Source organism: Tautonia sociabilis (assembly GCF_003977685.1).
In the GTDB taxonomy this organism is placed as follows: domain Bacteria; phylum Planctomycetota; class Planctomycetia; order Isosphaerales; family Isosphaeraceae; genus Tautonia; species Tautonia sociabilis.
The window spans coordinates 1-56474 of record NZ_RYZH01000040.1 but is presented as its reverse complement, the minus strand read 5'-3'; the positions used below and the strand labels follow the sequence as shown (position 1 = coordinate 56474).

Sequence of the window (56474 nt, the reverse complement as noted above, 5' to 3'; positions counted from 1 at the left end):
CAAGATCGAGATCGAGCGCACTCGGGACGCGGTCGTCGTGCTGCTGCACACCGCCCGGCCGGGCGTGATCATCGGCCGCAAGGGGGCCGAGGTCGAGAAGCTCCAGGAGGAGCTGCAGGATCTCACCGGCCGCCGGATCGAGATCAAGATCGTCGAGGTCAACCGCCCGGAGATCGACGCGCAGCTGGTGGCCGAGGACATCGCCGAGCAGCTGCAGAAGCGCTCCAGCTTCCGCCGCACCATGAAGCGGGCGCTGGACAACACCATGGACGCCGGGGCCAAGGGGGTGAAGGTTCGCCTCTCCGGCCGCCTGGGCGGGGCCGAGATGTCCCGAACCGAGAAGGCCGCCGCCGGCTCCATCCCGCTCTCCACGCTGCGGGCGAAGGTCGATTACGGGTTCGCCGAGGCCAAGACGCCCCAGGGCCACATCGGCGTCAAAGTCTGGGTTCATCAGGGCGATTACTTGAAGATGGAGGCCGGCACCGATGGCCATGATGCCCAAGCGGGTCAAGTATCGAAAAAGCCAAAAAGGTCGCGTAAAAGGTAATGCGACCCGGGGCAACTACGTCGCCTTCGGCGAGTACGGCCTCCAGTCGCTCGAGCCCGGCCGCGTCAGCGCCGAGGTCCTCGAGGCCAGCCGGATGGTCCTCTCCCGGGCCGTCCGCGGCGGCGGCAAGCTCTACATCCGCGTCTTCCCGCACAAGAGCATCACCTCGATCCCGGCCGAGACGCGGATGGGTAAGGGCAAGGGCGAAGTCGACTACTGGGCGGCCATCGTCAAGCCCGGGACCGTCCTCTTCGAGGTCGCCGGCATCCCCGAGTCCCGCGCTCGCGCCGCGTTCGCCCGCGTCGCCTACAAGATGCCCGTGACCTGCCGGTTCGTCTCCCGCCGGCCGACCCTCTGAGACCAAGCCGGCCAGACCGGCCACGCCGGCCACGCCGGCCGACGAATCCAGGACCCCCGCGATGACCAAGCCCGCCGAACTCCGCGAGAAGGACGACGAGCAGCTCGCCCTGATGCTCAAGGAGACCCAGGAGCAGCTTTTCCGGCTCCGCCTGCAAAGCACCACCGAGCGGCTCGAGGCGCCCAGCGAGGTGCTCAAGGCCAAGCGCGAGATCGCCAGGATCAAAACCATCCTGCGGCAACGCCAGCTCCAGGCCGAGGCCGGCGCCTGAACCGGCCCGTCCCCTCCCGCCCGACCGTTCCCAGACTCGACCCGATCCCTCCCCGGATAGCAAGTAGTTGACAATGAGCCAGCCGACGCCGACCAACCCGGCCAAGACCCCGCCGACACCTCGGCCCCGAGGCCGTCGCAAGGTCGAGATCGGGTCGGTCACCTCCGACAAAATGGACAAGACCCGACGGGTCGAGGTCTCCCGCCTCGTCCCGCACCCGAAGTACGGCAAGTACATGAAGCGGCGGACGATCTGCTACGTCCACGACGAGCGGAACGAAACCCGCGTCGGCGACCTGGTCGAGATCATGGAGACCCGGCCGCTGTCCAAGCAGAAGCGCTGGCGGCTGGTCCGCATCCTCCGCAAGGCCCCCGCGCACGAGGAGGCCGACGCCCGCATCGCCGCCGCCGAGGGTCAGGCCCAGAGCGACCCTCCTCCCGCCGAGTGACCCGCCCGTTCCCTCCCCTGACCACCGGGGAAGGCAGGGGGGCCAGCAGACTCCGGCCCCCAATCGCCTCGATGTGATCCAGAAACCATCCTCCGGAGACTCGTGGGCCGCCGGCGATCGTTGGGGACCGCGGCCGCGACCGTGACAGGGTTCTCGACGATGATCCAGATGCAGACCCGGCTCGACGTGGCCGACAACAGCGGGGCCAAGGAAGTGATGTGCTTCAAGGTCCTCGGCGGCAGCGCCTCCCGGTACAAGCGGCGCACCGCGGGCCTGGGAGACGTCTTCATCGGTAGCGTGAAGAAGGCCTCCCCCGGGGGCGACGTGAAGGCCGGCGACGTCGTCCGCTGTGTCGTCGTCCGCACCCGATTCAAAACCCGACGCCCCGACGGCTCCTACGTCCGCTTCGACCGCAACGCCTGCGTGCTCATCTCCAAGGAGAACGAGCCCCGCGGCACCCGCATCTTCGGCGCCATCGCCCGAGAACTGCGCGACAAGCAGTTCATGAAGATCATCAGCCTGGCCTCCGAAGTGGTCTGACCCGATCCGGCCCCCCGCCCGACTTGTCCCGAGACTCGGCCCCTAGCAGGCCGGAGAGCGCGTCATGAAGGTCCGAAGCAACGACGAAGTCGTCGTCATCACCGGGGACGACAAGGGGACCCGAGCCAAGGTCCTCCGGACGCTCCCCGCGAAAGGCAAAATCGTCGTCGAGGGCGTCAACCTCGTCTACAAGCACGTGCGTCCCAGTCAGCGCAATCCCCAGGGCGGCCGGCTCTCCAAGGAGATGCCGATCGACGCCTCCAACGTCATGCTCTACTGCCCGACCTGCAACGGCCCCGCCCGGGTCGGCTACCGCATCCTCGACAACGGCCAGAAGGAGCGGCATTGCAAGCGCTGCGACTCCGGCCTCGGCACCCTCGGCCCCCCCAAGCCCTCCCGAGCTAAGGCCGGGGGCTGATCCGGGCGCCGGCCTCCGCCCGCGTCCATCGTCGAATCACCGAGGGGACGCTTTAGCCGACCCCCCCCCTCGGGAGCCAGGTTCTCGAACCCGGCATCCCCCTCCACCCTTCTCCCGACCCGCCGGCATACGGGCACCACTCCCGGGCCCGCGCCGTCGGCCTGAGGACCGATCCCGATGGCCCGCCTGTTTGAAGAGTACCGCACGACCATCGCCCCGGCACTCGCCGAGAAGTACGGGATCACCAATGTCATGGCGATCCCCAAGCTCGAGAAGATCGTCCTGAACATGGGCGTCGGCCGCGCCACCCAGGACAAGTCCATCCTCGAGGCCGCCGTCGAGACCATGGGGCGGATTGCCGGCCAGAAGCCGGTCATCACCAAGGCCAAACAGTCCATCGCCGGCTTCCGCCTCCGAGAGGGGAACGAGATCGGCTGCAAGGTCACCCTCCGCGGCATGCGGATGTACGAGTTCCTCGACCGCCTGATCAACCTCGTTCTGCCTCGCATCCGAGACTTCCGCGGCGTCAACCCCAACAGCTTCGACGGCAACGGCAACTACACCCTCGGCCTCACCGAGCAGGTCGTCTTCCCCGAGATCGAGGCCGACAAGATCTCCCACACCCTCGGGATGGACATCACCATCGTCACCACCACCCGCAACGACGACCAGGCCCGAGAGCTGCTCCGAGCCTTCGGCATGCCCTACCGCAAGCCTGGCCAGCAGCGCGGCGTCGCCGGCCCCCCCGCCATGATGACCGACCCGATCGCCGACATGCTCACCCGCATCCGCAACGCCGTGCGGATCGAGAAGCCGATCGTCGACATGCCGCTCTCCAACGAGAAGGCCGGCATCGCCCAGGCCCTCAAGGACGAGGGCTACATCTGGGACTTCGAGGTGATCGACACCGTCCCGGCCCGCACCCTCCGGGTCAACCTGAAGTACGGCCCCAACGGCGAGAAGGTCATCACCCGGATCGACCGCGTCAGCAAGCCGGGGCGCCGCATCTATCGTGGCTATCGCGAGCTGAAGCCGGTCCAGGGCGGCATGGGGATCCATATCCTCAGCACCCCGAAGGGGATCCTCAGCGACCGCCGCGCCCGCGCCGAGAAGGTCGGCGGCGAGGTGCTGGCGCTGGTCTACTGACCCCCCCCCTCCCCCCGACGACCGCCCCGAACCGGAGCCCGAACCCATGTCCCGTATCGGTCGCCTGCCGATCCCCGTGCCCGACAGCGTGAAGATCTCCCTGGACGGCTCCACCATCCAGGTCGAGGGCCCCAAGGGGAAGCTCTCCTTCTCCTTCCGCGAGGAGATGCGCGTCACTCACGACGCCGTCGCCAAAGAGATCCGCGTCGAGCGCCCCGACGACGAGCGCATGAACAAGGCCCTGCATGGCCTGACCCGTACCCTCATCGCCAACATGGTCAAGGGGGTCACCGAGGGGTACACCAAGCGCCTGGAGATCGTTGGCGTCGGCTATCAGGCCCAGCTCAAGGGAGCCAATGCCGTCAACCTCCAGGTCGGCTTCGCCAACCAGATCCTGATGCAAGCCCCCGAGGGTGTGACCGTCACCGTCCCTGACGCCACCCACATCCAGATCACCGGCGCCGACAAGCAGGCCGTCGGCGAATTCGCCGCCCGCATCCGCCGCGTCCGCCCCCCCGAGCCCTACAAGGGCAAGGGCATCCGCTACGAGGGCGAGCAGGTCCGCCGCAAGGCCGGCAAGGCGTTCGGCAAGTAACACAGCAACCGTCGGGAAGTGATCGCAAGCGGTTTGGCCACGGCCAGGGTTCCATCATCCGAACAGGGGAAGTCGGGAGCGGTCCCGAACGGCCAGCTCCCACCGGCCTCCCGTCCACACTCCCCAGACGCGCCGATCCCAGTCCGCTTGCCGCAGAGCGCTGATCCACGAGGCCCGGGTGGCCGGTCGGCATCGGCTGCCCACACGGCCCGGAGCAGGAGAACGAAGGTGAAGGGCAAGAACCACCGACTGCACGTCCAGGGGCAGCGGCTCCGCCGTCAGCGGCACGTCCGCAAGAAGCTGCACGGCTCCACCGAGCGGCCGAGACTGGCGGTCTTCCGCAGCTCCAAACACATCTACGCCCAGATCATCAACGACGACGAGGCCAAGACTCTGGCCGCCGCGGGCACCGTCGAGCCGTCCTTCCGCCAGGAGCACGGCTACGGCGGAAACAAGGCCGCCGCGGCGCTGATCGGCAAGCTCATCGCCGAGCGGGCCAAGGCCGCCGGTATTGACAAGGTCTGCTTCGACCGCCGAAGCTACAAGTATCACGGCCGCATCCAGGCCCTGGCCGACGCCGCCCGCGAGGCCGGCCTGTCCTTCTGACGATCAGGAGCGAGGAGGCAGCAGGCGGTCGGCAGTCGGCCGAACCGGGCCGATCCCCCCGCAGGGCCCGTTCTCCGATCCGGACCCTCGTCCAATCACCGCCCGGTTCCCCCTCCTGTTGCCTCGTGCCGACCGCCGACTGCCTACTTCACTCCGGAGGATCAGCGTGTCCAGCGATAGTCGAGACCGCGGCGAGTGGACCGAAAGCGTCGTGTCCATCCGCCGCTGCGCCGCGGTGGTCAAGGGCGGCCGCCGCTTCAGCTTCAACGCCCTAGTGGTTGTCGGCAACGGCCGGGGCCAAGTCGCCTGGGGCTACGGTAAGGCCAACGAGGTCCCGCCGGCGGTCGAGAAGGGAGTCAAGGACGCCCACAAGCGGATGACCCGCATTCAGACCCGGGGCGGCACCATCCCGCATCCGGTCGTCGGCCGCTTCGGCGCCGCCAAGGTCATCATGCTCCCGGCCAGCCCCGGTACCGGCGTGATCGCCGGCGGCGCCGTGCGAGCCGTTGTCCAGGCGGCCGGCATCACCGACATCCTGACCAAGAGCATCGGCTCCACCAACAAGCTGAACCTGGTCAAGGCCGCCATCAACGGCCTGCAGCAACTGCGCACGAAGGAAGAAGTCGCCCGGCTCCGTGGCGTCGCCCTCTGAACCCCGATAGGTGGCCGATCATGCAGCTTCACGACGTCCACGAAGGCATCCACAAACACAAGAAACGCAAGCGAGTCGGTCGGGGTCCCGGTTCCGGTCACGGCAAGACCAGCACCAAGGGGCACAAGGGCCACTCCTCCCGCCAGGGGTACAAGCAGCACCCGCTGGCCGAGGGCGGCCAGATGCCGATCATCCGCCGAGTCCCCACCCGGGGGTTCACCAACGGAAGGTTCAAGAAGGATTTCGCCATCCTGAACCTGGACCTGCTCGAGGCGTTCTTCGACTCCGGCGACACCGTCGACGAGGCCATCCTGCGGGCCAAGCGCCTGGTCAAGGGGCGGCACGACGACGGCCTGAAGATCCTCGGCGACGGCACCCTCACCAAGAAGCTGACCGTCAAGGCCCAGAAGTTCAGCAAGACCGCCGTCGAGAAGATCACCACCGCCGGCGGCTCGATCGAGGTCGTCTGACCGCGGGCCACCCCCCCCCGCCGGCTCGAATCGCGGCGAGATCCGCTTCCACGGGCGTCCGAATGTCCTGGGGGCTCGACCGACGCCGGGCCGGTGCCGGTCCGAGCCCCCCGCTCCCCCGACCGGCGGGCCTGCCCCTCCTCTTTCGAAGGCAGGGTCGCCCTGCCCGACTCGACCGCGACGCGACGCGCCGGCCCCCCGCCCATCGCCGACGCCCCGCCCCGCCCCGAAGCGCACAGGAGCCGTCCTGCCGTGCAGAAGCTGATCACGATCTTCTTCAAGGTGCCCGAGCTGCAGCGCAAGATCCTGATGACGGCCATGTTCCTGGCCATCTATCGGATCGGCTTCTACATCCCGCTGCCGATCGTCGACCAGTCGGCCCTGGCCGAATGGCAGGAATCGATCCGCCAGCAGGCCTTCGGCAAGGTGCTCGGCCTGGCGGCCATGTTCGGCGGCACCCAGATCGGCATGAGCACGATCTTCGGCCTGGGCATCATGCCCTACATCTCCGCCTCCATCATCTTCCAGCTCCTCGGCAGCGTCGTCCCTCAGCTCGAGGCCCTCATGAAAGAGGGGGAGAGCGGCCGGAAGAAGATCAACGAATATACGAGATACGCAACCGTTCTGATCTGCCTCGGCCAGTCGGCCATGTGGATCCGGTTCGTCCAGACCCTCGACTTCATCCCGGCCCCGTACAAAGCCTTCTTCCCCTACGGCTTCATCTGCGTGCTGATCATGACCACCGGGACGATCTTCCTGATGTGGATCGGCGAGCAGATCGATGAGTACGGCATCGGCAACGGCATCAGCCTTCTGATCATGGCCGGCATCCTCGCCCGAGCCGACGACGCCCTGTTCTACCTCGCCGCCGGCTTCACCCCCCGCCTCACCGGCGACGCCGAGAAGCCCTACAGCCTGATTGTGACCGCCTTGCTCCTGGCGTTGTTCATCGCGGTGATCGTCGGGGTGATCGCCATTACCGAGAGCCAGCGGCGGATCCCGACCCAGTCGGCCAAGCACGTCCGGGGACGCCGGGTCTACGGCGGCACCCGGCAGTATCTGCCGCTGAAGGTCAACCAGGCCGGCGTCATGCCGATCATCTTCGCCTCCAGCCTGCTGATGTTCCCCTACTTCATCTTCCAGGGCCTGGCCCGGGGCACCGCCGGTTGGCTGACCAGCGAGGACGCCGCCGGATGGCAGCAGGGCCTCGCCCGCTTCTTCGAGAGCGGCCTGGATGCCTTTCAGAGCCAGGGCTATATCTACACGGTCTTCTACATTGGGCTGATCTACTTCTTCTGCTACTTCTGGACGGCCATCACCTTCAACCCGAAGGACATGGCCGATAACCTGAAGGACTACGGCAGCTTCATCCCCGGCTACCGGCCCGGCCGCCGCACGGCCGAGTACCTGGAGAAGGTGATGCTGCGGATCACCTACGTCGGGGCCGCCTTCCTCAGCCTGGTGGCGGTCATTCCCTCCCTAGTCCAGGCCGGCCTGGCCCAGGCGGGCACCAGCGTCGACCCGATCATCACCCAGTTCCTCGGTGGCACTGGCCTGCTCATTGTCGTCTCAGTCTGTCTGGACCTCGTGCAGAAGATCGACAGCCACCTGATCATGCGGAACTACAGCGGCCTGATGACCCGGCGCTGATCCCCGCTCGCACTCGCCGATCGCCCCCGGAGGGCTCTCCCCAATGCTCCGCCCCAGCCGATCGATCATCAAGCTCAAGAGCCCCCGGGAGATCGGCCTCATGCGAGAGGCCGGCAAGGTGGTCGCCGAGGCCCTCGCCCGGGTTCGCGAGCTGGCCGTGCCCGGGGCCACCACCGCCGAGCTCAACGACGCCGTGGCCGAGATCTTCCGACGCCACGACGCCACCCCTCTGTTCCTCAACTACCCCAGCCCTACCAAGGGGGTCCGCCCCTTCCCCGCCGTCATCTGCGCCAGCGTCAACGACGCCGTCGTCCACGGCATCCCCAACCGCCGCCCCCTCCAGGAGGGGGACATCATCTCCATCGACACCGGCTGCCGCCTCAACGGCTGGTGCGGCGACTCGGCCATCACCCTGGCGATCGGCGCGGTCTCTGAGGAGCACAGGAAGCTCCTCCAGGTCACGCAAGAGACCCTCGACCTGTCCATCCGAGCGATGGGACGCTGCCAGTACTGGTCCGAGGTCGCCGGTCTGATGGAACGCTACGTCAAGAGCCAGGGGATGCACGTCATCGAGAAGTTCGTCGGCCACGGCATCGGCCGAGACATGCACGAGGAGCCGCAGGTCCCCAATTTCGTCAGCAAGGCTCTCCGCCGCAACGACATCCGCCTCGAACCCGGCATCGTCCTGGCCATCGAGCCGATGGTCGCCCTCGGCACCAAGCACGTCAAGGCCCTCGCCGACGGCTGGACGATCGTCACCAAGGACAACCGCGCCGCCGCCCACTTCGAGCACACCGTCGCCATGACCCCGGACGGCCCCCGCATCCTCACCCTGCCCCCGGACCAAGATTGACCGACGCCGCAGCTCGCCCGCGACGGCTCTGCCCCGGCCCTGAGATTGATCCGAGACGGGCCCGACGACCTCTCCGCCAAGGCGGGCCCCGTCGCGGATCGGATCGACACGGTGAAGAGCTCTTCCCTCGTTCCGTCCGGCGAGCCGCTCCGAACCATCATCGGGGACGGCGAACCGACCATGCGGCCGATGGAGAACCTCATCCCCCCGAGTCCAACGTCCAGTCCACCCTGACCGCCACGATCTCGGCAGACTGCTCCGGGAATCCATTCGACTTCCCGTGGGAAGGCCCTCCCCTGAAGCCCCGCTGATCGACCAATCAATCGGCCGAGCCGACGGCCCGGTCCCCCTCCCTCGCTCGAGGCCCTTCCCGACGGCTCGATCCGTCGCCGGTCGGCCGGGCCGCGCGCGGGAGGGCGCTCAGCCCGATCTCCCCCAACGGCCTCCTCCCCTCGGGAGTCGTCCCGTTTCTCCAGACGCGAAGGGCTTGCTTCGGCCCGACTCTCTCGGTACAGTAGTCGAATTCCCCCCCGGTCCGCGGCGCGCGCCGGTCGACCGGCATCCCCTCGCGCCGGCGAGCCCCAGGCAGGGCTCGGGACGCGAACGTCAGCAGAAGACGGGACTGGAGCGATGAAGGTCCGATCGAGCGTCAAGCGAATTTGCGACGCCTGCATCATCGTACGGCGGCGGGGCAGAGTCTACGTGATCTGCAAGGCCAACCCCAAGCACAAGCAGCGGCAGGGCTGAGCCGGCCTTCTCGGCCGCACCAGCCTCCCCGGAGGAACAGGACGGATGCCTCGTATCCTGGGCGTCGACATCCCCAACGACAAGAAGATCCGGATCTCGCTGCGCTATCTCTACGGCATCGGCCCGTTCCTGGCCGACCAGCTCTGCGAGCGCACCGGGATCGACCCTGACAAGCGGGCCCGGGACCTCTCCGACGACGAGCTGGCCAAACTGATCACGCTGCTCGACAACGAGTACACGGTCGAGGGCCAGTTGCAGCGCGTCGTGCAGCAGAACATCGCCCGGCTGCGCGACATCAACTGCTACCGCGGCCTGCGGCACCGCCGCGGCCTGCCTGTCCGCGGCCAGCGGACCCAGACCAATGCCCGCACCCGCAAGGGCCCGCGCAAGACCGTCGCGGGCAAGAAGGGCGTCAAGGACATGCGCTGAGCCGGCCCGAGCTGGGCTCCTCCTCGCGAGGGTCCCGGCCTCCCGGCTCGAACCCCATCCCCCCTCCCTCCGGCCGAGCCGTCCGAGGGGGGACGCCCGCCCGGCCATCGCCGGGCGCGTTCGTTCCATCCACCGGATCGACCGGCAGACCGGCCGGCGTCGACTCGCCCCCAGGATCCCCGAACAGCGGAGCAGCCCAGCGGTGGCCAAGGCCAAGAAGCGGAAGACCCGCCGCAATGTGAGCCGCGCGGTCGTTCATATCAAGGCGACGTTCAACAACACGCTCGTGACGATCACCGACCCCAACGGCGACACGCTCTGCTGGGCCTCCAGCGGCACGGTCGGCTTCAAGGGCAGCCGCAAGAGCACGCCCTTCGCCGCCCAGCGCGCCGCCGAGGTGTCGGCCTCGGCCGCCACCAAGTTCGGGGTCAAGGAGGTCGAGGTCCGCGTCAAGGGCCCCGGCTCCGGCCGCGAGAGCGCCATCACCGCCCTGCAGGCCGCCGGCCTGTCGATCAAGGCGATTGAGGACGTGACCCCGCTGCCCCACAACGGCTGCCGGCCGCCGAAGAAGCGCCGGGTCTGACCGCCGGAGGGATCGGAGCCGGCCCGAGCCCCTCGCGGACGGACGGTCGATCGATCGGGACACAATCGCTCGGCACGGACTCGTATCTGGTTGAGAATCGAGGATCATGGGACGCCACATCGGACCGGTCTGCCGGCTCTGCCGCCGCGAGGGGATCAAGCTCTTCCTCAAGGGCGCGCGCTGCGACTCCCCCAAGTGCGCCATCGAGCGCCGCGACGGCCCCCCCGGCCAGCAGCAATATCGCCGGGGCAAGCCCAGCGAGTATTCGATCCGGCTGCGCGAGAAGCAGAAGGTCAAGCGGTATTACGGCGTCTTCGAGCGCCAGTTCCGCCGGTATTATGAGATGGCCAGCCGCCGTCCCGGCAACACCGGCGACGTGCTCATGGCCCTGCTCGAGCGCCGCCTCGACAACGTCGTCACCCATCTGGGCTTCGCCGTCAGCCGGCCCTCCGCCCGCCAGCTGATCCGCCACGGCCACATCCTGGTCAACGGCCGCAAGACCGACATCCCCAGCTACCTCGTCAAGCCCGGCGACGAGATCAAGGTCAAGCCGCGCGAGGAGTCCCAGCGCCTGGTCGCCGGCGCCCTGAGCATGGAGGGGATGCCCCCGGTCCCCGACTGGCTCGACCGCACCTCCACCGACCCGGCCGAGGCCCGAGTCAGCCGACTGCCCACCATCCAGGACGTCTCGCTGCCGGTCACCCCGCAGCTGATCGTCGAACTCTTGAGCCGCTGATCCCGGCCCGGCCGCCGGCCGCCGCGATCGCCTTCGATTTCGGGACGGGGATTCACCGCGGAGAACGCAGAGGACGCCGAGGCCGACCCCCCGGGCGATCGCGACGGGCCCCCTCCCGCCGCCTTCGCCCATCCGCCAGCCATCACCGATGCGTCCTCTGCGGTGAATTTGGGAGCCTGATTCAACCATGCGCATCCGTTGGCGAGGCCTGGAACTGCCCAGCCGGGTCATCTGCAACCGCGAGACCCTCTCCGATACCTTCGGCGAATTCCACATCGAGCCGTTCGAGCGCGGCTTCGGCCACACCGTCGGCAACAGCCTCCGCCGAGTGCTGCTCTCCAGCCTCGAAGGCAGCGCCGTCACGACGATCAAGATCCAGGGTGTTCAGCACGAGTTCTCCACCATCCCCGGGATGGTCGAGGACATCACCGACCTGGTGCTGAACCTCAAGGGCCTGGTCGTCAAGAACCACTCCGACGGGCCGCGCACCATCCGCATCGAACGCGACCGCCGGGGGGTCGTCACCGCCGCCGACATCCTCCACGACGAGTCGGTCGAGGTCATCAACCCCGACCATATCCTCTGCACCCTCACCGACGACGTCCCGCTGCACATCGAGATGATCGTCGAAAACGGCCGAGGCTACCGCCCCGCCGCCGAGGGGCACACCGATGACCTGGAGATCGGCGCCATCCCCATCGACGCCATCTTCACCCCCGTCATCCGCGTCGAGTACAAGGTGCAGGACACCCGCGTCGGTCAACGCACCAACTACGACATGCTCACGATGAAGATCTGGACCACCGGGACCATCAACCCCGAGATGGCCCTGGTCGAGGCCGCCAAGATCCTCCGCAAGCACCTCAACCCCTTCGTCCAGTACTACGAGCCCGGCCCCGGCCTCCCCGCCGACGGCTCCGGCGCCTTCGAGGGAAGCGGCTACGGCGGCGGCGTCGATATGGAAACCGAGCGCAAGCTGAACATGAGCCTCGCCGAGCTCGAGCTCTCCGTCCGCGCCACCAACTGCCTCGAAAGCGAGGGGATCACCAGCGTCCGGGACCTCGTGAGCCGCTCCGAGGACCAGCTCCTCGGCGTCCGCAACTTCGGCGAAACGACCCTCAAGGAGGTCCGCGCCAAGCTCCAGGAGATCGGGCTCGACCTGGGGATGGACGTCGCCCGCCGCTAATTGGACCGCAGGAGGCAGGAGGCGCTAGCCCGTCGGCCGTCGAACCCGCGCGGTCGCTCGCCTCCGTTCCCCCCCCCTGCCGACCGCCTCTAGCCGACCGCCTACCGGGACCCAAGTCATGCGTCACCGCAAAGCCGGACGAAAATTCAAGCGCTCCCCTGAGCATCGTCGGATGCTCCTGCGCAACCTGGCCACCTCGTTCTTCGAGCACGAGCAGATCAAAACGACCCAGGCCAAGGCGAAGGAACTTCAGCCTTACGCCGAGAAGCTGATCACCCTGGCCGTCCGCGGCATCCGCCGGCAGAAGGCCCTCGGCGGCGACAAGGCCGACCGGCTGCCGCTGGCCGAGTTCCGCCGCAGCCTCACCGTCCTCACCCGCAAGGACATCGCCTACAAGCTCTTCTTCGAGATCGCCCCTCGCTACATGGAGCGGCCCGGCGGCTACTCCCGCATCTTCAAGCTCGCCCACCGCCGCCAGGGCGACTGCTCACCGATGGCCATCATCCAGCTCATCCCCGCCGACGAGCCGGTCCGCTCCCAGACCGTCCAGCCCGAGGTCGTCGCCTCCGGCGCCTGATCGACTCGGCAGCGGCAAGCGGCTCGCGTCGCCTCGTCTCGCATCGCGTCCGATCCCATCCGGAACCATCGCAGGCGGAGCGCCAGGGGAAACCGATCCCCTGCCCTCCGCCTGCGGCACTCCGGAGGGGTATGATCGCCTCGATCTCCTGTCTCCCCTCCCGCTTGATTGCGGAGTCCCTCCCCCGCCCCGGCCGGGAGTCCCGATCATGGCCTACGACCCCCAGAACGTCTTCGCCAAGATCCTCCGGGGAGAGATCCCCTCGGCCAAGGTCCTGGAGACCGACGGCGCCCTGGCGTTCCTCGACATCGGGCCGGTCAACAAGGGACACGTGCTGGTCATCCCCAAGGTCGAGGCCGCCACGCTCTCCGAGCTTCCCGACGACGCCTCGGCCCACGTCGGCGCGCTGCTCCCTCGCCTCTGCCGGGCCGTCCGGGAGGCCACGGGGGCCGAGGGCCTGAACGTGATCGTCAACCACGGCGAGGTGGCCGGTCAGACCGTCCACCACGTCCACTGGCATATCATCCCCCGGTTCCGGGGAGACGCCGTTCGCTGGCCCTGGCCGCACGACTCCTACGACGGCGACGAACTCGAGCGCATGCGCCTTCGCATCGCCGCCGCCCTTGGCCCCGCCTCGTCCTCCTCCTGATCCCCTCCCCTCCGTTCCCGTCCGGTCCGGTCCCCGAACGGGAGGGCCGGATCGGCCCTTGATCCTGACCGACGGCCCTGGCAGGATCCTTGGCGATGCGACGTCCCCTCCGGGTCGTTCCGAGCGGGGCCGTCTCCCCTGCTCGACGACGAGTGATACTCCCCTTGGACGACCACGATTCATCCGTCGGCGGTCCCGGCGACGCCGAGCGTCCCCCGGCGGGACCGTCGAAGCGGGCCTGGACCTTCCTGAGCACCCATGCCCAGGTCTTGCTCTGTGTCTGGCGACAGCCCGATGCGCTGATCCGGGACATCGCCGAGCAAGTCGGCATCTCCGGGAGGGCCGTCCAGCTCGTCCTTCGCGACCTGGAGGACGAAGGCTACATCACCAGCGTCCGGGTCGGCCGCCGCAACCGCTACCAGCTCCACTCCGACCGCCGGCTCCGCCACCCGCTCGTCGCTCAGCTCGAGGTGTCCACCCTCCTCTCGCTGCTCGACGCGCGCTCCCCAGGCGATCTGCCGCCGTGAGCGTCCCGATCAGCAGGCCGAACGCACCGAGGCCAGCGCCAGCAGCCCAGAGGCGCTGAGGAGGTTCGGATCTCCTTCCACGAAGCGGTCGGCCGGGTTCACCCACTCGCCTCGGTCGGCAGTGAGCCTCACGACCTGCCCGGGGGATCGGCCTGCTCCTTCCCCTCCGACCCGTCCCGAGGGCCGATCGGCGGCACGGGAACGCGGACGAGATGGCCCCTCACGTCCTGCGCCTTGCGGTACATCAGGTGGTTCTGATTCCGCTGGCCAGCTCGGCGTCGGCGCTCGTCCCGCCAGCAGGAGAGCTGGTAGGCCAGCTCCGGCTCGGTCTCCAGCGGGACCTCCTCGGCCTTGGCCCCGGCGAACGTGGGGTGGGGGATCGGGACGAGCTGGCCGAGGGGCTCTCCCTCCTCGAACGAGACGGAACCCGGGGCGACGAGCTTCCAGTTGAAGGTGAAGGTATAGGGGAGCCACCACGTCTCGATGATCCCCTCCAGCGGGACGCAGTTCTCCTTCCAGCGGTTGGCCGGTCCCTTGGCCAGCAGGTCCCAGCCCGGCGGCGTCCGGAACAGCCAGGGGGGAGAGAACGTGAGGATCCCCCGGCCGAACTGGCTCTTCACGGCGGGGGGGAACTGGGGGGCCACCTCAACCACCAGGCCGGTCAGGTCGGGCGACCCGTCCCACGTCACTCGGACGTCGGTCGGGCAGAGCACCTCCCAGCCCCACTGGTTCGCCACCACCAGCGGCAGGCAATGGTAGGCGTGCGTGTGCTCGTCCATCCAGGGCCGTCTTGGCGGGGCCTCCCGCAGCCGCCAGCCGGCTCCCCAGCCGGTTTCGACGATCCGCAGCGCCTTCAACTCGAACGGCGGCAGCTCGCCGACCGTCCCCGGCGCGGCCGGCGGGGGAGACACCGGCACGGGGGAGATCGGGGAGAAGGCCGAGTCCCGGCCCGTCGGGACCGGCGTCGGCGACACCGGAACAACCCGGCCCACGTCGGCGGTGACGACAAACGAGGCGCCGAAGTCGATCGGCGGCTCCGGCCGGGGACGCCGATCGCTCGGGCCTTCGGGGCGGTTGGGATCGCTCGATTCCATCATACAGGCGAGCCTACCGCGCCCGACTCGTTCCGGCCACGTCGGTTTCGATTCCTCATCCCCGCCCAAATTCGCGATCGAAGGGTAGGCTTGGAGAGACTCTGGCCGAGTCGCCGTTCAGGAGGGGGTGTCCTTTGCACCGATCGCCGAGCGCCCCAGGCGATCCCGATGGGGCCTGGGCCTTCCGGGCAAGTGGCCAATTCGCCTTCCTCCTACCGGCCGATCGCCGCGTCCCTCGTATCCAGGAGCCCAACCCGATGCGCGTCCTCGGAGCCCTCGCCGCCGCTCTGGTCATCACCTCGGCGGCCTCGGCGCAGCCCTCGCCCCCCTCGGTCCCCGCCGGGCCGGGTCGATTCACGATCGCTCCCGGCAACCCGATGGTGTCCGACTCCTATCCGGGGACCGCCTGCCCCCACTATTCCCCGACGCTGGGCCGAGCGCTCGTCCCGATCGGCCTGACGAGCGGCATCCCCCCCCTCCCGGCCGGCTGGGCGGGCGTCGTCCCCGGTCTGGGCCCGATCCCGTGCCTCCCCGTCGGGCCTCTCGCTCTCCCCCCCGATTCGACTCGGGTCGCCCCCCAAACCCAGACGCTCCCCGGGCAATCCGCTCCCCCGCCGCATTCCCCAGTCCCGACCCTGAACCCGGCCGAAACCGAGGCGGCCCCTCCCCCGCCGGAGGTCGAGGTCCCGACCGTTCCGCCAACCGCCCCCGACGTTCCCGCTCCTCCTTCGTCCGAGCCCCCCGCGGCTCCGGAGGCGCCCGCGATCCGCCCGTCCCCGCCCGTGAACGGCCCGGCCGTCGGAGGGGAACGGCCTTCGCTTCCGACCTCGACGTTCGGCCCCTCGAGCGGTCCTCTCCCGTCCCCATGTCGGGCGTGACGACCGGCCTCCCTCCCCTCGAGAACCGGCCGGGCCCCCTCGTCATCGTCAACGTCCGACGACTCGAAGTCGCGGCGAGACGGGCTCCGGAAACCAGGCAGAAACCGCTCGGCCGACCCCTCGCTGAGCCCGATTGCCAGCTCCGGTCCCGCATGGGGCCGGTCGACCGAGATCGTCCGGGACCGGGTGGCGATCACCCGGGTCATCCAGGTCGTGGTGGATCCCGCCGTCGGGCAGGGCGAAGAACTCCTTGGACGTCTTCCAGCGCCGGGAGGAGCCTTCGATAGAAGGGGTGGGCACTCCTGCGCTCCGCGCCTCCCGGGCTCGCGATGAGGGGAGACCGGGAGGGCAGGAGGAGGGGCGATCGGCCGCGTCCGGCCGGTCGCCCTGGAGTGATCTCACCGGGGGGGTGGGCTCACCAGGCGAAGTGGGAGAACGCCTTGTTGGCGTCGGCCATGCGGTGCACGTTCTCGCGGCGGCTCATGGCGGCGCCCTCGCGGTTGAAGGCGGCGATCAGCTCGTCGGCGAGCTTCACGTGCATCGGCCGGCCCTTCTTCTCGCGGGCGGCCATCAGGATCCAGCGGATCGCCAGCGTCTGCTGCCGGTTCTTCTTCACCTGCATCGGCACCTGGTACGTGGCACCGCCGACGCGCTTCGAGCGGACCTCGATGACCGGCATGACGTTCTCGACCGCCCGGACGAAGACCTCCAGCGGGTCGATGTCCGGCAGCCGCTTCTGGATCAGGTCGGTGGCATCGTAGAAGACGCGCTGGGCGACGCTCTTCTTGCCGTCGTACATCAGGCAGTTGATGAACTTGCTGGCCAGCTTCGAGCCGAACCTCGGGTCCGGCCGGAGCTGGGTCTTGCTGGCGGTGAACTTGCGGGCCATGGTCGGTTCGGTTCCGTTAAGCGGAGGCGACTCGGATCGGGTCGGATCGGATCGGATCGGATCGAAATGCGGGGTTCGGATCGAGGCCGGGGATCGTGCGTGCTCGGGTCGAGGGACGGCGGGCCTTCCCCGGAGGCCGGGAGGCCCCGACGGCATTCCCCGCCGTCCTCACCCGCTCTCCCCCGGCATCAGCCTTCCGGCATCAGCCCTCGGCCCTCGGCCGTCCGCCTTACTTCTTCCGGGCGCCCTTGGCGGCCGGAGCGGCCTTGGCCTTGGCGCCGTACTTCGAGCGGGCCTGCTTGCGATCCGCCACGCCGAGCGCGTCGAGCACGCCTCGGACGATGTGGTAGCGCACACCCGGCAGGTCACGGACCCGGCCGCCCCGGACCAGGACGATCGAGTGCTCTTGCAGGTTGTGCCCCTCGCCGCCGATGTAGGCGGTGATCTCCTTGCCGTTGGAGAGCCGCACGCGCGCGACCTTCCGCAGCGCCGAGTTCGGCTTCTTCGGCGTCATCGTCTTGACCTGGAGGCAGACTCCCCGCTTGAACGGGTTGGCCTCGAGCACCGGCGACTTCGTTTTGGTGTACTGCTGCTTCCGCGGCTTGCGGACGAGCTGATTGATCGTGGGCATTGGCGTCCGTCGTCCTGGCGATCCTCGGGCGTCCCCGATCCCGGCCGGTCGAGGGGGACGGCCCTCCGGCGGCGCTTCGGGATGATCCGTCTCCACACCGGGCGGCCTCGCGCCGAGGGCGCATCCCCCGCGCCGACGCCGATGCGGCAAAACAACCAGTCTAACGGGAGCCCCTCCCCTGTCAAGGGACTGGATCACCGTCGATCGCCTCCTCGGCCGAGCCGATCGCACCGACCTCGATCGGAGTCCGGTCGGAGCACGATCGATCGGGGGGGGCCGGTCGGACCTCGACCGCCGGCGTCGGTCCGGGTCGGCTGGATTCCACCGCGACCTCCTCGACAGCGCCGTCCCTTCGGTGTCGAATTGCGGTCCGGAAGTTCCCGGCGGTGGTCTCCTCGCCGGGTCCGACTCGCCCCCACCCACCGGACGACGACGAGGCCGGACCTCCATGACCGATCGACACCCGTCCCGACGCTCCTTCCTCTCCACCTCCCTCGCCCTGGCGGGGGCCTCCTCGCTGAGGGGCACCCCCTCCCGGGCGCGATCGGCCCAGGAAGACGCCCCGCTGATCGCCTACGTCGGCACCTTCAGCTCCCCGCTCAAGGACGTCCTGCCCACCCAGGTCGACCTTCCTCCCGGCAACGGCCTGGGGATCCACCGCTTCCGGGTCGACCGCCAAACCGGCGCCCTGGAGCCCGCCGGCGTCGTCCGCATGGGCACCAGCCCCAGCCACCTGGCCCTGAATGCCGACGGCTCCCGGCTCTATTCCGCCAACGAGACCGACCGAGTCGGCGAGGGGGAGGACCGCCAGGGCACCGTCACCGCCTTTGCCGTCGATCCGGCCGACGGCGGCCTGACCCCCCTGAACACCGTGCCCTCCGGAGGGGACGGGCCCACCTACATCAGCCTCCACCCCTCCGGCCGCTTCTTACTCGTGGCCAACTACTTCGGCGGCGCCGTCGCCGTGCTCCCGGTTCTCCAGGACGGCCGACTCGGCGAGGCCAGCGATGTCCACCGCGACGAAGGGCCCATCGGCCCGACCCGGGCCACTCACGCCCCTCCCGGCAGCTTCGCCATCAGCGGTCATGACCGTACCCATGCCCACATCATTCGCTCCGACCCCTCCGGCCGCTTCGTCCTCCATGTCGACCTCGGGCTGGACCGGATCTACTCCTGGAGGTTTGACGAGGAGCGGGGGGTCCTGACCCCGAACGACCCCCCCTTCGTCGCGCTTCCCCCCGGCGACGGCCCCCGCCACGTCGACTTCCACCCCAACGGGCGCTGGCTCTACTCCATCCAGGAGGAGGGCTCCACCCTCGTCCTGTTCGACTACGACCCCGACACCGGCCGCCTCTCCGACCGCCAGACGATCTCGACCCTTCCCCCCGGCTATGCCGGCAGCAACTTTTGCTCCGGCGTCCTTGTCTCCGCCGACGGCCGCTTCGTCTACGCCGGCAACCGCCTGCACGACAGCATTGGCATCTTCGCCGTCGGGGACGACGGCACGCTCTCCTACGTCGGAGAGGAATGGACCCGAGGCGATTACCCCCGCAGCTTCTCCTTCGACCCCTCCGGCCGCTTCCTCTTCGTCTGCAACCAACGGGCCGACCACATCGCCGTCTTCCTCGTCGACCCCGACTCCGGCCTCCTCACCTTCTCGGGCCATTACGCCCCGGTCGGGAATCCTTCCTGCGTCACCTTCCTTGACCTTTCCCAGGTCCAGCCCGCCCGCTGATTCCCACCGGGGAGACGCCGACTCCCCGCCCGAGGGCTGCTCCCGATGTCCCGAACGCCCCAACGTCCGGGACATCCCGGACCCCCTTCGGCGCCCCTCGGTCTGAGAGCCCCCGACGCCGGCTTACCCAAGCCCTCCCCCGCAACCCCTCCCCGATCGGGCCGTTTCCCCAGGAGTGATGACTGCCGGGCGGCCCTCCCCCGATCTTCTCAACAAGGACCCCGGCCCGGCCCGATCCGGTCCCGTTCCCCGTCCGTTTCCTGGGCCCGCTGGACTTGAGGAATCGAGTGGTGGTCGCGTGCATGAGGGATAGGCCTGGTCCCTCCCCAACCGAGGGGCCGGGGAGGATGGGGTTCCGCCGTGCTGGACCTCGGCGGTCCCGTCGGCTTTCGCGTCCGAGGGGGCGTCCCGAGGCGCGACGCTCCCGACGGAACGAAGCCAACTGGAGCGGCGCAACCGAAGATCAGAAAAGGACAAACGTCCGGTCCTCTCCTGCGCACCGAAGCGTACCGGTCGGCAATCGCCCCGGGCCTCGGCCCGGCCGGTTCGCCGTGACGAGCGTCGGGGGGCGGCCCCTGGACGGCCCGGAGACGCCGAGGAGCTCGATCGCTGCGCTCGAGCCGAAACGAAGCCAACTGGTTCGACGCAACTTCTTGATTTGTCGTCGCTTCCTGAGATCCGGCGGCGTTCGGTTCAGGCGCACCGATCGCGCACCGATCCCTCCGGCCCCCGCGATCGTCGGCAGGTCGGGGGAGGGAGGATCAGAGATAGCCCAGATCGGCCAGCCGTTGCTTGACGGCCTCGTCGTCCTGCTCCCCCGACGGCCCGGCGGGGCGGCCGTTCGAGGATGGGGGGGAGGCGGCGTCCCCCGGGTCGGCCAGCTCGGGCAGGCAGGAGCCGTTGAGCACCTCGTCGAGGATCCGGCCGTCGAGGTCCTCTGGGGAGGGTACGCCGAGCAGCCGGAGCACGGTGGGGGCGATGTCCAGCAGCGTCGCGTTGCCCCCAAGCGAGGAGCCGGGGCGGATCGTGGGGCCGGAAGCGACGAAGACCCCCTCCATGCGGTGATCCCCCGTGGGCCCGAAGGCGGGGGAGATCACCTGGTGGGTGGCGAAGTCGTGCAGGCCGATCGTGCGGTACCGCCAATCGCCGAGCACGACGGTCAGGTCCGGCGCGAGCCGGGCCTCGGGGCCGTGGTACAGCTCGCCGGCCTCGTAGACGCGCTCCACCAGCGGACCGCCGGTCTCGGGGTGGGTCAGCTCGAGCAGCTCGGCCTTCAGGTCGTCGAGCATCGGCCGGAGGTCCGCCGGCTCGACGCAGCCCATCGGCTGCCTCCCCTTGAGGTTGATGAAGATCTGCCCGAAGTTCCCCTGGGCGTAGGCCCGGGTCTTCGACCAGTCGATATGCCGGCGGGAGAGGAAGAGCGACTCCGCCAGCCGGTCGAGCCGGTTGGCCTGCTTTCCCTCGAACCGGCTGACCCGGTGCTTCGCCTGGCCGAGCCGGGCCATGATCCCGTAGATCCATTTGGGGGTCACCCCCCGGCGGTAGAACCAGTGCTTCTGGCGGATGTACGGGGAGTCGAGCAACCGGATGTACCCCCGTTCCAGCAGCCAGACGTTGAAGTTCACGAAGAACTCGACCGGCCCGAAGCCGTGGTCGCTCATCAGCACGAGCGTGGTTCCCGCCGGGAGGGCCTGCTCGATGGCGCCGATCCCCTCGTCCAGCCGCTGCCAGAAGGCGATGAACCCCTCCCGGACCTTCGACAGGTCGCGGCCTCGGGCAGCCCGGTGCGAGGGCTCCCAGGCGTGCCAAAGCTCGTGCTGGATGCGATCGGTCGCCATCAGGTCGTAGACGAACAGGTCCCAGGGGCGGGCGTCCATCAGGAACCGGACGGCGCGGAGATGGTGGTCGAGAAAGGCGGTCAGCGAGGCCAGCGCCTCGGCCTCCCGGCCGCCATCGTGGACCGAGACGTCCCAGGGCCGGTACGGCTCGCCGAGGGCGGCCTCCAATTCGGCGAACAGGGCGGAATCGGTGGCGAAGTCCGGCGCGTCGGGAGGGGCGAGGAAGTCGCCGAGGAAGAACCCTCCCGGCGCCGGTCTCGGCGGGTAGCTCATCGGCACGGCGCCGGCGACGGTTCGCTTGCCGAACCGTCCGGCCGTCTCCCAGAGCAGCTCCCCCCGGATCGATCCCGAGGTGTTCACCCGGCCGCCGAGCGGGTCGTGCCCGAACTCCAGGAACTCGAAGACCCCGTGCTTGCCCGGGTTCTTGCCCGTCATCACCCCGGTCCAGGCGACCGGGCTCAGCGGAGGGAAGACCGACCTGAGGGTGCCGGACGCCCCCGACTTCCGCAGCCGATCCAGGTTCGGCAGGGCCCCGGCCTCGGCCAGGGGGCCCAGGATGTCCCAGGTCGCCCCGTCGAGCCCCAGCACGAACACGCGATTGGCCATCGTCCCCTCCCCTCCTCTCAATCCCGTTCCAATGTTCCCCCCATTCTAGCCCCGGCACCCCCGACGATCGACCCAGCTCCCGCGTCCGCCCCGCTCGACTGCCAATTTCTCGGGCGACGACGCCGAGAGATCGGGCACGAACGAAGCGGGCGCAACGCCCGTCCCATTTTTTTCCGATCGTCTAACCCATTGCACCACAATCTCTTCGGTTCCTTCGAGAGTGGAGGTTCCACCTTGGGATCTTCGCATGGCATTCGCGGTGCGTTCAGGACGGGCGCTCGCAGTCGATCCCAGCTCCGGAGAGGGGCCTCGGCCTGTTCCCCGGGCTCAGCGTCGAACCCACGAGCAAGCGTCGTTCTCCCTGGCTATGCCCGGCCCCCTCGGGGGGGGCCGGGCGTTCTTCATTATTCCGATCCGTTCCGGCGGTCCGGAGTGACCGGGGCCTTCCCGAGGGCCTCGGGCCCTCCTCTGGCCCCGCCCCTGACAGGCGCCAGAACGGCGACGGGAGGGGGATGGCCGTCGGCGAGCTGGGGGTCGACGCCAGGAGGCTCGGGGGCAGCTCGAGTGCCGGGCGACGGCGGCTCGGGCGATCGCGATGGTCGTCAAGCAGCGGCCGACGCCGGTCGGGAAGTGCCGGGGAACGGTCGAGGAGCAGGCGAAGCGCCGGCTGCGGGCGCTGGGCGAAGCAGCGTCCGGCCGAGGGCCAGCTTCCTGGATGCAGGTGATCGCTCGTTTCGTCCATGGTCGACCGACATCGCGCACACTCGGTTGGCCGGGAGCCTCCTCTCCGAAGCGAGCGTCCCCGGGCCGGCGCATGATGTTCGCTGTTCTGGCGGCTCGGTCGCGGAATCGGAGGGGATCCGGTCGTTGGCCCTGGAGGGGGCCAGCGGGGCCTCTCCGGGCTGCCGCTCAAGACGGGAGCTCGACGATCCGATCGGCCTGAGGGGAGGCCACGATCGCCGCCGCGGCGACGGACTTGAGAACCGCTCGGCGAGTGGCGGGACGGGATCCGGTCCGGGTTGGCTTTCTCGGAACGGGATCGGCTCGCGCCCCGGCCCTCGGCAGGGCCGCCGGCCGTCGCGGACGCGGCTTCTCCCCCGGAATCACCGGCCCGGTTTCCGGGTTCAGGGACGACCTGGGACGATCGTCGGCCGATCCGACTCCGGTCTCCAAGTCGCGTTGAGGCTGGACCCGGTTCGATTCCGGATGGTGGCCTCCGGGTTGGGGGTCGGTCCCGGCCTCACCGCCCACCGAGCGACCCCGATCCTCCCGAAACAGGGATCACGGCGCGTCTTCTCCCGGCAGCGCCAGCGCCGGCCCTTCGCGGTGCTCGACCCGGTCTCTCGCGACCAGGAAGATCCCCGTTCCCACCAGGGCTCCGGCCGCGACCAGTTCCCAGCGCAGCGCTTCTCCCCGGAAGAGGCTGCCGAAGGCGACTCCGAACAGCGGGGTCAGGAAGGCGAAGGAGGCGATGCGGTTGGCCTGGTACCTTCCCAGCAGCATCATCCAAATCGAGAAGCAGACCCCCGACACCATCACCCCCTGGAACAGCACTCCCCAGATCGCCCCGGGGGTGAAGCGGTAGGTTTCGAACCCCTCGAACGCGGCGCTGTAGGCCAGGAACATCGGGATCGCCAGCACATACTGCGCGAACAGCAAGGTGGCCGGCGGGATGACCGGGAAGGTTCGCTTCTGGGCGATCGTCTGTGCCCCGAAGATCGCCCCGGAGAGCAGGATGATCGTGTCTCCGAGCCGGCTTCCCCCCGTCGGTTGATCCGTCCCCAGCAGGACCGCCACCCCCAGCGACGCGGCGACCAGCCCGACGATTCCCCGGGGCCCCATCCGCTCTCCCAGCACGATCCACGACAGCGGCGCCACCACCAGCGGGTGCACGTTGATGAAGACCGACGACCGTCCGGCCAGGCTCAGGCTCGTGCCCCAGTTGAAGGTGCCGATCTGGAGGACCGAGATCATCGCGTGGGCGACGATCAGTCCGAAGTGGTTCCTCCCCACCCACATCGGCTGGCCCGACGCCCGGCAGACCAGCGCCACCATCGGCAAAGCCAGCAGGAACCGCAAGGCCGCGCAGCCGAAGGGAGGGATGTCCGGCACGGCGAACTTCACCGCCACCGCGTTCCCTCCCCAGAGGGCGCAACAGAGCACCACCCCCGCCACCGCCGGGAAGTCGAGCGGGCGAGACGTCTCGGGATCGGGCATTGTCGGTCCTGGAGGGAATCGTCCGGCGGGTTCGGTTCGGGGGCTCCCGATTGTCTCCGCTGCTGGCTCCGACCGTCAACCCGCCCCGCCGGCCCCGCTTCGCGTCCCGATACCGTCGTCCATCCCCAACGCCCTGCTCTTGGGCTCCTCGTGAGGTCCCCGCCTCGTTTCTCGTATGATGTCCCCATCCGCACGACCCGAGGAGCCCTCTCCATGCCCGGCCCCCGCCTGCCCTCCGATCCCGGCCGCTACCCGACCACCCGCCCCCGTCGCGTCCGACGGCACGACTGGTCCCGCCGCCTGGTGGCTGAGCACGCGCTGAGCGTCGACGACCTGATCTGGCCCCTCTTCGTCTTCGACGGCCCCGGCGACCGGCAGGAGGTTCCCTCGATGCCCGGCGTCGATCGGTTGTCGATCCCCCGGCTCGTCGAGGCGGCGGCCGACGCCGCCGAGCTGAAGATCCCGGCCATCGCGGTCTTCCCCGCGACCGACCCGTCCCTGAAGACCCCCGACGCCGAGGAGGCGGTCAACCCCGAGAACCTCGTCTGCCGGGCGGTCCGAGCCGTGAAGGCCGAGGTCCCCGGGATCGGCGTCATCTGCGACGTGGCGCTCGACCCGTACTCCAGCCACGGGCAGGACGGCCTGGTCCGGGACGGCTACGTTGTCAACGACGAAACCGTGGCGGTCCTCTGCCAACAGGCCGTCGTCCAGGCCGAAGCCGGCTGCGACGTGATCGCCCCCAGCGACATGATGGACGGCCGGATCGGCGCCATCCGCCGCGCCCTGGACGCATCGGGCTTCGAGCACGTCCAGATCCTCTCCTACGCCGCCAAGTACGCCTCGGCGTTTTATGGTCCCTTTCGCGACGCCGTCGGCTCGGCCGCCAGTCTCGGGACGGGCGACAAGAAGACCTACCAGATGGACCCCGCCAACGGCGACGAGGCCCTCCGGGAGGTCGCGCTCGACATCGCCGAGGGGGCCGACCTCGTCATGGTCAAGCCAGGGATGCCTTACCTCGACGTCATCCACCGCGTGAAGGAAGCGTTCGGCCTGCCGACCTATGCGTATCAGGTCAGCGGCGAGTACGCCATGATCCGCGCCGCCGCCGGCCGGGGCTGGCTCGACGGCGACCGGGCCATGATGGAAAGCCTGCTGGCGTTCAAACGCGCCGGGGCCGACGGCGTGCTCACGTACTTCGCCCTCGATGCAGCCCGGCGGTTGCGCTCCTCCTGAGCGGCTGGCAATGTCCCCGGCGGTACGGACCAATGCCCCCGAGCCTAGTCGGACGCACCTTCCCGCAACCGACGTCCTTCCCCCGATCGAGGAGCGTCATGGCCTGGCCGCAGGCGCTCGGGGGCCAGCCGGTCGAGGGTCGGTTCCTCGACCGCCCTCCCCGATGCCAGGAGGAACGCCGCCGACAGCACCCGCTCGACCCGATCCCCGATCCCCGGTCGGGTCGACTCGCGATCCCCCCCGACGTTGACGACCCGCACCGCTTGGCTGAGCAGCCAGGAGGCGATCCGGCCCGGCATTCCGGGATCATCGCCGGGATCGGGAGGGACGACGAGCATCGGCTTCCCCGAGGATCGGGCCTCGGAGACGGTGAGCAAGGTCCCCGGCCCCGAGCGATCGTCGGCGAAGATGAGCGTGGCGTCGGCGGCGGCCACGTTGGCCCGGGTGCGGTCGTCCACGTCCTCCGAGGCGATCGCGACCGCCCCGAAGCGTGCGGCGAACTCGGGACGGGGGCCGTCCTCGGTCCGGAAGCCCCGGGGCATCGCGCCCCCGGTGCTCAGGCCGGCGGCGAGGGCGGCACGCCAGGCCGCCTGGTCGACTCCGGTCTGGCCTCCGGTGATCACCTTGCGCAGCATCGTGAGGAAGGTCCCCGGAGCGATCGGGGAGTCGCGATCCGGCTCGAGTCGAGCCCTGGAGGTCGGCCGCAATGCACGTCCTGTTCGTCCATCCGAACTTCCCCGCGCAGTTCGGCCACGTCGCGGACCGGCTCTCCCGGCGCGAGGGCTGGCGCTGCACCTTCGTGTCGGAGAAGCCGAGCGGCCGGGTCAACCGGATCGAACTGGTCCAGTTTACCAGGAAGGGGGGAGCGACGGCGCAGAACCATTATTGCTCCCGGACGTTCGAGAATTCCGTCTGGAACGCTCACGCCGTCTTCGAGGCCCTCAAGGCCCGCCCCGACCTCCGCCCCGACCTGGTTGTCGGCCATTCCGGGTTCGGCTCGACGCTCTTTCTGAGGGATCTGTATGATTGTCCAATTGTGAACTACTTCGAATACTTTTATCACGCCTACGGCTCCGACCTCGACTTCCGCCCCGACTTCCCGCCCAAGGAGTTGGACCGATTGCGCAGCCGGGCGCGCAACGCCATGCTTCTGCTCGATCTGCACAACTGCGATCGCGGCTACAGCCCCACCCGGTTTCAGCATTCGCAGCTGCCGGCCGAGTACCGGGAGAAGGTCGAGGTGATCTTCGACGGCATCGACACCGAGTTCTGGCGCCCTCGTCCCGGCGTTCCTCGGGTCGTTGCCGGGGAGACGATCCCCGAGGGGATGAAGGTCGTCACCTATGCCACCCGGGGCATGGAGTCGATGCGAGGCTTCGACATCTTCATGAAGGCCGCCCGGCGGATCGTCTCGCGTCGCTCAGATGTGATGGTCGTCATCGCGGGAGAGGACCGCGTCTGTTATGGCGGCGATCAGCGGCACACCGGCTCGGCGTCCTTCAAGGAGTGGGTCCTCTCCCGGGACGAGTACGACCTCTCCCGATTCCGGTTTCTCGGGCGCATTCCACCCGACCAGCTGGCGACCCTCTTCGCGATCAGCGACGTGCATCTCTACCTGACCGTTCCGTTCGTCCTGTCCTGGTCGCTGCTGAACGCGATGGCCTGCGGCGCGACGATCGTGGCCAGCGATACCGCCCCGGTGCGCGAGGTGATCGAGCACGGCCGGACCGGCCTGCTGGTCGACTTCTTCGACGCCGAGGGCCTCGCCGAGGCCGCCCTCGGCGTGCTCGAGAGGCCCGAGGCCTTCGGCCACCTCGGGAGCAACGCCGCCGAGCACGTCCGGCAGCACTACCGGCTCGGCCCCTGCCTCGATCGTATGGTCGCGCTGTTCGAGGAGGTCATCGCCGCTCACCGCCCCGGGGCCCGCTGACCCGTTCCGATCGGGTACCGCGTCGATTCCAGGAAACATGATCCGGGCCCGATCCGGGCCGAATCGCGGCGCCCGAGATCACCGATCCGCAAATCCGGACCACCGGAAGGCCGATCGAGGGGGAGAACCGGTGGCGAGTCGGAAGGAGGCGGCTCAAGTGAAGTTGCGGGGAACTGGACTTGACAGCGCGGCTAAGACACGCAATTGTGAGAACGGAATTGGTTCGCCTCGGATGATCGCGTATCGTCCAGGCTGCCGTTTCCATGAGTCTGCGCACGTCGGGTCACAGACCCGGGCACTCCGAGTCGCCGGCCGCATCGGCTCCCGGACCGTTCCTCCTGTGCCGATGCGGCCATGCCTTCCACCGCCCGATCCACGATCCGGCACCGTCCGAACCGCTGAAGTCCGGCACCTCGACTGAGGATCGGCCAACTGATCGTCCTCCTCGACCGTGCACCTCGCCGCCTCGAATCGGCGCGACTCGCGACGGGACGGAACGAATGCCACCTCAACGGCGTGTCGGCCTCTTCTTCGGGCATCGCATACGCCCTCAACCTCTCCGCGTCATCGATCCCCGCACCGTGAGGTCCTCTCATTTCCCACTTCTCGTGAAGAAGGTTTCATCCATGACTCGTCCCCAGGCCCGTCACCGCCACGACCGCGGCTTTACGCTGATCGAGCTGCTGGTCGTCATCGCGATCATTGGCGTGCTCATCGCCCTGCTGCTGCCGGCCGTGCAGAGCGCCCGGGAGGCCGCCCGCCGCGCCCAATGCACGAACAACATGAAGCAACTGGCCCTGGCGGCCCACAACTATGTCGACTCCTGGGCCACCCTGCCCGCCGGAATGCGCTGGGGCTGGGCCAGCACCCCGGGCTACGTCACCTCGCTGCACGGCATGATGCCCGGCTTCCTGCCCTATATCGAGCAGGTCGCGTTGTTCAACGCGATCAACTTTAATGTGAATATGTTCGAGCCCCAGAACATCACCATTCACGCCACCGCGGTCGCCACGTTTTATTGCCCCAGCGACCCGACCGCCGGCCAGCTGAGCGACCATTCGTCGGCCGCCTACCCCAAGATGGCCCATACCAGCTACGCCGGTATGGCCGGCACCTGGCCGAACAACACCTATCAGCTGCCCCCGGGACCAGGCTTTCCCAACGGCCTGACCCACTCCCAGTTCGGCAACGTCAAGGCCAATCAGACGGGGCTGTTCTCCGTCCATAGCGCGGTCACCTTCGCCGATATCCGGGATGGTCTGAGCAACACCATCATGTTTGGCGAGCACGCCAACGGCATCCTCGAGCTGCCCGGCGCCACCGCGCCTCCCGGCGACTGGGGCTGGTGGACCTCCGGCGCCTATGGCGACACCATGATCACCTCAATGTATCCAATTAACGCCTACAAGTCGATCCCTCCCTACGAGCCTCAGGGGGCCTGGGCCGACGCGCACATCATGTCCGCCTCGAGCTTCCACCCCGGCGGTGCCAACTTCGCGATGGCCGACGGCTCCGTGCGGTTCATCAAGGAGACGGTCGACTCCTGGCGGATCGACCCGAGCACCGAGCTTCCGGTGGGCCTCGGCACCGCCAACCTCGGGTTCTGGACGACGACCTACGTCGTCAACAACCCGGCGACCTTCCGCTCGGGCGTCTACCAGAGCATCTCGACCCGCAAGAAGGGCGAGGTCGTCAGTGCTGATGCCTACTGATCGTCGAGCCTGAGTCAACTCCCGGTCGGGCCGGCCCGCGACCTTCTCGCGGCCGGCTCGACGTTCGTGATGCCTTGCAGCAACGATCCGGAAACGATCCGGAGCGATCGCTGAGGATCGCTCCCGATCCACCAAGGAGCCCATCGTGTCCAACGTTTTCAGTCAACTCGTCGAGCGTCGGGCCACCCCCCAACTGCTCGGTTGCTTCGTTCTCTCCGGCTGTCTGATCGCCGGCGTGGGCTGCTCCTCCGGTGGCGGTGAGGCCACCGCCCCGCTCGGCGCGGGCGTCTCCGGTGAGAGCGGTATGGTTGACCTTTCGGCCAGCGTCGAGGCGGAACAAGGCGTCGGATCGAAAGTTGAGACGCCTGGTGGAAAGGGACCGAAGTTTTCGCAGTAACGACCCCGCAAGCTCGAACCGCTCCCCGGGGGGTAGCGCTTCTCTCCAGGCCCCGGGTCCTCGGGGAGCTTGCCCGGATCCCAAACCGACTTGCCAAGGATCGATCGCCGTTCGAGGACGAATCGGATGGTCTGAGGTAAGGGGCACGACGCTCCTCGAAACCGGGACGTCCTTTCTCCGATTCCGTTCCGGAGGCTCGGGACGATCGCTGGAAGTCCGAGAATCCTCAAGGGCTTTCGGAAGCCAGGCAGTCCCGCTGGATGGTCGATTCGCCCCCGATTTCTCGGTTGGGGCATGGAGTGCCCCCCTATTCCGCCGCCGCCTCAGGCGAGGGCCTGGTGCACGGGCCTGTCCGCCCGTCCAGGTCCCGGATCCGGATCCAGTGGTCGGTGAATCGGACCCCCTGGCCGGAATCAACCTTGGGCATGTGACAGTCCAGGCAGCCGGCCGGTGGTCCGGGAGTCGGGGGCGGGGTCGGATTCGATCCGTGGCAGCTCGCGCAGATCGCTTCGTAGAAGATGGGGGATGATCGGGCTCGGGCGTGGGGATCGTGGCAGGTCAGGCAACTGAGCGTGCCATCTCCCTCGGTAAAGCAGGGCGACTGCATCAGGCCGACGGGCTGAAAGCGGGCGAGCTGCACGTTGTCGGGCCGGATGATGCCCGGAGGGGCGTTGCTTGGGTGTCGGTGGCAGGTCCCGCAGAGTTCAAGCTGTTCCTCGACCGTCCAGCGCTCGAGGCCGAACCGCAGGGCCGGTCCCTCCTCTGCTCGGCGTCGCGCCTCGACGTGCGCTCGGGCCGGGCCGTGGCAGCGTTCGCAGGAGACGTTCGGGATCATCGAGGCCACGTCGAGCACGTGGGACCCGGTTGCCGAGGTCAGCGTCGAGTGGCATCCGAAGCACTTGTGCATTTCCTCGGAATCCATCTCGTGCCCGAGCCGCCCCCCCCGGCCGAGGCCGTCTCCCGCCCGCTGGCCGGGGGTGACGCTGAAGGTCCCGTCGGCGAAGTGGGTCAAGCGGTGCTCCAGGGCGGTCGGATGCGCTGGATCGGCGTTGGTGACGGTGACGAAGGTCGTCGCGTGGTGGCCGGAACCGAGCGCGAAGTCGAGCGGGATGCGTTCCCGACGGCCCCCCTCGGCCCGATCGGCGAACAGGAGGCCATCCTGGAGCAGATAGGTCCAGGTCACCTCCGAGCGTTCGGGATCGGCCAGCGTCCGGCCGTCCAGTTCCCGGGCGAGCCGACGCTGTCCCGCCGGCCGGATCGTCCTGGCGTGTCCCGACCCGGTGAAGGAGGCGTGAGCGCCGGGGTGGCAGTCGATGCAGGCATCGGCACCGGCGAACTCCGCCCGGGTCGGTCCTCCCGAGAGAACAACCTGGCCAGTGTCGTCGGCCTCCTCTCCCGGAGGGGGAGTCATCGTCATCCAGAGCCCAAGCCCGGCCAGCCCGAGCAGGGCCGACGCCGCGAGGATCACGAACGCTGAAGGCCGGTTCGATCGCGGATCGCTCATGACGAGGAGCCCGGTCGGGACGCGGTCGGGGAACGGGGGGCGAGGAACCATCTCCTCACACGGGGAGCGATCAGCTGTCGGGAGGTCGATCACGGCCGATCCGATCGGCCCCTGCGGCGCCCTCGCGGATCAGGTACCAGGAGTCGACCGGGAGATTGCGGAGGCGGTCCTCGTGTCCCGAGGGCCAGAACACCTCGACCTCGTCGATGACCGTTGCCTTGCCGATCCCCAGGTGGATCCGGGGATCGGACGCCGACTGGTAGCTGCCCCCGCCCACCCGCTCGGCCACCCAGGATCGGCCGCCGGCCCGGACGACGACCCGGGTTCCCACGGCGTCTCGGTTTGAGTCCCGCCCTTCCAGCCGGAAGCCGACGAAGTGGCCGCCCTGGGTCTGGTTGTGGAGGTAGGCGATCGGCTGGTTGTGGCTCAGCAGGAGCAGGTCGATCCGGCCGTCGTTGTCGAGGTCGCCGGCCGCCAGCCCTCGGCCGATGCGAGGGACCGCCCAGGGGGGGCCGGCGCGGTGGGTGACGTCGACGAGCCGTCCCCCGGGGCCGCCGAGCAGCAGTTGCGTGGGCATCGTGTAGGGGAAGTTCGGGCGGTAGTCGCTGACGTGACCGTTGGCGCTGGCAAGGTCGAGGAGGCCGTCGTTGTTGGCGTCGAACATCACCAGCCCGAAACCGAGCAGGGACCGACTGACGGCCTCCAGGCCGATCCGGTTGGTGCTATCGTGGAAGAGGCCGCCCCCGAGGTTGCGGTAGTAGGTGGTGGACTCGCCGAAGAAGTTGGTCACGGCCAGGTCGATGCGGCCATCGCCGTCGAGATCGCCGGCGGCGACCCCCATGCCGGCCTGGAACCCTCCCCCGGCGTCGCCGGCCACCCCGGCCTCCTCGGCGACGTCCTCGAACCGCATCCCTCCGAGATTCCGCCAGAGGACGTTCGCGGTCATGTCGTTGGCGACGTAGAGATCGACTCGGCCGTCGTCGTCGAGGTCGGCGGCCACGACCCCGAGGCCCCGGCCGTCTCGGTCAACGATCCCGGCCGACGGGGAGACGTCCTCGAACCGCCCGCCGTCGTTGCGGAAGAGGTGGTCGGGCCGGGCGGCGAATTCCAGCGGGTTGCAGGAGATGTAGACCCCCGTCGCCTCGTCCCGGCAGAGGCGGGGGCGGCGCTCGTCCCAGGCGGCGTAGTGGCAGACGTACAGGTCGAGATCGCCGTCGTCGTCCAGGTCGGCGAACGCCGCCGAGGTGGGCCAATCGCGATCGCCGCCCAGGCCGGCGGCCTCGGTCGCGTCCTCGAAGGTGCCGTCCCCCCGGTTCCGGTAGAGGGCGTAGGATCGCCATCGGGTGAGGAACAGGTCGGGATGCCCGTCGTTGTCGATATCGCCGACCGTCACACCGAGCCCGTACCCTCCGGCGAACTCGGAGATGCCGGAGGATTCGGAGACGTCCTCAAAGGTGCCGTCCCCTCGGTTGCGGAAGAGGCGGTCTCGGCAAGGGGAGCCGGGCTCGGGGGGAAATGCCCCGCCCTGGACGGCAAAGACATCGAGCAGGCCATCGCCGTCGAAGTCCAGCAGCGCGACGCCGCCGCCGAGCGGCTCCGGGAGCCGGCGGTACGGCGTCTCTCCGTTCTCGTAAGTGAAGGAGAGGCCGGCTCGATCCGCGTCGTCCTCGAACCGGACGGGGGAAGACGGCTCCTCGTCGCGAGTCGGGGGGACCCGGTCGGCGAGCTCCAGCAGCCGACCCCAGGACTCCCCCCCGTCGTCCGGCTCGGGGGAGGCGGGGCGGTCGAGCCGAGCCCGCAGCTCGAGCGCGGCCGGGAGCCTCGGCGCCGAAGCCAGGGCCAGGTCGCACCAGGCGAGCGCCTCCTCCCGGAGGCCGATCGCGTCGGCCAGCCGGGCCATCTCCATCGCCTGGTCGGGGGCCCGGAGGGCGTTCGGATCCTGGAGTCGCCAGCGGTAGCGCTCCAGGTTCCGGTCAAGCACGGCCTTCCGCTCCCGATAGCCCGCCGCCGCCTCCTCCTCGCCGGCGCTTCCGGCGATCGCCGCGAGGCATTCCAGCGCCCGGGTCGAGGCCGGATCGACCTGAAGGAGCCGCTCCAGGGAACGGCGCTCCGCTTCTTCGTCTCCGGCTCGCTCGGCGAACCAGGAGCGCAGCTCCAGGATCTCGGCGCGGTCGAGGCGATCGGGCCCGAGCCGTCGGATCGCGGCGGCCGCCGCCTCGGGACGTCCGGCGCCCAGGGCCCAGTCGAGCCGGGCCCGCCAGATCGGGGGGTCGGCGTCGGCCTGCTCGCAGCGGAGGAGCCAGTGGTCGGCCTCCTCCCATCGCCCCTGGAGCATGGCGAGCCGCGCTCGGCCGAGCCAGACCCGGTCGTCCTCCGGGGCCATCCGGCCGGCCTGCTCGAGGGTCTGAGCCAGTCCGTCGAGCGGAAGGCTGCCGCGCCCCAGGTCGGCCAGCTCCTTCAGCAGCCGGAGCGGGTCGCGACTCGTCCCGAGCGACGACCGCATCAGGTCCATCGCATCGTCGATCCGCACCTGGATGACGTAGAGACGCCGGAGCAGGTCTCGGGCCTCGTCGAGGCCGCCGCTCCCCCGGCGCAGCAGGCGTTCGAGGCGATCCTCGGCGGGCCGGAGCCGACCTCGTCGCAGGTTCGCGCTGGCCTCATGGAAGGCGCCGACCGGGTCGAACGGGAAGCCGACAGGCACTCGGCCGAAGGCGTCGAGGGCCGCGTCGGGGCGTCCCCGAATCGACTCGCAGATCCCCAGCCAATAGTCGACCGCGCCGCCGACGGCGCCAGGCCGCTTGGCCGAGAGCCCGGCGAGGCGGTCCCGCGCCGTTGCCACTCGGCCCTGGGCCAGCTCCGCTCGGGCGGCCCGGAGCTCGCCCCGGACCCGGAGGGCGTCGAGCCCCGCCAGGGCCCCGGCCACCAGGGCCAGCGCGACCGCCGCAAGCGCGAGCCGCCGACGCCGTCCTCGCATCACGAACCTCGACCGGTCAGGAGATTGACCCGATATCTCGCCCCTCGATTCTCCGAGGGGCGTCCCCCCGGGTCAACGCCGGGCGCCCGAGACCGGGCGCCGATCAGTCGGCCATCGGGTGGGCTGGCGTCGTCGGTTTGGGCCGCTCCCGCAGCGCGAGCACTGCGAACAGGGCGACGCAGATCGCCACGCTGAGGCAGGCCGAGATCCGGGGGCCGGCCGCGGTGGGATGCGGCTCGTAGACCCGGACGTCGGAGAAGGCGATCGCGTTGATGACCTCGAACACGAACGTCCCGACGATTCCCCCGATCAGGCCGCCGACCAGGGCCGAAGGCAGCCGAGCCCCTCCCCCCAGCCCGATCCCGAGGGCCAACCCTCCCGCCAGCCCGACCATCGCCCAGATGACCCCGTGCGTCATCAACGGCAAGCCCAGGCCCGACTCCGGGGTGAGGAAGCGGAAGAACACCGGCCCCATCACCGCCGACGCTCCCGCCCCCGCGACCCCCCCCACGACCAGCCCGACCGCGGCCGCCTTCAGCCCCAAGGGGGCCGATCGCCGGGACAGCCCCGCCCCCAGGCCCATCGCCGCCCCGAGCAGCGCCCCGAGCAGACCGTTGGCCAGCGCCGAGTTCTTCACCTCCGCGGGGGGCTTGGTCCGCAACTCGAACTCGACGATCGCGTCTCTCTTCTCGTAGTTCCCCATCTGCTCGTATCCAGGGGGCTCGTTCCCCTCGAACTTCGGGTTGAACGGGCCCTCCCGCAGGTCTGACTTCGCCGAGGCGTAGGACAACTCGACACCGATCGCCGTGACGAGGCCGGCGAGCGTGGCCAACCCCAGGGTCCACGCCAGCAGCCCCCGGGGCGCACCCGGATCCGGCCGGGGACCAGGCCCGTCACCGTGCCCCTCCGGGGCCGGCGGGGGACCGCCTCCCGTGTCTGGGGCTGTCTGATGGTCTCGGCTGGTGCTGTCGGTCATGGCACGACCTCGTTCATGAGTGCATCGGCGCGAAAAGCAGGCGTGCTCGCGTGCCCTTCAGTGCCAAACTTCTTGTTGGGGAAAAAGAAAAAATGGTGTACTGGTCGGGCAAGAGGCGTTAGCCTACACGATCGGTATCCGATCGACCTTGGTCGTGCATCCACAGGTCTTCCAGCGCACGATACTTCTATAACGCGCCGGCCGGCGGAGAGCCATCTTCTCGCCCGGGTTCCCGGGCCTTGCATGACTCGTCCGCTCCGAGTGCGCTCGGAGCAGAACTCGGCTGTGTCCGGGGAAATCGCCCTATGAGGTTCATGAAAACCGTTCGCGTCCTGTTTCTTTTCCCGGTCGCAGCCGCGGCTGGGCTCCTTGTCGGCTGCGGCTCGGGCAATCCCAAGATCGCCGAGGCGCCGCCGTACGAACCCCCGCCGACCACGCCCGCGCCTCCGAAGATGAAGGGGCCCGATGGCACGTCTTATGAGTACGGCTCGAACCCCGATTATCAAGAGGCGATGGAGAAGATGAACGCGAGCCAGGGGCTCGGGCGCTGAGCCTGGTCTCTGACTGACGTTGGTGCCGGCCCTTCCGATCGGATGGAATCGGAGGGGCATGCCCCCGCGTCGGATCGAATCGTATCGTCATGTATCGATCGGAGATCGTGATGCGAGCGCACCGACGCCAACCTCAGGGGGGGCGGCGGCGCCGCGACTCGAGCGGATCTCATGATCGACCTGACGCTCCGGCCGCCCAGTTCACACCAGTGGGCATCGGGATAGCCGGGATCAGCCTCGAACCAATCGCTTCACACGTGAAGGAGGATTCGCCCCATGTGGCATTCATTCCGCCCCGAGCGACGACGCTCGGGTTTTACTCTGATCGAGCTGTTGGTGGTGATCGCCATCATCGGCGTCCTGATCGCCCTACTCCTGCCGGCCGTGCAAGCGGCGCGCGAGGCGGCGCGCCGCTCCCAGTGCACCAACAACCTCAAGCAGCTTGGGCTCGCGGTGGCCAACTACGAATCGGCCAACGGGTCCTATCCCGGGTCGTATCCGGGCACGCGTTATCCAAATCTGGAGATTTGTTGCGATTCGGGCTGGGGCGCCTGGAGCCCGCACATCATGCTCATGCCCTTCCTGGAGTTGAACAACGTCTACAACGCGTTCAACTTCTACACCACCGCCCAGGAAGATGAAGGAGCGATGTCCGGCCCGTTCCAGGCCACCGCCGCGATCACCAGGATCAACACCTTCCTTTGCCCCTCGTCGCCGCTGCCGGTGGGCAACTACTGGGGCTTCGGCTCCTGGACGGGCTCCAAGCGTTACCCGGGCAACAACTACTTCGCCTCGGTGGGGGCGAGCATCTCGCCGTGGTCGACAGCCAACCCGAACGGCCTCTTCATGCTCATGACCCACAACGCGAGCCAGCCGATCGGTGTTCGAGACGTGCTCGACGGCACCAGCAACACCGTCGCCTTCAGCGAGTGGCGCACCGGCGACTTCCAGGCATCGAAGCTCTCGATTCAGGACGTGATCAACCTCCGCGCCTCCCGGCCCAGCGGGATTGGCGAGTGGAACCATGTCAATAACAATATGCCCGCCGGGGCGGGCGTCTTCGACGACTTCCTCCAGGCGTGCGCCGGCGCCGCCCCGGCCACGCTCAACACGAACAACAACAAGAGCGGCCTTGGCCGAAGCTGGCTCGAGGGGCAACTCGGCTGGACGCTCGGCACCATGCTCCTGCCGCCGAACTCCAACTACCCGAACTGCAACATGCTCTCCTGGGGCGGCGACTTCGACGGCCCGGGCATGATCAACCCGAGCAGCTACCACTCCGGAGGCGCGAACGTCGCCTTCGCCGACGGCTCCGTGCGGTTCATCAAGAGCAGCACCAACCGCCAGGTCATCTGGGCGATCGCCACCCGGGATGTGGGCGAGGTGGTTTCCTCGGACCAGTACTGATCCTTGCGACCGGACGCGACGGCCGGCAACACCCTGGCCGTCGCGCTCCGGCCGCTCCGATTTCCCCTCGCGCTGGCGGGTGCTCCCGGCTCCCGCCGGCCCGGGTTTATTCCCGTCGACCGACCGCTCATGGATCAGACGAAGACGCTCCCTCCCCGTTCCGGACCCGGGGCCCCCGATCACCCGGAGAGGCGGAGACGGCTCCTGGTGTTCGGGCTCATCTCGGCTCTTCTGGTCGCCCTGCTCGGTGGCGGGCTCTCCCTCGTCCGCCAGCACTCCCTCCGTGAAGCCCATCGGCGCGACGAGGCCGCGATCCGTCGGGGCCGCGCTCTTCTGGAACTTGGAAGGCCGGATCGCGCCCTGGACGTCGTCGGGCCGATCGACGAATCGAGCCCGCTGCTGGCGGAAGCCCTCACGGTTCGGGGAATGGCCCTGGCTGCCCTGGATCGCGTCGAGGAATCGCGCCAGACGCTCGAGCGATCACTGCGGGTCGGCCCTGTGCAGCCGATGGCGGCCAAGGTCCTCGCGGCGATCTACTTCAGCCGAAGCGAGACCGATCGCGGTCTGAAGCTGCTCCGGCTGGCTTCCCAGATCGACCCGGCCGATTTCCGCCCCTGGTTTGCCACCGGGAAGGTCCTGATGATCCTCGACCGGCCGGCCGAGGCCGCCGACGCCTATGCCCGGGCGCTCGAGCTTCACCCCGGGGACCGCGACTCCCGGATCGGCCTGATCCGGGCCCTCGTGGCGTCGGGAGACGCCGACACGGCGACCCCCCACCTGGAGGCGGCCCTCCGGCAGGGGCCGAACGACCCCGAAGCCCTGGCCCTCGCCGCTCTCCTCGCGCTGGCTCGGGGAGAACCCGAGCACGCCCTCGATTATGCCGACCGCTGCCTGGCGATCGACCCGAGCCGTTCCGACGCCCTCCTCACCCGGGCTCGCATCCACCGGGCCTTCGGCCGAGCCGACCTCGCCCTGGCCGACGCCGAGGACGCCGTCCGGCTGGCCCCGAACGATCCCGCCGCGCTGAACTTCCTCGCCCTGGCCGAGGCCGCCGCCGGTTTTTCCGAGCGATCGCAAGCCACCTCGGCCCGGCACCGCGACCTGGTGGCCCGGATCGCCCGCATGCACGAGTTGACCGACCAGATCCAAGCCAACCCCGACGACCCCGAGCCCCGATGGCGGCTCGGCCTCGAGGCGCTCGAGGCCGGCGAGATCGAGCTCGCCCGCCAGAGCTTCCAGGCCGCCCTCGCCCTTCAGCCCGACTGCCCGCCCGCTCTCCAGGGCCTGGCCGCGCTCTCCCACCCGATCCCCGCTCTTCCCTCCTCCCCCGATTCTCCCTGACCGAAGGGCCCGACGCAGCTCGGCGCGGGAAGACTCCTCGGGATGCCCGGGAAGGCGAGCGGGCGGGCGGGCTTGTGGGATGACGCGGCTCCGCCTCGGAACCGGTCGACGACCGATCTTCGGAGGGTTGATGGCCGCGTCGACCGCCGGTCGAACTGGTGCCGATCTGGGAGGATCGGCGGGAGTTGAGAAAAGTCGGGGCGAGCCGATTTGAACGGCCGACCTCCTGCACCCCAAGCAGGCGCGCTAACCAGGCTGCGCTACGCCCCGATCCCGATCGCGACCCGGCCGAAGCCGGGGAGGAATCGGCAGACCCGGCATCCGCCGTCGGGGTTCGCGGGGTTGGCCGGCTGGCCAAGCGGGGTGGCGAACCCTAGGATGCAACCGAATCCGTGGCTGTATTCTAGGGAATTCCCGGGCCCTGTCAATGCGGCCTGTCAGGAGAGCGAGGGGATCGTGACGAACGCCGCCGACCGACTCATCAGCCGGATCCGAGCCAGGGGGAATGCCGTGGTCGTGGGAATCGACCCGAGGCCCGCGCAGTTGCCGGCCGAGATCCGGGATCGCTTTGCCAAGGACCGCGCCGGGATTGCCGGAGCGATCCGGGCCTTCGGCTCGGAGCTGATCGATGTGGTGGCCGGCCTCGTGCCTGCCGTGAAGTTTCAGTCGGCCTTCTTCGAGGAGTTCGGCCCCGAGGGGGTGCTCGCCCTGCACGAGAACGCCGCCGAGGCGAAACGACGCGGGCTGTTCGTCATCATCGACGGCAAGCGGAACGACATCGGCTCGACGGCCGAGGCCTATGCTCGGGGGTACCTCGGCCAGCCGCCCGGCAACGAGTCCGAAGGGCCGGCATGGGAGGCAGACGCCCTGACGATCAACCCGTATCTCGGCAGCGACGGCATCGTTCCCTTCGCCAAGGTGGCCGCCGAGCGCGGCCGAGGGCTGTTCGTGCTCGTGCGGACAAGCAACCCGTCGGCGGGTGACTTTCAAGACCTCATCGCCGAGGGCAAGCCGGTCTACCGCCATGTCGCCGATCGCCTGGTCGAGTGGGCGGAGCCGCTCCGGGGGGAATCGGGCTACAGCGCGCTCGGTGCCGTCGTGGGGGCGACTTATCCCCAGCAGCTCGCCGAGCTTCGGGCCGCGATGCCTGGGGTGATCTTTCTCATCCCCGGCTACGGCGCCCAGGGGGGCACCGCGGCCGATGTCGCCGCCGGCTGCAACGCGGACGGCCTGGGAGCGGTCGTCAACTGCTCGAGAGGGATTCTCTTCGCCTTCGAACGGCCCGACCTCCGCGAACGCTTCGGCAACGACTGGCGAGGCGCCGTCGCGGCCGCCGTAGGAGAAATGGTCGAGGACCTCGCCGCTCACACTCCAATGGGCAAACTGCGGGCCTGACCTCTCGTCTGGAAGGAATCCCGGGCTCATCCGCCGAATGCGTACCTGGCCTCGTGGGTCGCCAGGATCGTCCGCTTAAAGAACGTTCAGTCGCGCCTGCCAGACGTCTGTCGGCTCAGCCAGGATTGCCGGGTGGATCGCGTCGCTGTGCCCGAGAACCACACGCCGTCTGGAGCCTCGGGCGAAGGAGCCGGGTAGAACGTCGTCCTCGCCCATCCCGCTCCGCCATCGGTTGGAGCGGACGTTCGCCCGGCGGGGGAGGAATCATCTTCAGAGCAAGGACTCTGAGGACACGACGAGCCTCGGCAAGACGTTCGTCACGCGACCAGCTCCGAGAGGCCCTCCCATCGCTCGCGTCGGAGCCCGATCCGGAGGACGGCGCCGAGCCCGAGGGTTCCCCTTCGCCGGACTCCCCGGGAGCCGAGATCGGGCCGATCACCCTCGATCGCAGGTCGGTGGTCGGAGCCGATCCCTCCGGCAGTCTCGGAGGGGGACGGGCCCGGCCACCGACTCGGTGCGGGGCGGCAATCCGATCGATCCGGGATTAGTACGCGTCAGCGCTGACGACCTCGCCGCCGGCAACGGTCCCGAGGGCTCGCCAGGTGAAGCCGTCGATCGACTCCTTGATGAAGCGGACGGAGCCGTCGCCGAACAGGGCGTTGACGCCGCCAGGGTGGTAGCTGCGGGCGGTGATCGCGGCGAAGCTCATCCCCCCAATCTTCTCTCGACGGCTGTTGAGGTCGATCTCGGCGAATTCCCCGTTCGGCCCGCCCTGGATCCGCTTGTTCGGGGGCCAGGCGGTCGTGAAGCCGGCGTGGTGCACCCCCGACTCGACCCACTCGACGTGCCCCCCCTCGCTCGAGCCGTCTCGCAGGGCGCACCCGCCGCGGTACTCGGGGGCGACCGTGTAGGGGTCGGCGGTCGGCGGGGGGACGTTGCTGGCGTCGTAGGTCTTCCCCGGGCCGAAGTTCGAGAGCGTCCCGTCCCCGGTGCAGTCTCGATAATACGGGGTGTACGCCTTCCCTTCGGAGATCCAGAGGGTGTTGCTCAGCCCGTCCCGGAACTCGGCCAGTCGCCTCGACCTGTTCGGGCCGAAGGCCGACCGGTTCGGGATGTTCGACCCGGCGCCTCCCCAGACGAACCAGTCCCCCTCACAGAACCCGTAGTTGCAGACGTTCATCCGTCCGCCGACGTTGTGCGTGAAGTCCGGCCTGACCTCGCTCGGGCAGACCAGCAGGCTGATGTAGACGCTGGTGGCCGTCCGGTTCTGGCCTCCGGAGGAATACATGTCCACGTCGAAGTTCAGGCTGTTGAAGATGGTCCCCTGCTCGGCGAAGGGAAGGATGCGCGGGTGGGCGCCGAAGCTATTGGTCCAGAAGACGTTGGTGGGGCTGGTCCCGATGAGCACCAGCGTTGGGGGCAGCGTGCCGATCGTGTCGTTGTAGTTGTGCAGGGCCAGTCCTAGTTGCTTGAGGTTGTTGATGCACTGCGCCCGTCTCGCCGCCTCCCGAGCCGCCTGAACCGCGGGCAGCAGCAGGGCGATCAGAATGCCGATAATGGCGATCACCACGAGCAACTCGATGAGGGTGAATCCGCGTCGCTGGGTCATGGATCAATGGCTCCGGCTGCCATGGAACGGGACAATCGCCTCTGCCCCTTGGCAAGATTCGTGCCCCTGGGTTTGGTTCGGCGTAGAATAAACGGTCGAAACGGCTTGCGATGTCGGGGCCTGCGTCTCCTGGGTCTTAAAGCGGCGATTCGATCACCGATGCAGGCGATTTCGTGTCCACCCTTGCCCTCCGCGGACGCTTCCAGGACCCCCGGCGTGCGGCGGTCGATCCGAGCCCAGATCCTGATCCCGATTATCCTCATCCAGGCTGTCACCGTGGGGGCGATCACCCTGGCAACGGCGACCCTGGCCGCCCGGCGCGCGGAGCGCCAGGTCGTCGACCGCCTCGCCGGGGTGGTGGAGTCGCTGGGGAGGGCGAATTTCCCCTACACGCCGGGGGTGCTGGCCCTGATGCGGGGGCTCTCCGGGGCCGAGTTCGTCGCGTATGCGGCCGACGGCCGGCCGTCGGCCTCGAGCGTCCCCGGGTCGAGGGGAAGGCTCCCGAGCCTCGGCACGCTGCCGGCCGAGGCGACCCGCCTCGACGCGATCGGGGAGGCGCCGACGGTTCGGCTGGGGGAGGGGAGCTACCTCGCCGTGCTCCTCCCGGCCTCGGGGAGGGGCGGGGCCGAGTCGCTGCTGGTCCTCTATCCCGAGTCGAGCTGGCGGCAGGCGAGGAGAGAGGCCGCCTCTCCTCCGCTGCTGCTCGGGGGAGGAGCGCTGGCGGTCATGGCGGCGGTCAGCGGCTGGGTGGCGCACCGGATCGGCGGCCGGATCCGTCGGGTCGAGCGTCAGGTCGCCCGCATCGCGGCGGGGGAGTTCGAGGGGCTCGATCCGGGCCGGCAGCGGGACGAAGTGGCCGATCTCGTCCGGTCGATTAACGCCATGTGCCTCCAGCTCTCGGAGATGAGCCAGACGATCCGACGATCCGAGCGTGCCCGGCTGCTCGCCCAGCTCGCCGCCGGGTTGGCCCACCAGCTCAGGAACGCGTTGACGGGGGCCCGCATGAGCATTCAGCTCCACCTGAAGCGGCACCCGGCCCCCCCGGGAGACCGCTCGCTGGAGATCGCCCTGCATCAGTTGACGATCACCGAGGAGCAGGTCCGCGGCCTGCTCTCGCTGGGCCGGGTGGAGCAGCGAGCGGCCGGGCCCTGCGACCTGGGGGCGATCCTCCGAGACGTCGCCCTGCTGGTCGGCCCGGCCGGCGAGCACGCGAAGGTCGCCGTCTCCCTCCAGGACGGCCTGGGGCCCCTCCCCGTGGTGGCCGACGAGGCCGGGCTCCGGGCCGCGGCCCTGAACCTGGCCCTGAACGCCATCGAGGCGGCTGGGCCGGGAGGCAAGGTCCGGCTGGAGGCGGGACGAGAGGGAGACGAGGCCGTCCTCGAGGTCGGAGACACCGGGCCCGGGCCCCCCCCGGAACTGGCCGGGACCCTGTTCGAGCCGTTCGTCTCGGGGAAGCCCGAGGGGGTGGGGCTGGGACTGGCCCTCGCCCACCAGGTGGCCTCCCGGCACGGGGGCTCGCTCTCCTGGGGGCGCGAGCGGGACGAGACGCGATTTCGCCTGGCGATTCCCCTCGCCGGGCCGGCTGGGAAGGAGACGCGATGAGCCGCATCCTGATTGTCGACGACGAGCCGAGCATTTGCTTCGCCTTCCGAGAGTTCCTCGCCGACGAGGGGCATGACGTCGCCGTCGCCTCGACGGCTGAGGAGGGGCTCCGCCTGGCCGAGGGCGACCCGGTCGACGCCGTCGTGCTCGACGTCCGACTGCCCGGCAAGGACGGCCTCTCGGTGCTTCCCGAATTCCGAGACCGGGTCGGCCCCGCTCCCATCGTGATCATCACCGCCTTCGGCAGCCTGGACACCGCCGTCCGAGCGATGGAGGGGGGCGCCTTCGACTACCTGGTCAAGCCGTTCGACCTGGACCGCGCCTCCGCCGTCGTCTCTCGGGCCCTGGAGTCTCGCCATCGTCGGACGCTCGCCCCGGGGCCTTCTCAGGAGGACCGCGAAGGGACGATCATCGGCAGCTCCCCCGCGATGCAGGATTTGTTCAAGCGGATCGCGCTGGTCGCTCCGGCCGATGTCCCCGTGCTCATCACCGGAGAGAGCGGCACCGGGAAGGAGCTGGTCGCCCGGGCGATCCACCGGCACAGCCCCCGGAGGGGAGGCCCGTTCGTGCCTGTTTGCCTGGCGGCCCTGAGCCCCAGCCTGGTGGAGCGCGAGCTGTTCGGCCACCTCAAGGGATCGTTCACCGGCGCCGACCAGGACCGCAAGGGGCTGCTCGAGCTGGCCTCGGGCGGGACGGTGCTCCTCGACGAGATCGGCGACGTGCCGCTCCCCCTCCAGGTGAAGCTGCTCCGGGCGTTGGAACATCGCGAGATCACCCCGGTGGGCGACGCCCGCCCCCGCCCGACCGACATCCGGATCGTCGCCGCGACGAACCGCCCCCTGGGCGACCTGATGCGATCGGGCCAGTTCCGCGAGGATTTGTTCTTCCGGCTCAGCGTCTTCCCGATCCACCTCCCTCCGCTCCGAGACCGGCGTGAGGACATCCCCGAGCTGGCCGAGCACTTCCTCCGATCGGCCCGGACACCGGAGGCCTCTGGGCTGCGGTTTGGGCCGAGGTCGCTGGAGGAGCTGAAATCCCGTCCCTGGCCAGGGAACATCCGAGAGCTGCGCAACGCGGTCGAGCACGCGGCCATTGTCGCCCGGGGCCGCACGATCCAGCCCGAGCACCTTCCACCCCCCCCGGCCGCCGGCCCGGACCACCCGGACGGGCCGGGGCCCAACGACGTCGGGCCCCGGCTCTCCGACTGGGCGCGTCGGGAAGCCGAGCAACTCCGCGGCCTCCCGGGAGCGTCGGATCTGTACGACCGCTTCCTTGGCCTCGCCGAGCCTCACGTCCTCCGAGCCGTGCTGGAGGCATGCCAGGGCAACCGGGCCCGGGCCGCCCGGGTCCTCGGCATCCACCGCGCGACGCTCCGGCAGAAGCTGAATCGGTACGGGATCGGCTGATCCTCGGCACCGGCCGCGAGCGGGATGGTCGACCGTTGGGCAGGGGGAGCGGAGGTCGAGGGTCGACCCCGGTCCCCGGTGCCGGGGTCGAGACGACCCAGGCCTGCCCGGGGTTCCTTGGATCCGCGGATCCGCGATCGGCGGATCCCGGCATGACGCTGCCTCATCCCGCCCCCTCGGGTCGGGCGACGGGAGCCGGGAGGGGGCCGGAGGTGCCGGTCGTGCCGGTGGTACCGGCCGAATCCCGGCCCGATCCCGACGAGCCGGGGACTCCACCGGCGATCCGGACGATGGAACGGGAGAGGCGGCGGGCACGATCGGACCCTCGGTCGCCGGCAGGACGCTCGGCGACCCCCCTCCGCCCGGCAGGGAGGCCAATTGTCGTGAAGCCCATCATCCGATTCTCGGCGATCCTGGCGATCGTCGTCGCCCCCGCGACGGCGGCGGCCCAATCGCCTGGTTCTGGGGGCTCGCTGCTGGGGGAGGCCCCCGGCTCCGGAGGCCGGGCCCTCGGGGCTGGCCCCGGGGAGCAGCGGGAGATCCTCGGCGGCCGGACCGGCCCGAGCGTCCCTCGGGTGCCCCAGGGGATCACCCGGCCGGGCCAGCCGTTCGACGCCCAGCAGGGGGGCGGACTCCAGCTCCCTCCGGCCCTCCCCGAGGCCGGGCTTCCCATCTACGGTCGCCTGGACGTCCCCGTCACCGCCGAGGACGAGGGGCCTCCCGACGGCCTGACCCTCGATCAGGCGATCGACCTGTTGCTGCAGGCCAACCTGGAGCTCCAGGCCAAGGCGCTGGAGATCCCCAAGGCCGAGGCCGATGTGCTCACCGCCGGCCTCTGGGCCAACCCCCTGCTCTACTTCGACACCCAGTTCGTCCCCTACGGCAGTCTCGCCAATGAGGCCGGGCCAACGCAGTACGACCTGAACATCACCCACCCCATCGACCTGAACGGCAAGTGGCGGCGCCGGACCGAGGTCGCCGTCCGGGCCAAGGACGTCGTCGGGGCCCAGTTCCAGGACGCGGTCCGCCTCCAGGTCGACAACCTCTACACCGCCTGGCTCGATGCCCTGGCCGCCCGGGAGACGATCCGATACCTGAGGGCGAGCCTCGACGGCCTCGCCGAGCTCCTCCGGGCCACCGAGGCGCTCCGGGACCAGGGGGCCGCCGTCCAGGCCGACGTCAGCCGCGTCGAGATCCTCCGGGACAGTACCGAGGTCGCCCTGTTGGAAGCCGAGGAGACGTCCATCGACGCCCGTCGCACGCTGGGCGTCCTCCTGAACCTCCCCCCGGCCGAGTCCGACTTCCTGGAGCTCCGGGGGGCGCTCCAGCCTCCCGACGCCCCCCTGCCCCCTTCCGACGAGCTGATCCAGATGGCCCTCACCACCCGCCCCGACCTGGCCGCCTTCCGGTTGGGCGTCGAGCGGGCCCGTGCCGAGGTTCGGCTGGCCGAGGCGAACCGCTTCCAGGACGTCTTCCTACTCTACCAACCGTACACGTATCAGGATCCCATCAATCCCCTGGGGAGCAACGGATCCCACACCTCCTGGGCCATTGGCCTGACGATCCCGCTCCCGATCTACGATCGCAACCAGGGAAACATCCGGAGAGCCCGCCACACCGTCGATCAGACAAAGCTCCAGCTCGCCGACCTCGAGCGCCAGGTCGTCGCCCAGGTCCGTCGCGCCGAGCGGGCCTACGTCGTCACGGCCGAGTCCGTCCGAAGGCTGGAGGAGGAGATCCTGCCCGGCGCTCGGACCTCCCTGGAAACGAGCGAGCAGCTCTACCGATCGGGCGAGCGCGATCTGATCTCCTACCTGGAAGCCCTCCGCTCCTACAACGAGATCGCCCGCCAGTACCGCGATTCCCTGGTCCGTCACCGGCGGGCCACGCTCCGGCTCAACACCGTCGTCGGCCTTCGGATCTTCCCCTGATCGGCGGGAGGGACCTCGGGGGGGGGATCACACCGCCCCCTGGCCGGCCTGGCCGCACACCCCGGGAGGGCGACGCTCCACCTGGATCGTCGCGTGCTCGATGCCGAATCGGTCATGAAGCCCGGCGCCGATCCTCGACAGCAGCTCGTCGTCGTCATCGCTGCCGGATCCCGGTTTCAGGAGGTGGGCGGTGAGGGCGACCTCGGTTGTGCTCATCGCCCAGATGTGCAGATCGTGCACGTCCTCGACCCCCTCGATCCCTTCGAGGTAGGAGCGGACCGCCTTCGGGTCGATCCCCTCCGGGACGGCCTGCATCGCCAGGTTGAACGACTCCCGCAACAGGCCCCACGTCCCCGAGAAGATCACGACCGCGATGACCAGGCTGGTCGCCGGATCGATCCACGCCCATCCGGTCCACCGGATCCCCAGCCCCGCGACCACCACGCCGACCGACACCCCCGCGTCGGCCGCCATGTGCAGGAACGCTCCCCGGATGTTGAGGTCCCGCTCTCGGCCCTTGAGGAACAGCAGCGCCGTCGCGGTGTTGATGACGACCCCAACAGCCGCCACCACGACGATCGTCAGCCCGGCCGGCTCCACCGGCTCGAACAGCCGACGCATCGCCTCCCAGGCGATCCCTCCCACGGCCACCAGCAGAATCAGTCCGTTGAACAGCGCGGCCAGGATCGAGGAGCCCCTCCAGCCGTAGGTATGCCGTTCCGTGGGCCGGATCCTCGCCAGCGCGGCGCCTCCCCAGGCCAGCAGCAGGCCGATCACGTCGCTCAGATTATGCCCGGCATCGGCCAGCAGCGCCAGCGAGTTCGCCCAGAGCCCGAACCCCGCCTCGACGAGAACGAAGGCGACGTTCAGCGCCACCCCGACCGCGAAGGCCCGGCCGTGCTGGCCCGTCCCGAGGTCATGCGAATGCGGCATTAGTCGGTCCTCCCCCGGGTCGCTCGGCCTGACTGCCGGCGGTGCCGGCTCCCTGGCATCGAACCACACGAGCCCTCGCGGATCCAAGGGGCTCCTCCCGGGTGAGGAATCCCCAGACGACCTTCCCTCCGCCAAGCCAATTGGGGAAGGGCCGGCGAGGCGGAGCCCCCCGGGTGAGCGTTTTGATTCGATCCTCGGTCGGATAGCATGGCCCCTCGAAGCCCGGGGGCCGGCCGATCGAGGCCGACCGGGCTGGCCTCCCGACCGATCGAGGTCCTTCTATGTCTTCGACCGTCCTGCCCGCCGCCGGTTTCCTGTTGCTCTGCTCGCCGATCGTCCTGGCCCAGGACGTCGGCGACGATTGGGTCACCGTCACCGAGGACGACCGGGCCATCACCATCGAAACCGACCTCCTCGCCGCCACCATCCCCAAGCGCGACCCGAAGCACTGGATGACCGGCATCGAGAAGGGCTCCTTTCTCGACAAGACCACCGGCTTCCGAGAAGCGGGCGACGGCCTGATGGTCATCGACTGGCTGATGGAGCCCGGCAGCGATGAGGCCTGGCAGGAGCAGGTCTTCGCCCCCGACGGCCACGGCGTCGGCCGCTACACCTGGTTCGAGAACGAGACGGATCCAGCCCGCCGCGAATACGCCCTGATGGCCCACGGCAGCAGCCACCGCAAGCGGATGGTCGAGGGTCCTCAACTCTGCCACCGCATGAAGCCCGTCCAGCCCGAGGTCATCCGCGGGAAAGACTTCGTTGCCGTCCGCACCTCCTACCGCTTCGAGTACGCCGCCCCCGGCCGAACCCCCGGCTCGCGTTGGACCCAACTGGTCGTCTTCCCGAAAGGGGCGCGGTACTTCGTGCTGATGGACCGGGTTGAAAGCGCGAACGACTCCCCCGAGCTGTTCCTCCGCAACGACACCCCCGGCTGCATCCGGCACGACCGCGGCGACACCTTCAGCGAGATCTACCTCAGCTACCTCGGCGGCCCGGACGGGGTCCGCATCCCCTCCTCCGAGTTCTTCTCCCCCTTCCCCCCCGACCTGAAGTTCGGCTACCGCCGGGATACCCACCGCACCCCCTCGTCGTTCATTCGAGCCTACCGCCTCCGAGACCCGGAAACCGGCGCCGATGGCCCCTGGCTGGCCGGCCTGACCCTCGACCCAGAGGTCGTCTACGAGGCCTGGTGCAGCCAGCGCCCCGGCGGGATCATCGTGATGATCGAGGAGATCCACGGCCGACCCACCCGGGCCGGCGACGTCTTCAGCGCCGCCCACATTGTCGGGTTCTTCGATTCGATCCCCGAGATGCACGAACTGTACGACCGCTGCCAGGGCCACACGGTCGTCACCGTCGACGCCGACGGCTGGCGGTTTGGCCCCTGACCGCTCCCCGATCCCCCGGTCCCCGAGGACCGGGCCTGGATCGCCCCCCTTCCCTCGACGACCCGGGCGGGCCCCGCTTCCCGACCCCCGATCCAACCGGAACGCCGGAACGGGGCTGACAACCGCCCGGTTGTTGTGCAAGAATTCAACAGGGGCGCCGCCAGGGGCGCCCGGGCTGGGGCGACCGGGAGGCCGAAGGGCCCTCGGCCTCCCGATCGGCCGCCAGGGGCCGAAACCCGGAGGGGAAGGATGATCAGTGTGGGGCTCCGGTCGGCGGTCGCATTGCTCCTCGCCGTGTCGGGAGGGGAGACGGGGGCGAGTGACCCCCCGACGTTCGAGCGGGACGTGAGGCCGATCTTCAAGGCGTACTGCCTCGACTGCCACGGCGGTGAGGAGGAGCTGAAGGGAGGCCTCGACCTCCGCCTCCGCCGCTTCACCGAGCGGGGAGGCGTGAGCGGGCCGTCGATCGTCCCGGGGGATCCGGCCGACAGCCTCCTGCTGTTCCGGCTCCAGGACGGCGAGATGCCTCCTGGCGAGAAGAAGGTGCCGGCCGACCAGGTCGCCATCATCGAGCGCTGGATCGCCGCCGGGGCGCCCACCCTGCGCGACGAGCCCGAGTCGCTGCCTCCCGGCATTGGGATCACCGAGGAGGATCGCTCCTACTGGGCCTTCCAGCCGATCCGACGCCCCGAGCCGCCCTCGGTTGTCCCCTCGGATCGGGTCCGAACGCCGATCGATGCGTTCGTCCTGGCCCGGCTCCAGGAGCACGGGCTCGACTTCGCTCCCGAGGCCGACCGGCTGACCCTCCTCCGCCGCGCCAGCGCCGACCTGACCGGCCTCCCCCCTTCGCAGGAGCAGATCGACGCCTACCTCTCCGACGATTCGCCGGACGCTTACGAACGGATGGTCGATCGCCTGCTCGACTCCCCGGGCTACGGGGAGCGCTGGGCCCGGCACTGGCTCGATGTCGCCGGTTACGCCGACTCCGACGGGAATGGATCGGAGGACACCCCGCGCCCGTATGCGTACAAGTATCGCGATTATGTGATCCGGGCTCTGAACGCCGACGTGCCGCTCGACCGCTTCATCGTCGAGCAGCTCGCCGGAGACGAGCTGGTTCCCCGGCCCTGGAAGGACCTCTCCCCCGAGCAGGTCGACACGCTGGCCGCGACCGGCTTCCTCCGCAATGTCCCCGACACGACCTCGACCGGGGCGCCCGACGAGGCCCTGGCCTCGAACCAGGTGGTGGCCGACGCGCTGAAAGTCGTCGGATCGGCGCTGCTGGGCCTGTCGGTCGGCTGCGCCCAGTGTCACGACCACCGCTACGACCCCATCCCCCAGGCCGACTACTACCGCCTTCGAGCCGTCTTCGAGCCCGCGCTCGACCCCCAGCACTGGCGTCGCCCTGGCCAGCGGCTCGTCTCGCTGATGACCGACGAGCAGCGTGCCCGGGCCGAGGCGATCGAGGCCGAGGCCCAGCAGCTTCAGAAGGCGGTCGCTGAGAAGACCCAGGCTTTCATCGCCGAAGAGCTGGAGAAGGTCCTGGAGAGCTATCCCGAGGAGTTGCGCGACGCTCTCCGGACCGCCAACTCCACCCCCCCCGGCGATCGGACCGAGGAGCAGAAGGCCCTGCTCGCCGCGCACCCGAAGGTCAACGTCAACGCCGGCACCCTCTACCTCTACAACCAGAAGGCCGCCGACGAGCTGAAGGCCGATCGCGACGCCGTGGCCGCGAAGCGCGCCGAGAAGCCGGTCGAGGACTTCGTGAGCGTGCTCGACGAGGTCCCCGGCATCCTGCCCGAGACTCGCCTGTTTCACCGCGGCGACCACCGCCAGCCGACCGATCCGGTTGGCCCCGGCGGCCTGACCATCGCCGCCCCTCAGGGGGAGCGCCTGGAGCTGCCGGCCGACGATCCCGACCTCCCCACCTCCGGGCGCCGCCTCGCCTATGCCCGCGATCTGACCAGCGGGACTCACCCGCTCGTTGGCCGGGTGCTGGCCAATCGCATCTGGCTCCACCACTTCGGCCGGGGCCTGGTCGACACCCCCGGCGACTTCGGCGTGCTCGGCCGGCGGCCGACCCACCCGGAGCTGCTCGACTGGCTGGCCTCCGAGCTGGTCCGCCAGGGCTGGAGCCTCAAGCGGATGCATCGCTTGATCATGACGTCGACCGTTTATCGCCAGTCCTCCCGCCGAAATCCGTCGCACGACGCGATCGACTCGGACAACGCTCTCTATGGCCGCTTCCCCGTCCTCCGGCTCGACGCCGAGGCGCTGCGCGACCGCATCCTCGCCGTCAGCGGCCGGCTCGACCTCACACCGTTCGGCCCTCCGGTGCCGGTGTCGGAGGACGCCGTCGGCCAGGCGGTCCCGGAGGGGAACTCCCCCCGCCGCAGCATCTACCTCCAGGTCCGCCGCAGCCGCCCCGTCTCGTTCCTGACCGCGTTCGACGCCCCCGTGATGGAGGTCAACTGCGACCGAAGGTCGCCCAGCACCTCCGCCCCTCAGGCGCTGACGCTCATGAACAGCGACTTCCTCGTCGGAGAGGCGCAGGCGATGGCCGACCGGCTCCTCTCCGAGACGCCAGCGGACTTCGCGACCGACCGAATCGGGTCGGACGAATGGAACGCGGACGGGGCCTTCCGGGGGCCTTCGGGCGCGACGATCCCGCAGATGATCGCCCGGGCGTGGACCCTGGCCTACCAGCGGCCGATCGATCCGGACGAACTCGACCTGGCGCTCGCCTTCGTGGCCGACCAGATCGAGGCGGTCGACCCGGCCGAGTCCGAGTCCGAGTCCGAGGGAGGCCGGGAGCGGTCGGCCCTGACGCACCTGTGTCATCAACTCCTCAGCTCCAACGAGTTCCTGTATGTCGACTGAATTCCCGCGATGGACGCGCCGCTCTCTGCTGGCGAACACCGGGTTCGGCGTCGGTGCGCTGGCCCTGGCCTCGCTCCTGGAGCGGGACGGCGCGCTGGCCGAGACCCCGCGGAAACCGGGCGAGAACCTGCCGCTGAATCTCGATCCCCGGCCCCCGATGTTCGCCCCGAAGGCCGAGGCGATGATCTCGCTGTTCATGCACGGCGGGCCCTCGCACGTCGACCTGCTTGACCCCAAGCCCGAACTCTCCCGCTTGCACGGGAAGGACTACGGCGGCGAGGTCGTCTACAGCTTCGTCAATCGGGCGACCAAGGCGCTGCTGGGCTCCCCTTGGCGATTCTCGAAGCGGGGGGAGTGCGGCACCGAGGTTTCCGAACTGCTCCCGGAGCTTGGCGGCATCGTTGACGACGTGTGCGTCATCCGGTCGATGCACACCGGGCACAACGGGCACGAGGTCTCGATCCGATACTTCCACGGCGGCATCGCTGGCGTTACCGGGCGGCCGACGATGGGGAGCTGGATCGTCTATGCCCTGGGCAGCGAGTCGCGCGAGCTGCCGGCCTACATGGTCCTCTCCGACCCGGAAGGCCACCCGGTCGATGGCACGCACAACTGGTCCAGCGGCTTCATGCCGCCGCTCTACCAGGGGACCGTCCTCCGGCCCAAGGAGCCCCGCATCCTCAACCTCGACCCGCCCCCCTCCGCCCGGGGAGCGGTCCAGGACCGCAACCTCGACTTCCTCGACCGCCTCAACCGCCGCCACCTCGAACGCCACCCCGGCGAGGCCGACTTGGAGACGCGCATCAGGAGCTACGAGCTGGCCGCCTCGATGCAGACCGCCGCCAAGGAGGCCCTCGACGTCTCGGAAGAGCCCGAGTCCATCCGGCGCCTGTACGGGCTCGACCACGACGAGACGAGGGAATACGGCACCCGCTGCCTGATCGCCCGACGCCTGGTCGAGCGCGGCGTCCGCTTCGTCCAGTTGTTCCTCGGCGGCCAGCCCTGGGATAATCATAGCTCCATCAAGTCGACCCTGCCCGCCATCTGCCGGCGCACCGACCGACCCGCCGCGGCCCTGGTCAAGGACCTCAAGCAACGCGGGCTGCTCGACACCACGATCGTCCACTGGGGAGGTGAGATCGGTCGCCTCCCCGTCACCGAGGGGGCGCTCGACGACAACGCCGGCCGAGACCACAACGGCCAGGGCTTCTCCATCTGGATGGCCGGCGGCGGCATCAAGGGCGGCACGACGTTCGGCGCGACCGACGAGGTCGGCCACCGGGCCGTTGAGGACGTCGTCACCCCGAACGACTTCCAGGCCACGGTCCTCCACCTGCTCGGCCTCGACCACGAGCGTCTTGCCTACCACGCCAACGGACGCGAGTATCATCTGACCGACGGCCGCCCGGCCCGGATCATCCGAGAGATCCTCCAGGCCCCGCCGCCGGCCTGATCCCCTGTCCTTCCCCGGCCGCCGGGTCCCGGAGCCTCCGGCGGCCGGAAGCGTCCTTCGAGGATCGATCGAACGATGCCATTTTCCCGAGTCCGGCTCTTGGTGCTCGGATCGGCCCTCCTCGCGACGGCCCCGGTCCGGGGCGTCGACATCCCGGCCCCCCCGGAGTTCGCCGAGCCCCGGGCGTTCATCGAGGCCCAGGTGGCTGAGGGCCGCTCGCCGTCGGTTGCGGTCGCGGTCGTCCGAGACGGCGAGGTCGTCTGGGCCGAGGGGTTCGGCGTCGCCAACCTGGAGGCCGGGACGGCCGCCTCCGCCGACTCGATCTACTGGCTGGCGTCCGTCTCCAAGCCGATCACGGCGACCGGCCTGATGGTCCTGGTCGATCGCGGCCTGGTCGACCTCGACGCCCCGGCCAACCGCTACCTCCCCGGCGAGACGCTCCGGGCTCCGCTCGGCTCGGCCGACGCGATGACCGTCCGCCGCCTGGCGAACCACACCTCCGGCCTCCCCCTGCACTACCAGTTCTTCTACGACGGCCACCGGCCCCCGCCCATGGACGAGACGATCCGACGGTACGGCTTCGCCTCGAAGCCGCCGGGGTCGGCCTGGGAGTACTCGAACCTCGGCTTCGGGATCCTCGGCTACATCACCGAGGTCGTCTCCGGGACGCCCTGGCCGGAGTTCATGGAACGGGAGGTCTTCGACCCGATCGGCATGACCCGCACCTCCAACCGAGTCCGGCCGGGATTGGAGGCCGACGCCGCCGTCCCCTACACCCGGGACGTGGGGGGCCGGTTCGTACCGGTCGGGCATTACGACTTCGACCACCCCGGCGCCTCGACCATCTGGAGCAGCGCCAACGACCTCTCCCGCTTCGCCCTGCTCCACCTGAACGGCGGAGCGCTGGACGGCGTCCGGCTGCTGAGCGAGGAGGCGGCCCGGAAGATGCGGGAGCTGACCGGCCGCCGCTCCCCGGATTCCGGCACCGGGATCGGCTGGGCGGTCGGGACCGACATCGGGCGCCGAGTCCTCTCGCATAGCGGAGGCATGCCGGGCGTCTCGACGTATGTGAAACTGTACCCCGATGATCAGGCCGCGGTCATCGTCCTCCGCAACGGCGACGGCTTCGACGTCACCGGAGCGATCGCCGACCGGATCACCGATGCGCTCGACCTCGGGCCGGGAGAGCCGCCGCCCCCCCCCGATCCGACCGGGCAGGAGGCCCCGGATCCGACCGAGGGAGCCCCCGACGACTGGATCGGCTCCTGGGCCGGCCTCCTGGCCGATCCCGACCGGGGGGACCTGCCGGTGAGGCTGGAGGTCGAGGCCCCCGACTCCGCCCGGGTCGCCTTCGGCTCCGAGCCGCCCAGGCGCCTGGTCAGCCTCTCGGTCGAGGGGGATCGGCTGGTCGGCCATGTGGTCGGGACCTTCCGGACGCAGCCCTACTACCACGGGCCGACGACAATCGAGTTCCACCTGGACCGCCGCGGCGATCGTCTCACCGGGGTGGCCCGAGCGTTCGCGTTGGGCTACTTCGCCCTGCCCTACTGGGTCGATCTGTCTCGGCAGGAGGATGCCTCGGGAGACGACGAGCCGGACGGCTCCGATCAGCCCCCGCCGAGGTAACGCCGCTCGATCTTGGCGGCCACGGTGCCGATGCCGTAGTAGCCGACCGAGATGCGGGCGACGTGCGTGAGGATGTCGTAGGCCCGCCAGCGGTCCCAGCCGAAGTCCGATTCCATCCAGAGGATCAGTCGGGCGAACGCCTCGGCGGTGGAGCGCTCCATCGGACAGCCGGTGGCGACGGCCATGATCTCATCGGGCGCCTCGATCCGGGGGCCAGGGATGCGGAGCCCCTTGCGCAGGTTCACGGTGATGATCGACTCGGCCGGCATCTCCAGGCCCGTGGCCGACAGCTCGCCGTGCCCCATGGCCGCGTGGGCGTCTCCCAGGTAGAGATAGCCGCCGGGGACGAACACCGGGAGGACCACCGTGTTGCCGGGACAGACCTCGATGAGGTCCATGTTCCCCCCGTGAGGGCCGGCCGGGGCGGTGGAGGGGACTCCCCAGTCGGGGGCGGTGCCGATGCAGCCGAGCATGGGCGCGTAGGGGATGGTGATGCCGTCTCCCCAGTGGATCAACCCATTCTCGATCTTGCAGACGTGGGTGCCGTGGGGGCAGTCGGTGCCGAGCCACTCGCAGAGCTGCTTCGGGTCGGCGGTGCGGGTGGCGCACTGGCCGATCGCGGGGCGGATCTCGTGGATGGTGACGGCCAGCGCGTCTCCCGGCTCGGCCCCCTCGACCCAGATCGGCCCGTTCAGGGGGTTGCCGAAGGGCATGGCCACCTTGTCCCGGCGGTCGGCATCGGTGCGGATCTGGCCGGAGAGGGCGTCCTCGCTGGAGACGGCCAGCGTCTCCCCCGGCTCGATCCGGGCGCGGGGCTCCAGATGCCGGGTGAACTCGTAGACCAGCGATCCGATCGGGATGGACTTCATCTCGGGCATCTCCTCGGGGTTTGGCGACCTCGGATCGAGCAACGGCATACCAGGGCGAGGCCCCTTCGGATAGAGTGTGCCGGCGAGGGTGAGGGGGGCGGCCCTCCCGGATCGGAGTCACGAGCGAGGGGGAGATGGACACGGTCACCCTGGGGAACTCGGGCCTGGTCGTCTCCCGGATCGGGCTGGGGCTGGCGGCGCTCGGCCGGCCGGGCTCCATCAACCTCGGTCACGCCGACGACCTGGAGGCCGGTCGGGACGAGTCGGCGATGGAGGCCCTCGCCTTCGCCGTGCTCGACGACGCCTTCGAGGCCGGCGTCCGCTACGTCGACGCCGCCCGGTCCTACGGGAGGGCCGAGGCGTTCCTCTCGGCCTGGCTGGCTCGCCGGGGGATCGGGCCGGAGGACGTGACGATCGGCTCGAAGTGGGGATACGTCTACACGGCGGGCTGGCGGGTCGACGCCGACCGGCACGAGGTGAAGGACCACTCGGTCGAGAACCTCCGCCGCCAGTGAGCCGAGAGCCGGGCCATCCTGGGCGGACACCTCGACCTGTACCAGATCCACTCCGCCACCCTGGAGAGCGGCGTTCTCGATGACCCGGCGGTGCTGGCCGAGCTGGCCCGCTTGAAAGGAGACGGGATGCGGATCGGCCTGTCCCTGTCCGGCCCCCGGCAGGGGGAGACGCTGTCGCGGGCACTCGACACGGAGGTCGACGGCGCCCGGCTGTTCGACGTGGTCCAGGCCACCTGGAACCTCCTGGAATCCTCCATCGGCCCGAGGCTGGCCGAGGCCCGGTCGATGGGCCTGGGGGTGATCGTGAAGGAAGCCCTGGCCAACGGCCGGCTGACTAGCCGAAACGACGACCCGACCTTCGCCCCCCCCCGAGCCGTGCTGGAGCAGACCGCCGATCGGCTGGGCACGACCCTCGACGCCCTCGCGCTCGCCGCCGCCCTGGCCCTCCCCTGGGCGGACGTGGTCCTGAGCGGGGCGGCGACGGTGGAGCAGCTCCGATCGAACCTGGGGGCCCTCGCCGTCCCCTGGGATCCCCTCGCCGACGAGGCCCTCGCCCAACTGGCCGAGCCTCCCGAGGAGTACTGGTCGACCCGGTCTCGCCTCCCCTGGAACTGATCCCCGGGCGCCTGGCTCGGCACGCGACGCGCGTCCAGGACGACACTCGGACGGCGACCGGTGCGCCGGCATCGACGCGGTCGGTGCGCCTTCGGTGCGCTGGGGCCGATTGACGGAACCTGTTGACCTGTCAAAGAAATCGCGGTGTCCATTGAAACTATGAGAGGGGAGGTCGAGCCGACGGGGCCCGGGGCCCCGAGCCGGTGGAAGACTGGAGGTGCAGAACCGAACTCCTGCCCCACCGAACCGGAGGACTCCCGTGCACCACGTCGGCATCGACCTCCACAAGAAGACCATCGTCCTGTGCGTCCTCGACGATCAGCTCAAGGTCGTCGCCCGACGCAGCTT

The 56474-nt window shown here is 69.6% G+C and carries 50 protein-coding genes, 1 tRNA gene and 2 pseudogenes (1 of these 53 running past the window's edge); 39 read left to right on the top strand and 14 right to left on the bottom strand.

Annotated features, from left to right (window positions below; translation table 11 throughout):
* The 22 genes and pseudogenes from rpsC to TsocGM_RS18605 all read left to right on the top strand — a co-directional run.
* Window positions 1–547 carry the 3' portion of a 30S ribosomal protein S3 gene (gene rpsC, locus TsocGM_RS18705; protein WP_126726986.1) on the top strand. Its footprint begins 158 nt before the window's first position, so 547 of the gene's 705 nt are visible here — the last part of the coding sequence; its start codon lies beyond the left edge, outside the window; it ends in the stop codon at window positions 545–547.
* Window positions 486–905 (top strand): 50S ribosomal protein L16, encoded by a 420-nt coding sequence (rplP, locus tag TsocGM_RS18700; RefSeq protein ID WP_126726985.1) that lies wholly within the window; start codon window positions 486–488, stop codon window positions 903–905. Before rpsC ends, rplP begins: the two co-directional genes overlap by 62 nt.
* Window positions 906–966: 61 nt before the next feature.
* A complete protein-coding gene (gene rpmC / locus TsocGM_RS18695; RefSeq protein WP_126726984.1) occupies window positions 967–1176 on the top strand; it encodes a 50S ribosomal protein L29 in 210 nt (69 codons plus the stop codon).
* A gap of 172 nt (window positions 1177–1348) precedes the next feature.
* The gene (rpsQ, locus tag TsocGM_RS18690; RefSeq protein WP_233579021.1) at window positions 1349–1624 is read left to right on the top strand and encodes a 30S ribosomal protein S17; all 276 of its coding nucleotides are present in this window, start codon (window positions 1349–1351) and stop codon (window positions 1622–1624) included.
* A 159-nt stretch (window positions 1625–1783) separates the two neighbouring features.
* Window positions 1784–2164: a 50S ribosomal protein L14 gene (gene rplN / locus TsocGM_RS18685; RefSeq protein WP_126726982.1), complete on the top strand. Its 381-nt coding sequence runs from the start codon at window positions 1784–1786 to the stop codon at window positions 2162–2164.
* 64 nt (window positions 2165–2228) lie between these two features.
* Window positions 2229–2582: a 50S ribosomal protein L24 gene (gene rplX / locus TsocGM_RS18680; protein WP_126726981.1), complete on the top strand. Its 354-nt coding sequence runs from the start codon at window positions 2229–2231 to the stop codon at window positions 2580–2582.
* 177 nt (window positions 2583–2759) lie between these two features.
* A pseudogene (gene rplE / locus TsocGM_RS26550) lies at window positions 2760–3296 on the top strand (50S ribosomal protein L5); the annotation flags it as partial.
* Window positions 3282–3728 (top strand): 30S ribosomal protein S8, encoded by a 447-nt coding sequence (rpsH, locus tag TsocGM_RS26545; protein ID WP_391732789.1) that lies wholly within the window; start codon window positions 3282–3284, stop codon window positions 3726–3728. The pseudogene rplE and the gene rpsH, both read left to right, overlap by 15 nt.
* Before the next feature lie 46 nt (window positions 3729–3774).
* Window positions 3775–4323, top strand: coding sequence for a 50S ribosomal protein L6 (rplF, locus tag TsocGM_RS18670; protein WP_126726979.1), 549 nt, complete (start codon window positions 3775–3777; stop codon window positions 4321–4323).
* Between the two features lie 228 nt (window positions 4324–4551).
* Entirely contained in the window at window positions 4552–4929 is a 378-nt protein-coding gene (rplR, locus tag TsocGM_RS18665) for a 50S ribosomal protein L18 (protein WP_391732781.1), read from the top strand.
* A 166-nt stretch (window positions 4930–5095) separates the two neighbouring features.
* A complete protein-coding gene (gene rpsE, locus TsocGM_RS18660) occupies window positions 5096–5581 on the top strand; it encodes a 30S ribosomal protein S5 (RefSeq protein WP_126726978.1) in 486 nt (161 codons plus the stop codon).
* Between the two features lie 20 nt (window positions 5582–5601).
* The gene (gene rplO / locus TsocGM_RS18655) at window positions 5602–6051 is read left to right on the top strand and encodes a 50S ribosomal protein L15 (protein WP_126726977.1); all 450 of its coding nucleotides are present in this window, start codon (window positions 5602–5604) and stop codon (window positions 6049–6051) included.
* A 252-nt stretch (window positions 6052–6303) separates the two neighbouring features.
* Window positions 6304–7701 carry a preprotein translocase subunit SecY gene (secY, locus tag TsocGM_RS18650; protein WP_126726976.1) on the top strand — a complete coding sequence of 466 codons (1398 nt, stop codon included), beginning with the start codon at window positions 6304–6306 and terminating at the stop codon, window positions 7699–7701.
* Between the two features lie 43 nt (window positions 7702–7744).
* Window positions 7745–8554 (top strand): type I methionyl aminopeptidase, encoded by an 810-nt coding sequence (map, locus tag TsocGM_RS18645; RefSeq protein ID WP_233579020.1) that lies wholly within the window; start codon window positions 7745–7747, stop codon window positions 8552–8554.
* 630 nt (window positions 8555–9184) lie between these two features.
* Window positions 9185–9301 (top strand): 50S ribosomal protein L36, encoded by a 117-nt coding sequence (gene rpmJ / locus TsocGM_RS18640; protein WP_126726975.1) that lies wholly within the window; start codon window positions 9185–9187, stop codon window positions 9299–9301.
* Between the two features lie 45 nt (window positions 9302–9346).
* Entirely contained in the window at window positions 9347–9730 is a 384-nt protein-coding gene (gene rpsM / locus TsocGM_RS18635) for a 30S ribosomal protein S13 (RefSeq protein ID WP_126726974.1), read from the top strand.
* Between the two features lie 202 nt (window positions 9731–9932).
* Window positions 9933–10313: a 30S ribosomal protein S11 gene (gene rpsK, locus TsocGM_RS18630; protein WP_126726973.1), complete on the top strand. Its 381-nt coding sequence runs from the start codon at window positions 9933–9935 to the stop codon at window positions 10311–10313.
* Window positions 10314–10419: 106 nt separating this feature from the next.
* On the top strand, window positions 10420–11049 hold the full coding sequence (rpsD, locus tag TsocGM_RS18625; RefSeq protein WP_126726972.1) for a 30S ribosomal protein S4: 630 nt from the start codon (window positions 10420–10422) through the stop codon (window positions 11047–11049).
* Between the two features lie 187 nt (window positions 11050–11236).
* Complete coding sequence (locus tag TsocGM_RS18620; RefSeq protein WP_126726971.1) at window positions 11237–12235, top strand: DNA-directed RNA polymerase subunit alpha; 999 nt, start codon at window positions 11237–11239, stop codon at window positions 12233–12235.
* A 118-nt stretch (window positions 12236–12353) separates the two neighbouring features.
* Window positions 12354–12812: a 50S ribosomal protein L17 gene (gene rplQ / locus TsocGM_RS18615; RefSeq protein WP_126726970.1), complete on the top strand. Its 459-nt coding sequence runs from the start codon at window positions 12354–12356 to the stop codon at window positions 12810–12812.
* Window positions 12813–13020: 208 nt separating this feature from the next.
* Window positions 13021–13461: an HIT family protein gene (locus TsocGM_RS18610; protein ID WP_126726969.1), complete on the top strand. Its 441-nt coding sequence runs from the start codon at window positions 13021–13023 to the stop codon at window positions 13459–13461.
* A gap of 164 nt (window positions 13462–13625) precedes the next feature.
* Window positions 13626–13988 carry a helix-turn-helix transcriptional regulator gene (locus TsocGM_RS18605; RefSeq protein WP_199756829.1) on the top strand — a complete coding sequence of 121 codons (363 nt, stop codon included), beginning with the start codon at window positions 13626–13628 and terminating at the stop codon, window positions 13986–13988.
* Window positions 13989–13997: 9 nt separating this feature from the next.
* Here the strand turns inward: TsocGM_RS18605 and TsocGM_RS27685 are convergent, their stop codons facing one another.
* From TsocGM_RS27685 to rpsL, 4 genes are all read right to left on the bottom strand, one after another.
* The gene (locus TsocGM_RS27685) at window positions 13998–14120 is read right to left on the bottom strand and encodes a hypothetical protein (protein ID WP_261341646.1); all 123 of its coding nucleotides are present in this window, start codon (window positions 14118–14120) and stop codon (window positions 13998–14000) included.
* Complete coding sequence (locus TsocGM_RS18600) at window positions 14117–15085, bottom strand: DUF6065 family protein (RefSeq protein ID WP_126726967.1); 969 nt, start codon at window positions 15083–15085, stop codon at window positions 14117–14119. Before TsocGM_RS18600 ends, TsocGM_RS27685 begins: the two co-directional genes overlap by 4 nt.
* A 1290-nt stretch (window positions 15086–16375) precedes the next feature.
* The gene (gene rpsG / locus TsocGM_RS18595) at window positions 16376–16849 is read right to left on the bottom strand and encodes a 30S ribosomal protein S7 (protein WP_126726966.1); all 474 of its coding nucleotides are present in this window, start codon (window positions 16847–16849) and stop codon (window positions 16376–16378) included.
* 229 nt (window positions 16850–17078) lie between these two features.
* The gene (gene rpsL / locus TsocGM_RS18590) at window positions 17079–17480 is read right to left on the bottom strand and encodes a 30S ribosomal protein S12 (RefSeq protein WP_126726965.1); all 402 of its coding nucleotides are present in this window, start codon (window positions 17478–17480) and stop codon (window positions 17079–17081) included.
* 448 nt (window positions 17481–17928) lie between these two features.
* Between rpsL and TsocGM_RS18585 the strand changes: the two genes are divergently transcribed.
* Window positions 17929–19215, top strand: a complete 1287-nt coding sequence (locus tag TsocGM_RS18585; RefSeq protein ID WP_126726964.1) for a lactonase family protein — start codon at window positions 17929–17931, stop codon at window positions 19213–19215.
* Between the two features lie 761 nt (window positions 19216–19976).
* On the opposite strand, the gene TsocGM_RS18580 is transcribed toward TsocGM_RS18585, so the two are convergent.
* Both TsocGM_RS18580 and TsocGM_RS18575 read right to left on the bottom strand, forming a co-directional pair.
* The gene (locus tag TsocGM_RS18580; RefSeq protein WP_126726963.1) at window positions 19977–21659 is read right to left on the bottom strand and encodes an alkaline phosphatase family protein; all 1683 of its coding nucleotides are present in this window, start codon (window positions 21657–21659) and stop codon (window positions 19977–19979) included.
* A gap of 1281 nt (window positions 21660–22940) precedes the next feature.
* Entirely contained in the window at window positions 22941–23876 is a 936-nt protein-coding gene (locus tag TsocGM_RS18575; RefSeq protein WP_126726962.1) for a DMT family transporter, read from the bottom strand.
* A 213-nt stretch (window positions 23877–24089) separates the two neighbouring features.
* Between TsocGM_RS18575 and hemB the strand changes: the two genes are divergently transcribed.
* Window positions 24090–25109, top strand: coding sequence for a porphobilinogen synthase (gene hemB, locus TsocGM_RS18570; protein WP_126726961.1), 1020 nt, complete (start codon window positions 24090–24092; stop codon window positions 25107–25109).
* 44 nt (window positions 25110–25153) lie between these two features.
* Here hemB and TsocGM_RS18565 read toward each other — a convergent pair whose 3' ends face one another.
* On the bottom strand, window positions 25154–25744 hold the full coding sequence (locus TsocGM_RS18565) for a YpsA SLOG family protein (RefSeq protein ID WP_126726960.1): 591 nt from the start codon (window positions 25742–25744) through the stop codon (window positions 25154–25156).
* 71 nt (window positions 25745–25815) lie between these two features.
* Here TsocGM_RS18565 and TsocGM_RS18560 point away from each other — a divergent pair, with 71 nt between their 5' ends.
* The 3 genes from TsocGM_RS18560 (at window position 25816) to TsocGM_RS18550 (ending at window position 29148) form a co-directional block, all read left to right on the top strand.
* Window positions 25816–27039 carry a glycosyltransferase gene (locus tag TsocGM_RS18560; RefSeq protein ID WP_126726959.1) on the top strand — a complete coding sequence of 408 codons (1224 nt, stop codon included), beginning with the start codon at window positions 25816–25818 and terminating at the stop codon, window positions 27037–27039.
* A 626-nt stretch (window positions 27040–27665) separates the two neighbouring features.
* Window positions 27666–28751 (top strand): DUF1559 family PulG-like putative transporter, encoded by a 1086-nt coding sequence (locus tag TsocGM_RS18555; protein ID WP_126726958.1) that lies wholly within the window; start codon window positions 27666–27668, stop codon window positions 28749–28751.
* A 145-nt stretch (window positions 28752–28896) separates the two neighbouring features.
* Window positions 28897–29148 carry a hypothetical protein gene (locus TsocGM_RS18550; protein WP_126726957.1) on the top strand — a complete coding sequence of 84 codons (252 nt, stop codon included), beginning with the start codon at window positions 28897–28899 and terminating at the stop codon, window positions 29146–29148.
* A gap of 307 nt (window positions 29149–29455) precedes the next feature.
* On the opposite strand, the gene TsocGM_RS18545 is transcribed toward TsocGM_RS18550, so the two are convergent.
* The 3 genes from TsocGM_RS18545 to TsocGM_RS18535 all read right to left on the bottom strand — a co-directional run bounded on the left by TsocGM_RS18545 (window position 29456) and on the right by TsocGM_RS18535 (window position 34602).
* Window positions 29456–30652: a multiheme c-type cytochrome gene (locus tag TsocGM_RS18545; RefSeq protein WP_158633628.1), complete on the bottom strand. Its 1197-nt coding sequence runs from the start codon at window positions 30650–30652 to the stop codon at window positions 29456–29458.
* Window positions 30653–30722: 70 nt separating this feature from the next.
* Complete coding sequence (locus TsocGM_RS18540) at window positions 30723–33626, bottom strand: CRTAC1 family protein (RefSeq protein WP_126726955.1); 2904 nt, start codon at window positions 33624–33626, stop codon at window positions 30723–30725.
* A 103-nt stretch (window positions 33627–33729) separates the two neighbouring features.
* Window positions 33730–34602 carry a hypothetical protein gene (locus tag TsocGM_RS18535; protein WP_126726954.1) on the bottom strand — a complete coding sequence of 291 codons (873 nt, stop codon included), beginning with the start codon at window positions 34600–34602 and terminating at the stop codon, window positions 33730–33732.
* 305 nt (window positions 34603–34907) lie between these two features.
* Between TsocGM_RS18535 and TsocGM_RS18530 the strand changes: the two genes are divergently transcribed.
* From TsocGM_RS18530 to TsocGM_RS18520, 3 genes are all read left to right on the top strand, one after another.
* Window positions 34908–35153, top strand: coding sequence for a hypothetical protein (locus TsocGM_RS18530; protein ID WP_126726953.1), 246 nt, complete (start codon window positions 34908–34910; stop codon window positions 35151–35153).
* Between the two features lie 276 nt (window positions 35154–35429).
* Window positions 35430–36560, top strand: a complete 1131-nt coding sequence (locus tag TsocGM_RS18525; protein WP_126726952.1) for a DUF1559 domain-containing protein — start codon at window positions 35430–35432, stop codon at window positions 36558–36560.
* Window positions 36561–36767: 207 nt separating this feature from the next.
* On the top strand, window positions 36768–37901 hold the full coding sequence (locus TsocGM_RS18520) for a tetratricopeptide repeat protein (protein ID WP_158633627.1): 1134 nt from the start codon (window positions 36768–36770) through the stop codon (window positions 37899–37901).
* Between the two features lie 195 nt (window positions 37902–38096).
* Here the strand turns inward: TsocGM_RS18520 and TsocGM_RS18515 are convergent.
* A tRNA-Pro gene (locus TsocGM_RS18515) sits at window positions 38097–38171 on the bottom strand.
* Window positions 38172–38357: 186 nt separating this feature from the next.
* Between TsocGM_RS18515 and pyrF the strand changes: the two genes are divergently transcribed.
* Complete coding sequence (gene pyrF / locus TsocGM_RS18510) at window positions 38358–39296, top strand: orotidine-5'-phosphate decarboxylase (RefSeq protein ID WP_233579017.1); 939 nt, start codon at window positions 38358–38360, stop codon at window positions 39294–39296.
* A gap of 544 nt (window positions 39297–39840) precedes the next feature.
* On the opposite strand, the gene TsocGM_RS18505 is transcribed toward pyrF, so the two are convergent.
* Window positions 39841–40905: a DUF1559 domain-containing protein gene (locus TsocGM_RS18505; RefSeq protein WP_126726949.1), complete on the bottom strand. Its 1065-nt coding sequence runs from the start codon at window positions 40903–40905 to the stop codon at window positions 39841–39843.
* 216 nt (window positions 40906–41121) lie between these two features.
* Between TsocGM_RS18505 and TsocGM_RS18500 the strand changes: the two genes are divergently transcribed.
* From TsocGM_RS18500 to TsocGM_RS18490, 3 genes are all read left to right on the top strand, one after another.
* On the top strand, window positions 41122–42507 hold the full coding sequence (locus TsocGM_RS18500; RefSeq protein ID WP_126726948.1) for a sensor histidine kinase: 1386 nt from the start codon (window positions 41122–41124) through the stop codon (window positions 42505–42507).
* Window positions 42504–43913 (top strand): sigma-54-dependent transcriptional regulator, encoded by a 1410-nt coding sequence (locus TsocGM_RS18495; RefSeq protein WP_126726947.1) that lies wholly within the window; start codon window positions 42504–42506, stop codon window positions 43911–43913. Before TsocGM_RS18500 ends, TsocGM_RS18495 begins: the two co-directional genes overlap by 4 nt.
* 383 nt (window positions 43914–44296) lie before the next feature.
* Entirely contained in the window at window positions 44297–45844 is a 1548-nt protein-coding gene (locus tag TsocGM_RS18490) for a TolC family protein (protein ID WP_158633626.1), read from the top strand.
* Between the two features lie 27 nt (window positions 45845–45871).
* Here the strand turns inward: TsocGM_RS18490 and TsocGM_RS18485 are convergent, their stop codons facing one another.
* A complete protein-coding gene (locus TsocGM_RS18485) occupies window positions 45872–46777 on the bottom strand; it encodes a cation diffusion facilitator family transporter (RefSeq protein WP_126726945.1) in 906 nt (301 codons plus the stop codon).
* Window positions 46778–47058: 281 nt separating this feature from the next.
* On the opposite strand from TsocGM_RS18485, the gene TsocGM_RS18480 reads away from it, so the two are divergent.
* The 4 genes from TsocGM_RS18480 (at window position 47059) to TsocGM_RS18465 (ending at window position 54127) form a co-directional block, all read left to right on the top strand.
* Window positions 47059–48168 carry a hypothetical protein gene (locus TsocGM_RS18480; protein WP_126726944.1) on the top strand — a complete coding sequence of 370 codons (1110 nt, stop codon included), beginning with the start codon at window positions 47059–47061 and terminating at the stop codon, window positions 48166–48168.
* A gap of 249 nt (window positions 48169–48417) precedes the next feature.
* Window positions 48418–51048, top strand: a complete 2631-nt coding sequence (locus tag TsocGM_RS18475; RefSeq protein ID WP_126726943.1) for a DUF1553 domain-containing protein — start codon at window positions 48418–48420, stop codon at window positions 51046–51048.
* Entirely contained in the window at window positions 51038–52501 is a 1464-nt protein-coding gene (locus tag TsocGM_RS18470) for a DUF1501 domain-containing protein (RefSeq protein ID WP_126726942.1), read from the top strand. The genes TsocGM_RS18475 and TsocGM_RS18470 overlap by 11 nt, the downstream gene beginning before the upstream one ends.
* A gap of 75 nt (window positions 52502–52576) precedes the next feature.
* On the top strand, window positions 52577–54127 hold the full coding sequence (locus tag TsocGM_RS18465) for a serine hydrolase domain-containing protein (protein ID WP_126726941.1): 1551 nt from the start codon (window positions 52577–52579) through the stop codon (window positions 54125–54127).
* On the opposite strand, the gene TsocGM_RS18460 is transcribed toward TsocGM_RS18465, so the two are convergent.
* The gene (locus tag TsocGM_RS18460) at window positions 54109–54996 is read right to left on the bottom strand and encodes an acetamidase/formamidase family protein (protein ID WP_126726940.1); all 888 of its coding nucleotides are present in this window, start codon (window positions 54994–54996) and stop codon (window positions 54109–54111) included. The two genes, TsocGM_RS18465 and TsocGM_RS18460, sit on opposite strands and share 19 nt — an antisense overlap.
* A 134-nt stretch (window positions 54997–55130) precedes the next feature.
* On the opposite strand from TsocGM_RS18460, the pseudogene TsocGM_RS18455 reads away from it, so the two are divergent.
* Window positions 55131–56126: pseudogene (locus tag TsocGM_RS18455) on the top strand (aldo/keto reductase).
* Window positions 56127–56474 lie beyond the last annotated feature (348 nt).

Bases quoted from the DNA above. Each gene is read 5' to 3' on its own strand.
- rplP (WP_126726985.1), top strand. From the start codon at position 486: ATGGCCATGATGCCCAAGCGGGTCAAGTATCGAAAAAGCCAAAAAGGT.
- rpmC (WP_126726984.1), top strand. From the start codon at position 967: ATGACCAAGCCCGCCGAACTCCGCGAGAAGGACGACGAGCAGCTCGCC.
- rpsQ (WP_233579021.1), top strand. From the start codon at position 1,349: ATGGACAAGACCCGACGGGTCGAGGTCTCCCGCCTCGTCCCGCACCCG.
- rplN (WP_126726982.1), top strand. From the start codon at position 1,784: ATGATCCAGATGCAGACCCGGCTCGACGTGGCCGACAACAGCGGGGCC.
- rplX (WP_126726981.1), top strand. From the start codon at position 2,229: ATGAAGGTCCGAAGCAACGACGAAGTCGTCGTCATCACCGGGGACGAC.
- rpsH (WP_391732789.1), top strand. From the start codon at position 3,282: ATGCCCTACCGCAAGCCTGGCCAGCAGCGCGGCGTCGCCGGCCCCCCC.
- rplF (WP_126726979.1), top strand. From the start codon at position 3,775: ATGTCCCGTATCGGTCGCCTGCCGATCCCCGTGCCCGACAGCGTGAAG.
- rplO (WP_126726977.1), top strand. From the start codon at position 5,602: ATGCAGCTTCACGACGTCCACGAAGGCATCCACAAACACAAGAAACGC.
- map (WP_233579020.1), top strand. From the start codon at position 7,745: ATGCTCCGCCCCAGCCGATCGATCATCAAGCTCAAGAGCCCCCGGGAG.
- rpmJ (WP_126726975.1), top strand. From the start codon at position 9,185: ATGAAGGTCCGATCGAGCGTCAAGCGAATTTGCGACGCCTGCATCATC.
- rpsM (WP_126726974.1), top strand. From the start codon at position 9,347: ATGCCTCGTATCCTGGGCGTCGACATCCCCAACGACAAGAAGATCCGG.
- rpsD (WP_126726972.1), top strand. From the start codon at position 10,420: ATGGGACGCCACATCGGACCGGTCTGCCGGCTCTGCCGCCGCGAGGGG.
- TsocGM_RS18620 (WP_126726971.1), top strand. From the start codon at position 11,237: ATGCGCATCCGTTGGCGAGGCCTGGAACTGCCCAGCCGGGTCATCTGC.
- rplQ (WP_126726970.1), top strand. From the start codon at position 12,354: ATGCGTCACCGCAAAGCCGGACGAAAATTCAAGCGCTCCCCTGAGCAT.
- TsocGM_RS18610 (WP_126726969.1), top strand. From the start codon at position 13,021: ATGGCCTACGACCCCCAGAACGTCTTCGCCAAGATCCTCCGGGGAGAG.
- TsocGM_RS18600 (WP_126726967.1), bottom strand. From the start codon at position 15,085: ATGATGGAATCGAGCGATCCCAACCGCCCCGAAGGCCCGAGCGATCGG.
- rpsG (WP_126726966.1), bottom strand. From the start codon at position 16,849: ATGGCCCGCAAGTTCACCGCCAGCAAGACCCAGCTCCGGCCGGACCCG.
- rpsL (WP_126726965.1), bottom strand. From the start codon at position 17,480: ATGCCCACGATCAATCAGCTCGTCCGCAAGCCGCGGAAGCAGCAGTAC.
- TsocGM_RS18585 (WP_126726964.1), top strand. From the start codon at position 17,929: ATGACCGATCGACACCCGTCCCGACGCTCCTTCCTCTCCACCTCCCTC.
- TsocGM_RS18580 (WP_126726963.1), bottom strand. From the start codon at position 21,659: ATGGCCAATCGCGTGTTCGTGCTGGGGCTCGACGGGGCGACCTGGGAC.
- TsocGM_RS18575 (WP_126726962.1), bottom strand. From the start codon at position 23,876: ATGCCCGATCCCGAGACGTCTCGCCCGCTCGACTTCCCGGCGGTGGCG.
- hemB (WP_126726961.1), top strand. From the start codon at position 24,090: ATGCCCGGCCCCCGCCTGCCCTCCGATCCCGGCCGCTACCCGACCACC.
- TsocGM_RS18565 (WP_126726960.1), bottom strand. From the start codon at position 25,744: ATGCTGCGCAAGGTGATCACCGGAGGCCAGACCGGAGTCGACCAGGCG.
- TsocGM_RS18560 (WP_126726959.1), top strand. From the start codon at position 25,816: ATGCACGTCCTGTTCGTCCATCCGAACTTCCCCGCGCAGTTCGGCCAC.
- TsocGM_RS18555 (WP_126726958.1), top strand. From the start codon at position 27,666: ATGACTCGTCCCCAGGCCCGTCACCGCCACGACCGCGGCTTTACGCTG.
- TsocGM_RS18545 (WP_158633628.1), bottom strand. From the start codon at position 30,652: ATGAGCGATCCGCGATCGAACCGGCCTTCAGCGTTCGTGATCCTCGCG.
- TsocGM_RS18540 (WP_126726955.1), bottom strand. From the start codon at position 33,626: ATGCGAGGACGGCGTCGGCGGCTCGCGCTTGCGGCGGTCGCGCTGGCC.
- TsocGM_RS18535 (WP_126726954.1), bottom strand. From the start codon at position 34,602: ATGACCGACAGCACCAGCCGAGACCATCAGACAGCCCCAGACACGGGA.
- TsocGM_RS18530 (WP_126726953.1), top strand. From the start codon at position 34,908: ATGAGGTTCATGAAAACCGTTCGCGTCCTGTTTCTTTTCCCGGTCGCA.
- TsocGM_RS18525 (WP_126726952.1), top strand. From the start codon at position 35,430: ATGTGGCATTCATTCCGCCCCGAGCGACGACGCTCGGGTTTTACTCTG.
- TsocGM_RS18505 (WP_126726949.1), bottom strand. From the start codon at position 40,905: ATGACCCAGCGACGCGGATTCACCCTCATCGAGTTGCTCGTGGTGATC.
- TsocGM_RS18495 (WP_126726947.1), top strand. From the start codon at position 42,504: ATGAGCCGCATCCTGATTGTCGACGACGAGCCGAGCATTTGCTTCGCC.
- TsocGM_RS18485 (WP_126726945.1), bottom strand. From the start codon at position 46,777: ATGCCGCATTCGCATGACCTCGGGACGGGCCAGCACGGCCGGGCCTTC.
- TsocGM_RS18480 (WP_126726944.1), top strand. From the start codon at position 47,059: ATGTCTTCGACCGTCCTGCCCGCCGCCGGTTTCCTGTTGCTCTGCTCG.
- TsocGM_RS18475 (WP_126726943.1), top strand. From the start codon at position 48,418: ATGATCAGTGTGGGGCTCCGGTCGGCGGTCGCATTGCTCCTCGCCGTG.
- TsocGM_RS18470 (WP_126726942.1), top strand. From the start codon at position 51,038: ATGTCGACTGAATTCCCGCGATGGACGCGCCGCTCTCTGCTGGCGAAC.
- TsocGM_RS18465 (WP_126726941.1), top strand. From the start codon at position 52,577: ATGCCATTTTCCCGAGTCCGGCTCTTGGTGCTCGGATCGGCCCTCCTC.
- TsocGM_RS18460 (WP_126726940.1), bottom strand. From the start codon at position 54,996: ATGAAGTCCATCCCGATCGGATCGCTGGTCTACGAGTTCACCCGGCAT.